The organism is Candidatus Limnocylindrales bacterium, assembly GCA_035571835.1.
Taxonomy (GTDB): Bacteria; Desulfobacterota; Binatia; order UBA1149; family CAITLU01; genus DATNBU01.
The window spans coordinates 56,747-99,358 of the sequence record DATNBU010000042.1 but is presented as its reverse complement, the minus strand read 5'-3'; the positions used below and the strand labels follow the sequence as shown (position 1 = coordinate 99,358).

39 protein-coding genes (1 of these 39 running past the window's edge) are annotated in these 42,612 nt (G+C 65.3%); 26 read left to right on the top strand and 13 right to left on the bottom strand.

Features of this window, described 5'->3' with window-relative positions; genetic code table 11:
• The 7 genes from VN634_20385 to VN634_20355 form a co-directional block, all read left to right on the top strand.
• On the top strand, window positions 1-650 hold a 650-nt coding region (locus VN634_20385; protein HXC53258.1), incomplete at its 5' end, for a cbb3-type cytochrome c oxidase subunit I.
• Window positions 643-1,302, top strand: coding sequence for a cytochrome c oxidase subunit 3 family protein (locus VN634_20380; protein HXC53257.1), 660 nt, complete (start codon window positions 643-645; stop codon window positions 1,300-1,302). The genes VN634_20385 and VN634_20380, both read left to right, overlap by 8 nt.
• A 27-nt stretch (window positions 1,303-1,329) precedes the next feature.
• The gene (locus VN634_20375; protein ID HXC53256.1) at window positions 1,330-1,641 is read left to right on the top strand and encodes a cytochrome C oxidase subunit IV family protein; all 312 of its coding nucleotides are present in this window, start codon (window positions 1,330-1,332) and stop codon (window positions 1,639-1,641) included.
• A 190-nt stretch (window positions 1,642-1,831) separates the two neighbouring features.
• Window positions 1,832-2,662 (top strand): N-formylglutamate amidohydrolase, encoded by an 831-nt coding sequence (locus tag VN634_20370; protein HXC53255.1) that lies wholly within the window; start codon window positions 1,832-1,834, stop codon window positions 2,660-2,662.
• 129 nt (window positions 2,663-2,791) lie between these two features.
• Window positions 2,792-3,547 (top strand): transglutaminase family protein, encoded by a 756-nt coding sequence (locus VN634_20365; protein ID HXC53254.1) that lies wholly within the window; start codon window positions 2,792-2,794, stop codon window positions 3,545-3,547.
• Window positions 3,544-4,272 (top strand): hypothetical protein, encoded by a 729-nt coding sequence (locus tag VN634_20360; protein HXC53253.1) that lies wholly within the window; start codon window positions 3,544-3,546, stop codon window positions 4,270-4,272. The genes VN634_20365 and VN634_20360 overlap by 4 nt, the downstream gene beginning before the upstream one ends.
• A 568-nt stretch (window positions 4,273-4,840) precedes the next feature.
• On the top strand, window positions 4,841-5,206 hold the full coding sequence (locus VN634_20355; GenBank protein ID HXC53252.1) for an RNA-binding protein: 366 nt from the start codon (window positions 4,841-4,843) through the stop codon (window positions 5,204-5,206).
• Window positions 5,207-5,490: 284 nt separating this feature from the next.
• Here the strand turns inward: VN634_20355 and VN634_20350 are convergent, their stop codons facing one another.
• A complete protein-coding gene (locus VN634_20350; GenBank protein ID HXC53251.1) occupies window positions 5,491-6,588 on the bottom strand; it encodes an LLM class flavin-dependent oxidoreductase in 1,098 nt (365 codons plus the stop codon).
• A 673-nt stretch (window positions 6,589-7,261) separates the two neighbouring features.
• Between VN634_20350 and VN634_20345 the strand changes: the two genes are divergently transcribed.
• The 3 genes from VN634_20345 to VN634_20335 all read left to right on the top strand — a co-directional run bounded on the left by VN634_20345 (window position 7,262) and on the right by VN634_20335 (window position 10,363).
• The gene (locus tag VN634_20345; GenBank protein ID HXC53250.1) at window positions 7,262-8,626 is read left to right on the top strand and encodes a trypsin-like peptidase domain-containing protein; all 1,365 of its coding nucleotides are present in this window, start codon (window positions 7,262-7,264) and stop codon (window positions 8,624-8,626) included.
• 88 nt (window positions 8,627-8,714) lie between these two features.
• Window positions 8,715-9,209: a DoxX family protein gene (locus VN634_20340; GenBank protein HXC53249.1), complete on the top strand. Its 495-nt coding sequence runs from the start codon at window positions 8,715-8,717 to the stop codon at window positions 9,207-9,209.
• A gap of 107 nt (window positions 9,210-9,316) precedes the next feature.
• The gene (locus VN634_20335) at window positions 9,317-10,363 is read left to right on the top strand and encodes a TIGR03617 family F420-dependent LLM class oxidoreductase (protein HXC53248.1); all 1,047 of its coding nucleotides are present in this window, start codon (window positions 9,317-9,319) and stop codon (window positions 10,361-10,363) included.
• A gap of 206 nt (window positions 10,364-10,569) precedes the next feature.
• Here VN634_20335 and VN634_20330 read toward each other — a convergent pair whose 3' ends face one another.
• Window positions 10,570-11,253 carry a hypothetical protein gene (locus VN634_20330; GenBank protein HXC53247.1) on the bottom strand — a complete coding sequence of 228 codons (684 nt, stop codon included), beginning with the start codon at window positions 11,251-11,253 and terminating at the stop codon, window positions 10,570-10,572.
• A gap of 291 nt (window positions 11,254-11,544) precedes the next feature.
• Here VN634_20330 and VN634_20325 point away from each other — a divergent pair, with 291 nt between their 5' ends.
• Entirely contained in the window at window positions 11,545-12,147 is a 603-nt protein-coding gene (locus tag VN634_20325) for a peroxiredoxin (GenBank protein ID HXC53246.1), read from the top strand.
• 157 nt (window positions 12,148-12,304) lie between these two features.
• Here the strand turns inward: VN634_20325 and VN634_20320 are convergent, their stop codons facing one another.
• Window positions 12,305-12,712: a hypothetical protein gene (locus VN634_20320; GenBank protein HXC53245.1), complete on the bottom strand. Its 408-nt coding sequence runs from the start codon at window positions 12,710-12,712 to the stop codon at window positions 12,305-12,307.
• Window positions 12,709-13,224, bottom strand: a complete 516-nt coding sequence (locus VN634_20315; GenBank protein HXC53244.1) for a peptidylprolyl isomerase — start codon at window positions 13,222-13,224, stop codon at window positions 12,709-12,711. Before VN634_20315 ends, VN634_20320 begins: the two co-directional genes overlap by 4 nt.
• A gap of 45 nt (window positions 13,225-13,269) precedes the next feature.
• Between VN634_20315 and VN634_20310 the strand changes: the two genes are divergently transcribed.
• Window positions 13,270-14,310, top strand: coding sequence for a magnesium transporter CorA family protein (locus VN634_20310; GenBank protein ID HXC53243.1), 1,041 nt, complete (start codon window positions 13,270-13,272; stop codon window positions 14,308-14,310).
• Window positions 14,311-14,391: 81 nt separating this feature from the next.
• On the opposite strand, the gene VN634_20305 is transcribed toward VN634_20310, so the two are convergent.
• The 5 genes from VN634_20305 to VN634_20285 are packed head-to-tail and all read right to left on the bottom strand — an operon-like array spanning window position 14,392 to window position 23,665.
• Window positions 14,392-15,825 (bottom strand): aldehyde dehydrogenase family protein, encoded by a 1,434-nt coding sequence (locus VN634_20305; protein HXC53242.1) that lies wholly within the window; start codon window positions 15,823-15,825, stop codon window positions 14,392-14,394.
• A 49-nt stretch (window positions 15,826-15,874) separates the two neighbouring features.
• A complete protein-coding gene (glgP, locus tag VN634_20300; GenBank protein HXC53241.1) occupies window positions 15,875-18,004 on the bottom strand; it encodes an alpha-glucan family phosphorylase in 2,130 nt (709 codons plus the stop codon).
• 20 nt (window positions 18,005-18,024) lie between these two features.
• Entirely contained in the window at window positions 18,025-19,536 is a 1,512-nt protein-coding gene (locus VN634_20295; GenBank protein ID HXC53240.1) for a DUF3536 domain-containing protein, read from the bottom strand.
• Window positions 19,533-21,494 (bottom strand): 1,4-alpha-glucan branching protein GlgB, encoded by a 1,962-nt coding sequence (gene glgB, locus VN634_20290; protein HXC53239.1) that lies wholly within the window; start codon window positions 21,492-21,494, stop codon window positions 19,533-19,535. Before glgB ends, VN634_20295 begins: the two co-directional genes overlap by 4 nt.
• A complete protein-coding gene (locus VN634_20285) occupies window positions 21,491-23,665 on the bottom strand; it encodes a 4-alpha-glucanotransferase (GenBank protein ID HXC53238.1) in 2,175 nt (724 codons plus the stop codon). The genes glgB and VN634_20285 overlap by 4 nt, the downstream gene beginning before the upstream one ends.
• A gap of 49 nt (window positions 23,666-23,714) precedes the next feature.
• Between VN634_20285 and VN634_20280 the strand changes: the two genes are divergently transcribed.
• From VN634_20280 to VN634_20255, 6 genes are all read left to right on the top strand, one after another.
• Window positions 23,715-24,410, top strand: coding sequence for a hypothetical protein (locus tag VN634_20280; protein ID HXC53237.1), 696 nt, complete (start codon window positions 23,715-23,717; stop codon window positions 24,408-24,410).
• Between the two features lie 33 nt (window positions 24,411-24,443).
• A complete protein-coding gene (locus VN634_20275) occupies window positions 24,444-25,724 on the top strand; it encodes a class I SAM-dependent methyltransferase (GenBank protein ID HXC53236.1) in 1,281 nt (426 codons plus the stop codon).
• Window positions 25,725-25,854: 130 nt separating this feature from the next.
• The gene (locus tag VN634_20270) at window positions 25,855-26,718 is read left to right on the top strand and encodes a hypothetical protein (protein HXC53235.1); all 864 of its coding nucleotides are present in this window, start codon (window positions 25,855-25,857) and stop codon (window positions 26,716-26,718) included.
• A 111-nt stretch (window positions 26,719-26,829) separates the two neighbouring features.
• Complete coding sequence (locus VN634_20265; GenBank protein HXC53234.1) at window positions 26,830-27,579, top strand: rhomboid family intramembrane serine protease; 750 nt, start codon at window positions 26,830-26,832, stop codon at window positions 27,577-27,579.
• Window positions 27,576-28,751, top strand: a complete 1,176-nt coding sequence (locus VN634_20260; GenBank protein HXC53233.1) for an FAD:protein FMN transferase — start codon at window positions 27,576-27,578, stop codon at window positions 28,749-28,751. Before VN634_20265 ends, VN634_20260 begins: the two co-directional genes overlap by 4 nt.
• Before the next feature lies 1 nt (window position 28,752).
• The gene (locus VN634_20255) at window positions 28,753-29,247 is read left to right on the top strand and encodes a hypothetical protein (GenBank protein ID HXC53232.1); all 495 of its coding nucleotides are present in this window, start codon (window positions 28,753-28,755) and stop codon (window positions 29,245-29,247) included.
• A 165-nt stretch (window positions 29,248-29,412) separates the two neighbouring features.
• Here the strand turns inward: VN634_20255 and VN634_20250 are convergent, their stop codons facing one another.
• Window positions 29,413-29,868, bottom strand: coding sequence for a nitroreductase/quinone reductase family protein (locus tag VN634_20250; protein ID HXC53231.1), 456 nt, complete (start codon window positions 29,866-29,868; stop codon window positions 29,413-29,415).
• Between the two features lie 179 nt (window positions 29,869-30,047).
• On the opposite strand from VN634_20250, the gene VN634_20245 reads away from it, so the two are divergent.
• From VN634_20245 to VN634_20230, 4 genes are all read left to right on the top strand, one after another.
• Window positions 30,048-31,004, top strand: coding sequence for a hypothetical protein (locus VN634_20245; GenBank protein ID HXC53230.1), 957 nt, complete (start codon window positions 30,048-30,050; stop codon window positions 31,002-31,004).
• A complete protein-coding gene (locus VN634_20240; GenBank protein HXC53229.1) occupies window positions 31,001-31,507 on the top strand; it encodes a GNAT family N-acetyltransferase in 507 nt (168 codons plus the stop codon). Before VN634_20245 ends, VN634_20240 begins: the two co-directional genes overlap by 4 nt.
• A gap of 179 nt (window positions 31,508-31,686) precedes the next feature.
• Window positions 31,687-32,640: a hypothetical protein gene (locus tag VN634_20235; GenBank protein ID HXC53228.1), complete on the top strand. Its 954-nt coding sequence runs from the start codon at window positions 31,687-31,689 to the stop codon at window positions 32,638-32,640.
• 276 nt (window positions 32,641-32,916) lie between these two features.
• A complete protein-coding gene (locus tag VN634_20230) occupies window positions 32,917-34,083 on the top strand; it encodes an acyl-CoA dehydrogenase family protein (GenBank protein ID HXC53227.1) in 1,167 nt (388 codons plus the stop codon).
• A 66-nt stretch (window positions 34,084-34,149) separates the two neighbouring features.
• Here VN634_20230 and VN634_20225 read toward each other — a convergent pair whose 3' ends face one another.
• Window positions 34,150-34,884, bottom strand: coding sequence for a DUF1566 domain-containing protein (locus VN634_20225; GenBank protein ID HXC53226.1), 735 nt, complete (start codon window positions 34,882-34,884; stop codon window positions 34,150-34,152).
• A 353-nt stretch (window positions 34,885-35,237) separates the two neighbouring features.
• Here VN634_20225 and VN634_20220 point away from each other — a divergent pair, with 353 nt between their 5' ends.
• Together VN634_20220 and VN634_20215 are read left to right on the top strand one after the other, a co-directional pair.
• Entirely contained in the window at window positions 35,238-37,109 is a 1,872-nt protein-coding gene (locus VN634_20220; GenBank protein HXC53225.1) for an acyl-CoA dehydrogenase, read from the top strand.
• A 17-nt stretch (window positions 37,110-37,126) separates the two neighbouring features.
• Window positions 37,127-37,981, top strand: coding sequence for an acyl-CoA thioesterase II (locus tag VN634_20215; protein ID HXC53224.1), 855 nt, complete (start codon window positions 37,127-37,129; stop codon window positions 37,979-37,981).
• A gap of 154 nt (window positions 37,982-38,135) precedes the next feature.
• Here VN634_20215 and VN634_20210 read toward each other — a convergent pair whose 3' ends face one another.
• Together VN634_20210 and VN634_20205 are read right to left on the bottom strand one after the other, a co-directional pair.
• Window positions 38,136-40,532: a DUF4215 domain-containing protein gene (locus tag VN634_20210; GenBank protein ID HXC53223.1), complete on the bottom strand. Its 2,397-nt coding sequence runs from the start codon at window positions 40,530-40,532 to the stop codon at window positions 38,136-38,138.
• A 160-nt stretch (window positions 40,533-40,692) separates the two neighbouring features.
• A complete protein-coding gene (locus VN634_20205; protein HXC53222.1) occupies window positions 40,693-41,538 on the bottom strand; it encodes a MaoC family dehydratase in 846 nt (281 codons plus the stop codon).
• 197 nt (window positions 41,539-41,735) lie between these two features.
• Here VN634_20205 and VN634_20200 point away from each other — a divergent pair, with 197 nt between their 5' ends.
• Both VN634_20200 and VN634_20195 read left to right on the top strand, forming a co-directional pair.
• Complete coding sequence (locus VN634_20200; protein HXC53221.1) at window positions 41,736-42,578, top strand: LLM class F420-dependent oxidoreductase; 843 nt, start codon at window positions 41,736-41,738, stop codon at window positions 42,576-42,578.
• Window positions 42,578-42,612, top strand: partial view of an acyl-CoA dehydrogenase family protein gene (locus VN634_20195; protein HXC53220.1) — the beginning only. The gene runs 1,135 nt beyond the window's last position; only the first 35 of its 1,170 coding nucleotides appear in the window; it begins with the start codon at window positions 42,578-42,580; its stop codon lies beyond the right edge, outside the window. Before VN634_20200 ends, VN634_20195 begins: the two co-directional genes overlap by 1 nt.

Sequence of the window (42,612 nt, the reverse complement as noted above, 5' to 3'; positions counted from 1 at the left end):
CCGCGACGATGTACAAGGGCTCGGTTTCGTTCGAGTCGCCGATGATTTTCGCGCTCGGCTTCATGGGCCTGTTCCTGGTCGGCGGACTCACCGGCCTCTTCCTCGCAATCCTCGGCCTCGACATGCACGTGCAGGACACCTACTTCGTGGTCGCCCACTTCCACTACATCATGGTCGGCGGCGCGATCATGGGGTACATGGGTGGCCTCCATTACTGGTGGCCGAAGATCAGCGGCCGCATCTATCCGGAGCTCCCGGCCAAGGCGGCCGCACTGCTGATCTTCGTCGGCTTCAACGGAACGTTCTTCCCGCAGTTCATCGCCGGCTACCTCGGCATGCCGCGGCGCTATCACTACTATCCGCCCGAGTACCAGGTGCTCAACGTGCTCTCGACGATGGGCGCCGGCATCCTTGCGGTCGGCTACATGCTGCCGTTCTTCTACTTCATGTGGTCGCTGCGCCACGGCGAAGAGGCCGGCAAGAATCCGTGGGGCGTTCTCGGCCTGGAGTGGACGCTCGACTCGCCGCCGCACCCGCACAACTTCCACGAAACGCCGATCATCACGTCGGAGCCGTACGACTACCCCGAGATGGCCCGCGAGTTCGGCGAGCATGCCGGTCACGGCACCGTAGAGGCAGCCCATGTCTGACGTCGCCATTCCGGCCGTTCCCGAGTCGCGCCTGCAGTCGCACTTCGCGAACGAGCAGCAGCAGTACGAGACCGCCACGTTCGGGATGTGGGTCTTCCTCGTCACCGAAATCATGTTCTTCGGCGGCCTGTTCACGGCGTATCTTTTCTACCGGATCCAGTACGCGGACGCGTTCGTGCACGCGAGCCACCATCTCGACATCGTGCTCGGCACGTTCAACACCGTTGTCCTGATCGGCAGCTCGCTGACGATGGCAATGGCCGTGCACTCGGCACGCATGAGCCGCAGCAAGTCGATCGCGTTCTGGATCGCGGCAACGATGCTGCTCGGCAGCATCTTCCTTGGCGTCAAGGCGTACGAGTACACGCACAAGTGGCACGAGGGGCTGTTCCCGGCCAACTTCTTCTACAGCGCGCCCGACGCGGCACAGCAGCGGATCTATTTCTCGCTGTATTTCGCGATGACCGGCCTGCATGCGACACACATGGTGATCGGCATGGGCATCATGGTGATCATCGCATGGCAGGCGCTGAAGGGTGCGTACACGTCGCGATGGTATACGCCGGTCGAGATCATGGGCCTGTACTGGCACTTCGTCGATCTGGTGTGGATTTTCCTGTTCCCGCTGCTTTATCTAATCGGCCGACATTAGTCGCCGAACTGACCGGAGAACGAGACGATGTCCTCTCATCCGTACGATCCTTCCGCCACGGTCCGCGCTTACCTGATGGTCTTCGGGGCCCTGATGGTGTTCACCGCGCTGACTGTCGCTGCGGCATTCGTGAACATGGGCCCGATGAACAACGTCGTTGCGCTCGGGATCGCGATCGCCAAGGCCGCCATGGTCATGGCGATCTTCATGCACGTGCGCGGCAGCTCGAACCTGATCTACTTCTGCATTTTCGGCGGCCTGTTCTTCCTGTCGCTGATGTTCTACTTCCCGCTGATCGACCTGTTCTCGCGCAACATCCTCGGCGTCGCCGGCAAATAGACGTCGCCGACCGCCAGCTCGCGAACGAACGCCTCGAGCCTCGCGTCGTCGTCGTCCGGCGCGCTCGCACGGGTAACCGCGCAAGCTATCGATTGGTAATACCGTCGTCCCGCTCTCGCTTGAGGGCGTACTTCTACGCGCGCAGTTCCACCATCTATCCCCGCCTCGCGATCCGCTCCAGAATGGGCCGTTGATCGGGACACGCGAGCTCGTGAACGACGAAGGCCTGCTGAGCGGCGACGAAGCCCTGCTGAGCGGCGACGAAGCCCTATTGACCGGCGATGATCCGCCTGTGTTCGAGATCCGGCGCGCCGATGCCCGCTCGGACTTCGTGCTGACCTGCGACCATGCCGGGCTGCGGATTCCGCGCAAACTCGCCACTCTCAACCTCTCCGAACAGGAGCTCGCGACGCACGTAGCCTGCGACCTCGGCGTGGCCGAGCTGGGACAGCGCCTCAGCGCCCGCCTCGACGCATTCCTGATCCTGCACAACTACTCGCGCCTGGTCATCGATCCGAACCGTCCGCCGGGTGCGCACGATTCAATCGTCGTGCTCAGCGAACGCACCCGAGTGGCAGCCAACGAAGCCCTCACGCGCGAGGACGTCCGTCAGCGCGTGGAAGAACTGTTCGAGCCGTACCACCGACGGATCGCCGACGAGCTCGACCGACGAACCACGAGCGGCCGCGGCAGCGTACTGGTCACGTTGCACACCTTCACGCCGGTTTTCCTGGACAAGCCGCGACCCTGGCACGTCGGCGTGCTGTACGGCCGCGACGCACGTCTCGCGCGACGAGTGCTCACCGCGCTGCGCGCCGATCCCGCTCTTGTCGTCGGAGACAACCAGCCCTACGCGGTCAGCGACGCATCCGACTACACGCTCGTCGTCCACGGCGAGCGACGAGGCATCGAGCACGTCGAGATCGAAGTCCGGCAGGACCTTTTGGCCGACGAAGCGGGCGTCGAGGGTTGGGCCGAACGACTCGCCATCGTGCTGGAGGAAGCTGCAATGCCTCCTTGACCCCTCGCGAACCGCGACGGGCCTTCCACCCGGCGGACCCTGGCCGACAGCATCAACCCAGAAGGCGACGAACCAATGCAGATCCGAGTCGGATACGAACTAACCTATCAGTGCCCACAGCCGACACCGATGATCGCCACACTGAACGTCCACTACAGCCGGGCGTCGGACATCATCAAACCCGATCACCTGCTGCTCAATCCCTCCGTTCCGGTCGCGGCCTACCGCGATTCATTCGGGAACTGGTGCAGCCGGCTCGTCGCGCCGGCTGGCACGTTTCGAATCAGCGCCGACGGTATCGTGTCCGACTCCGGCAACGTCGAGGTCGCCTCCCCATGGCTCGAGCAGCGTCCGGTGCAGTCGCTTCCCCAGGAAACGCTGCTCTATCTGCTGGGAAGTCGTTACTGCGAGACCGATCTGCTCGCCGAAACGGCGTGGAGCCTGTTCGGCCAGGGACCGAGCGGATGGAACCGTGTGCAGGCCATTTGCGATTTCGTCCACAACCACATCCAGTTCGGCTACGGTCTTTCGAGTCCGACGAAGACGGCCTTTCAGGCTTTCACGGATCGCCAGGGCGTGTGTCGCGACTTTGCCCACCTGGCCGTCACGCTGTGCCGCTGCGTCAACATTCCGGCGCGATACTGCACCGGATATCTCGGTGACATCGGCATGCCTCCGCCGTACGCGCCGATGGACTTCGCCGCCTGGTTCGAAGCGTACCTGGGCGACGGCTGGTATACGTTCGATCCCCGCAACAACATGCCGCGCATCGGCCGTATCCTCATTGCCAGGGGCAGAGACGCGGCGGACGTTGCGCTCACCACCACCTTCGGACCGACGACCCTCGAGAGCTTCATGGTACGAACAGAAGAGATCGCATCTTGACCTATTGCGTCGGCGTGCTGCTCGAGGATGGACTTGTCCTCGCGTCGGACTCGCGTACCAACGCGGGCGTCGACAACTTTGCAACGTTCTGCAAGATGACCGTGTTCGAGAAGGCCGGCGACCGGGCGATCGTCCTGCTGAGCTCCGGCAGCCTCGCCGGGACGCAGGCGGTCGTCAGCCTGCTGAAGCAGCGCTGCGACGTCGAAGCGGATTCTCCCAACCTGTGGACCGCACGAACCATGTTCGACGTCGTGCTGCGTGTCTCGGACGCGATGCGGGACGTCGAGCGCCGCGACGCACCTCACCTCGGCACCGGACCGATCGCGTTCAACGCGTCGTTCATCGTCGGCGGGCAGCTGCGGGGCGAACCGCCGCGGCTGTTCCGCATCTATGCGGAGGGCAATTTCATCGAGGCCGGCGACGACACGCCGTTCCTGCAGACGGGCGAAGCCAAGTACGGCAAGCCGATCATCGACCGGGTCATCGTGCCCGCCACATCGCTGGCCGACGCGACCAAGTGCGTGCTGGTATCTTTCGATTCGACGATGCGCAGCAATCTTTCGGTGGGCATGCCCATCGATCTGGTGTGCTACGAACGCGACAGCCTCGCCATTCGGCTTCGACACCGCTTCGAGCAGGGCGATCCGTACTACGTCGCGCTGAGCTCCGACTGGCGCGAGGGCGTGCGCAGAGTGTTCCGCGAGTTGCCCGACTTGAAGTGGTGACTCGCCGCGCGTCCGCGTTCAACGTTGCTACGGCCCGACGCGGTGACATCTTGCCTGTCGCCCTGCCATGCCCGCGCTGGAAGTGGTCGCCTCCTGACACCAGGGCATGCCGCAGCAACAAATTTTTTCTGGCCCGCAGGACCTGTTCCGCGACGAACTTGTGATGTCTTATGCCGGGAAGCCGCCCCAGGACGCGTCAGGCCGTGCGTGATGCTGGCCAAATCCCGAAAAACTCCTGTGATTTCACGGGTTACGTGCTCCGCTGGAGCAACCGTCTCGATCCGGGGGCAGACTGGGGCCGGACGATTGGAAATCAGCTGACCCCTCCGTCGCGAGGACAGCGTTTGGGAAAACGTGCCCGGACCCCTGTACCTATCTTTGTAGTTGAGTAGGATAGCGCCCGGTCGGTTAGTCGAACGAGATCAGGTACGCGACCTTTGCAGTCCCGCATCCTTCCCCTCAGTCGTCCACACCTACCTTCACGGGCCGAATCGATCGGCCCGGCAGAACACGCAAGAAAGTAGAATGCGGGTGGATACCCAGTTCTAGTTAAGGAGAGTTCATCACAATGGGTAAGAAGTTGTACGTCGGTAACCTGAGCTTCGGTGTCGATAGTTCGGGCCTCGAGGAATTGTTTGGAGCATACGGCAATGTGCAGAGCGCGCAGGTCATCTCCGATCGCGACACGGGCAGGAGCAAGGGCTTCGGTTTCGTCGAGATGGGAAGTGAGTCGGAAGCGGCTGCGGCCATCGAGGGACTGAACGGTCGCGAGCATGAGGGCCGTGCCCTCACCGTGAACGAAGCCAAGCCTCGCGAGGATCGTCCTCGTGGCGGCGGCGGCGGCGGCGGTGGTGGTGGTTACGGTGGCCGCGGCGGCGGCGGCGGCGGCGGTGGTTACGGCGGCGGCGGTGGCGGCGGAGGCCGTCGCTACTAGTAGTTTCGCGACTGCCGCATCCGGCAGGCGAATCAGAGGCCGCGCTCGAAAGAGCGCGGCCTTTTTTTGTGCGCGTCGCCGGTGGTCGCGGCGCGCGTCGCCGCTGCTCGCGACGGGCCTCGGCGCGTAAGGGCTGTCGACGTGGGCATGCCCGCGCGCTCGCTTTAGTCCTCGCTTCGCTGCGGAACGACTCGCACGCGGGCACGCCCACGCCGCCCGCCCTCGCGATGTTGTCGTTTCACCGCGTGCCCCGCTTCACGCCGCAGATCCGCTGGTGAGAGTTTTTACATTCGGCGGATGACGTGGCGGCTGAACTCTTCGATCAGGTCGCGGGCCATGCCGGGGACGGCTTGCAGCGCGAGGTTGTCGACGCCGGCGCCGGCGAGTGTCCGGCAGCGTTCGAGAACTTCGTCGGGATTTCCGGTCAGTGACAGCACGGGAATCATTTCGGGGATCACGAACGCCTCCTCGCCCGGCTTCAGGTACATCATGTGGCCCTCGTGCACGTCGAGGTAGCGGCGGTCGGGCGGCGAGGCGTGGCCGGCGGCGTATCCTTCGATGTAGTCGTCGAACGCATGGGCGAGATCGTCGTTGACGAGACCGAAGCCGTGACCGCCGCGCGAGCTCTCCCAGATCGCGTGCACCCCGACGACCGTCACCGGGCCGACGCGACGCACGACGCGCTCGCTTGCCGCCGGCTCTCCGGGCGCGAGAATGCAGCCGGTCGTCAGCATCGTCGTGTACGGCTTGCCGCCGGCGCCGCTCGCGAAGGAGCGGCCATGCGCTGCGGCCGAGTCCATGACGGCCTTGCTGCCGCTTTGGAGGCCCGCGAGATCCTGCGCCACGGTGATCCATCCGTCACCCGCTTCGCCGGCGGCCGCGAGCGCCTTCGGCGCGTTGGCCGCGATGTGGATCGGAATCGGATCGTCGAGATTGATGCAGCCGATCCGCCGGTCTTTCGAAAGCAGGCGGATCCATCGTTCGTACTGGCCGTCGCGGATCAGCACGTCCTCGCCGGCGAGCAGCCCGCGAACCTGCCCGACGTACTCGACCATGCGCGCGACGGGCAGGGGAGGAAGCCCCATCGTATTGCGTCCGGTGAAGCCGGTGCCGACGCCGAGGATGACGCGCCCGGGCGCGATCGCGTTGATGGTCGCGATCGCGCTGGCGGTCACCGGCGCGATGCGATTGCTCGGGATCGCGACCAGCGTGCCGAGCTTCATCGTGCGCGTGTGCTCCGCGGCGAGCGCCATCGTCGCATAGACGTCCGAGCACAGGAGCTGCGTGTCGTAGAACCACGCATGGGTGAATCCTTCGGCCTCGGCGACCTCGCAGTCGCGCCAGGCCTCGATCCAGGATGGGAAGGCGATGCCGAAATGCATGGGGTTTCTTCTCCGCTACCGAGTCGGTCGCCGGTCGTATGCCATGGACGTCCGGCGTGCGACATTGCCACCCTGTCATGGCGGCATGTCGCACCTGCACGCCAGCACGGTTAAAGCCTGAGGCGGTGGGCTTTGTGGACGCTTCGGACGGTCTATCGGTGAGGCCTCGGGAATGAAACGACGATGGAGGCGCCAATCCGGCGCGCACGAGCGATCGCGTTTGCGAGGCGCGGTTCTGCTCGTTTGCATCGCGGGAATCGCCTCGGGCGCCCGCGCAATCGAATCTCCACCCGGCAGCTCCGTGCACCAGACGGCGCCGGCGGATCGCGCGTCGACCGCTGAGCGCACCGAACCATCGCCGGCCGAACGCGCGCCTCAGGATCGAACCGATCCAAACGATCAAACCGATCGAAACGAACGGACGGACAGAGCGGATCACATCGATCGAACGGACCACGCCGATCGTGCGCATCACGTCGATCGTGCCGATCCCGCCGAGCGCGTGGAGCGCGCCGATCGACTCGGTCCGCCCGAACGTCCTCTGCCCGGAGACCGCGGCGTCCTTCCGGATCGCCCTTCGACGGATCGCGGCGGCCCAACCGACAAACCGGCGGCTCCTCCTGTCACCGCGCGGCCGACCCCTCCGCGCGCCGAATCGATCGAGTCGAGCGTCGTGCGCGTGCTCGTGTACTCGAATCCGCCGGACTTCTTCTCGCCGTGGCAGAAGACCGGCACCCAGGCGTCGTCGGGCTCCGGCGTGATCATCGACGGTCATCGCGTGCTGACCAATGCGCACGTCGTCTCGGACGCCGTCGGGATCGAGGTCAAAAGGGCAGGCTCAGGCGAACAGTTCGAAGCCGAGGCTTCGTACATCGGTCACGACTGCGATCTCGCGTTGCTCACGGTTGCCGACGAGCACTTCTTCGAAGGCGCCAAGCCGCTCGCGCTCGGCGATCTTCCCGGCGTCAACGAAGACGTTCAGACGTATGGCTTTCCGGTCGGCGGCGAGACGCTGTCGGTGACGTCGGGCGTGATCTCGCGCATCGAAGTCGGAACCTACACGCATTCGAAAGAGCACCTGCTGATCGCGCAGATCGATGCGCCGATCAATCCCGGCAACAGCGGCGGACCGGTCGTGCGCGACGGCGCCGTCGTCGGAATTTCGATGCAGATGCTCGAGGCGGCCGAGAGCGTCGGCTACATGGTCCCTGCGCCGGTCGTGCGGCACTTTCTCGATGACGTGGCCGACGCGAAGTACGACGGCTTCCCTCATCTCGGCGCGCGCCTTCAGCCGGTCGAAAGCCCGGCGCTTCGCGAATCGATCGGGCTCAATCCCAGGCAGTCTGGCGGCCTCGTCACGCGCGTCGACTTCGGCAGTCCGGCATTCGGGCAACTCGCGCGCGGCGACGTCATCGTCTCGATCGGCGGCTATCCGGTCGCCGGCGACCTGACCGTTGCGATGCCGGGAAACGGCCGCGTCTCGCTCGATGCGGTCATCAGCGCACAACAGGTCGGAGCCAAACTCGAGATGTCGGTGCTGCGTGGCGGAAATCTTCGCGATGTCGAGGTCCAGCTGGCCGATACGGCTCCGCTCGTGCCCGGCCGCCGTCTCGGCGAAGAGCCCGAGTATCTCGTCTTCGGCGGCGCGGTGTTCCAGCCGCTGACCGGGGAATACTTCGACCTGTACGACCAGGTTCCACCGAAGCTCGCGGCCTACTCCGAATCGGGCGGCGTCGTTACGGCCGAGCGGCGCCAGGTGGTCATCCTGTCGACGGTACTGCCGAGCCCGGTCGGACGCGGCTATCTCGACTGGGAGAGCGTCGTCGTGCGCAACGTCAACGGCGTGGCGCTGAGGGATCTCGCGCACCTGGCCGACCTCGTCGACAATACGACCGACAAGTACCTCCGGCTCGAGACCGAGGATGGTTTCGTGATGATCCTCAGCGTCGAGGCCGCGCGCCAGGCGGGCCCGCGCATCCTCGAGAAGTACGGGATTGCCTTCGACCGCTCGGAGAATCTGCGCAAACCTCCCCACTGACCTCGCCCCGCGTTGTAACCCGGCCGACGCGCCGGCGTCTGAGCCGCCAAACGGACACGCTTTTCGTGTTCCGATCTGGAGGCCATCAATGGAAATTCTGCGCACCGTATTTTTCGTTCTGCCGTCGCGTGTCGGTTCGTACCTTGCGTGGCTGCCGCCGCTTGCAGCCCGCGTCGCCGTCGGCTGGACATTCATGCTGACCGGCTGGGGAAAGCTCCACGATCTCGACTCGGTGATCGGATTCTTCCGCGAGCTCGGTATTCCTTACCCGGAGCTGCAGGCGCCGTTCGTCGCGTCGGTCGAGCTCGTGTGCGGAACGCTGCTCTTGATCGGGCTCTTCACGCGCATTGCCGCACTTCCGCTGATCGGCACGATGGTAGTCGCGATCGCGACAGCGCAGTGGAAAGACGTCTCGTCGTTCGGCGACCTTTACGGTCTCGTCGAGTTTCTCTACATCATCCTCTTCGCATGGATCGCGACGGCGGGGCCCGGCCCGGTCGCCGTCGATACGCTGGTGGAGCGCGCGCTCGCGGGCGAATCCAGTTCGAGCCCGGCGGTTTCTTCAGCCCGTTCCTTCGCGTAGAGCCTTCCGCCGGCGGCGGCACGGGGCGGAGCTTACGGCCCGCGCGTGCCGTTTGTTCGGAAGGAGGCCACGATGATTTCATCTCCCGACCACCGGAGCGTGCTGCGATGAAGCTCGACGCGTTCGGATTCGGACTCGAGCTTCATGCCGCCGGCGACAGAGCGCGGCAGTGGGCGGACGTCGGATTCGACGGCATTCAGATGGCCGAAGGCGGCCGCACCGCTTATCTCAACTGCGTCGCATCGATCCTTGCAGCTCCGGAGCTCGACATCGGAACTGCGATCGCGACGGCGTTTCCGCGCAGCCCGATGGTAACGGCGCAGATCGCCTGGGAGCTTGCCGAGGCCAGCCGCGGCAAGTTCACGCTCGGGCTCGGCACGCAGGTCAAGGCGCACATCGAGCGGCGCTTCTCGTCGGTTTACGATCATCCGGGCTCGCGGCTTCGCGAGTACGTGCGCGCCGTGCGCGCGATCTTTCGCGCGTTCCAGGGCACCGAACGTCTCGATTTCCGAGGCGAGTTCTACAACATGAACCTGCTCGGCATGTGGAGCCCCGGTGCGATCGAGCATCCCGAAGTTCCGATCTACGTGGCCGCCGTGCGGCCGTGGATGCTGCAAGCCGCGGGCGAAGTCGCCGACGGCATCCATATCCATCCCTTTCATTCGACGAAGTTCCTCGACGAGATCGTGCGCCCGAACGTCGAGAAGGGCGCACGCAAGGCCGGCCGCGATCCGAAGTCGATCAAGCTTGCGTGCCCGGTCTTTACGATCGTCGGCGACAGCGACGAAGAGCGAGAGACCAGTCGCGAGCGCACGCGAATGCAGATCGCGTTCTACGGTTCGACGCCCGCGTACGCCGGCGTGTTCGAGCTGCACGGCTGGCACGGGATCTCCGAGCGTCTTCATCAGCTCCAGCGCGAAGGCGATATGTCCGCGATGGCGGCGACCGTAACCGACCGCATGCTCGAAGAGTACGCGGTGACCTCCACATGGGACGACCTTCCGGCAACGCTGTCGCGAAAATACGCGGGCGTTGCCGAACGGCTGATCTTCTATTTTGCGGACTTCGCGATCGACGGCGACGACCGCGCACGAATGCGCTGGAAACGTGCGCTCGCCGAAACCCGGGAGCGAGCACGAGCGGATCGCGCGTAACGCGTTGCAGGAAGAGTCGCGCGCAATGCGACGTGCAGGGATTCGCGCACGGCGCGACGTGCAGAGATTCGCGCACAGCGCGACGTGCAGAGATTCGCGCGTTGCGCGTCGTGCGAAGCGAAGGAGGATGCGGCGTGGGCACGGCTCCTCGCCGCGCCCACGCCGTCACCGATTTTGCACAGCCCCTCGGAGGAGGGGGCTGTCGGTCAGCGCGCGCGTCCTCGCTGACGGAGGTTTCCGCTGCGCGCGTGCACGCCTACCGCAGTTCGCTTCCCACCCGACCGGCGCTCGCTCGGGCGGCGTCCGTCTGCTTTCGCAGTGACGCTCGGTCCGCGTCCGGCGACGTTGACGCGATAACCGGCATGTCGCACCACCTTTCGGCGCGATCGCGTGCCGATGTTCTCGTCGAGTTGGTTGAGCAGCCGCTTCATGAAGGCGAGAGACGGATCGAGCTTCGATGCAATCATCAGGCGCGCCAGGCGATCCGCGGCGGTCCCGAGATTCGGTGCGTGGCCCTGTTCGATGTGCGAAACATGCTCACGGCTGACACCGACGAGGCCGGCAAACTTCCCACCCGTCAGCCCCAATGTCTTGCGAAGAAAAACGATCTCGCTCGCAGTCAGGGGACCTTGTTTCTTCAGGATCTCCTCGAGTACGGAGGCCCGGAACCGGTCGGGATTGGCGATGGCCGCGTGGACGGTTCCACACCGCGAGCAAGCGGCCGTCGAGAGTCCGGAGACCTGAAGCGGGAACCCATACTCGGGAAACGCATATGGTTTTGCAGAGGTCGACGTCTTCCAGCGCAGAGCGGAATCGCATTCTTCACAGCGGTCCGCACGCCGGGGGACGATGACGGTATTTGGCGCATTGCGCCGCGATTTTTTCTTCATGGTTGCTTTCCTGTCGGCGGGGGCCAGTTTCCCGCCGGTTCGGCACCGTAATGGACTGCCGCAGAGCAGCGATTTGCCGGTGCGATCATTGATCGTTGGCCCCAGGCCTCAGGGTGTCAAGGGACTAGTCGATCGGTATGCCCGCACATTGGATGCTGCGCTCTGCGTCACATTCAGGTTTGACCCCGATTTTCGTCACTCTAGACTCGCGGATCTCGATCGGTGCGCTCGGAGCGTTCGCTGCGTTGCGCACACACCCACCGGTTCAATGCCGCGCAAAAGGATACGAAAATGGCAGTACTCGTCGGAAAAAAAGCCCCGGATTTCACCGCAGCCGCAGTGCTCGGAAGCAACGAGATCGATGAAAATTATCGCCTTTCCGAGGCGATTCGCGGCAAATACGCCGTCATCTTCTTCTATCCGCTCGATTTCACGTTCGTCTGCCCGTCGGAGCTGATCGCGTTCGATCACCGACTTGACGAATTCCACAAGCGGGGTGTCGAAGTGATCGGTGTCTCGATCGACTCCCAGTTCACGCATCTGGCCTGGAAGAGCACGTCCGTCGACAAGGGCGGAATCGGAAAAGTCGGCTATACCCTCGTGGCCGACGTCAAACATGAGATAGCGAAGGCATATGACGTGGAGTCTGAGGGGGGGGTCGCATTTCGTGGAAGTTTTCTCGTCGATCGCGACGGTGTTGTTCGTCACCAGATCGTAAACGATCTGCCCCTCGGTCGTGACATCGATGAAATGTTGCGCGTGGTCGATGCGCTGCAGTTCACCGAGAAGCACGGCGAGGTCTGTCCTGCAGGCTGGAACAAGGGCAAGCCCGGAATGAAGGCGGACACTGCCGGCGTTGCCGAATATCTTTCGCAGCATGCGAAGGAGCTGTGATCCGGCGAGACAGTTGACGCGGGCGCGCGAGACATTCCGCGACAGTTGAACGAGCGCATCTGGCGCGCTGCGGCGCAGCCTCAGTGCTGCGCGCAGCGCGCCCTGCGCCTGCTTGCAAGATGAGGGTGCGCGCGGCGCGCTGGCTTCGCCCGGTGCGTCAGCCGAGCGCGAGGCCGCAATCGGGACATTCGCTGGGGCCGGTCTCGAACGTCGTAAGGCAGGCCGGACACGTCGTCTCGGGAGCCTCGGGATCGATCACGAGCTCGGAGGCTGCCTCGAGAGCCGCGATCTGCTGCGCGGTCAGCCCGCGCTTCCATTCGGAGTCGAAGACCGCAAAAGCCTCCGGCGCATCCTCGCGCGCGACGACCAGGTAGAGCTTCGTCGAGCAGCAGCCGGCGCTGTCCTCGGTGTCGGTGCGCACGATCGTCGATTCGATCCCGTGCTGGCCCAGGCGGTCGCCTGCGCGCTGAAGGTCGGCAAGCGCGCCCCGCATGACGACCGCGACCTCGGGGTCTTCCGCGAGCGCCTCAGGCTGGCAGTCCGTGCTGCAGTCCTTCCCGCTCATCGCGTGACGGTCACCCGGATCATCTTGACCGGTTCGATCGGCCGGTCGTTGCCGTCGGTGCGGGTTTTTTCGATCTTGCGGACGACGTCCATGCCCTCGATCACTTTACCGAAGACCGGGTGTTTCGAGGCACCCGGCGAGAACCAGTCGAGGTACGCGTTGTGGACCGTGTTGACGAAGAACTGGGAGCCGCCGCTGTTCGGCCGGCCCGTGTTGGCCATCGACAGGGTTCCGGGCTCGTTTGAAGCCTTGAAGTCCGGAGGGAATTCGTCGGCGATGGTACCGTGAGGCGGTCCGCCGGTACCTGCTTTCGGGCTTTTCGGATCGCGGCTGTGAGGGCAGCCGAACTGCAGCATGAAATTGTCGATCACCCGGTGGAAGTGCAGCCCGTCGTAGAATCCGGATTCGGCGAGCTTCACGAAGTTGCCCGCCGTGACCGGCATTTTGTCGGTGAAGAGCTCGACGCGGAAGGTGCCAAGGGAGGTTTCGCAGGTCGCCGTGGGGTTCGCCATGGGGGCTAACTACCGCAATCACCGGCCCGCCGCTAGACTGGGCGCATGGCCCTCGCGACCGATCCATCCGCTTTCGATCCCGCTGTTTCCGATTCCTCCCGTCCCGGTGCCCGTGCCTGCGCGCATCGCCTCATCGAGTTCGACTTCGAGCGCAAGATCGAACGCTCCGCAGGCTTCGAGCGCTTCGGGCCAGCGGCCGAAGAGGGCCACTATCTGTGGCTCGACATCGACGTGGCCGGCGATCCCGCAGGCGCGCGTGCGCTTCTTTCCGAGCTCGAGCTCATCGATCCGATGCTCCTCGCCGACGCGCTCGAAAGCGAGCCCGACACGCGCGTTCGCCGGTTCGACGACTATCTGTTCCTCGCGCTGACGGGCTGCCGGATCCGTGACGACAGTCTGGTTACCGAACGCGTCAGCGTCGTCGTGGCCGAGTTTTTCCTGCTGACGATCCATCACGGACAGGTGGCGTTCCTGGACGAAATGCTGCGCGACTACCGCGGCGACTTCCTGCGCTTTGCGAAAGGCCCCGCCTTCCTCGTCTACGAGCTGCTGTCGCAGCTGACGGAAAATTTCCTCGTCGGCCAGAGGCATCTCGCAAGCCACGTGGAGAAACTGCAGCTCGCCCTGATCGGCGAGATCAACGAAGAGGTGTTCGTGCGCGTCGCAACGGTCGGCAACGACCTGCTCGCGTTCCGCAAGATCCTGGTTCCGGCACGTTCGATGCTGACCGAGCTTGCACAGAGAAAGTCGCCGTTCATCAGCGAGGAGACGCGTCCGTTCCTGTCCAACATGGCGACCACGGTCGAATGCATCCTCGCCGATCTGCTCGCCGACCGCGACATCCTCTCGGGATCGCTCGACCTCTACATGTCGATGGTCGGCTACCGGACCAACGAAGTCATGAAGCGCCTGACCGCCGTCAGCGTGATCTTCATGCCGCTCACGTTCCTGTGCGGCATCTACGGGATGAACTTCGAGATCCTGCCCGAGCTCAAATGGGAGTACGGCTACGCGCTGTTCTGGCTCGTCGTGCTGACCATCGCCGGCACACTGGTCTTCCTGCTGCGCCGCGCGAAGCTGCTCTGAGAAAAAGGGGACAGGTACATTTAAAAAAACGTCGTCTTTTCAAGAATGAGCTGCTGTCAGGCGGCTTAAGAGACGACGCGATCAAGATCCGCGCACCACCAGCATGCGGATTTCGGTCATGTCTTCCATCGCGAACCGCACTCCCTCGCGTCCGAGCCCGCTGTCCTTGACGCCGCCGTACGGCATGTGATCGACGCGCCAACTCGGCACGTCGCCGATGATTACGCCGCCGACCTCGAGCACGTTCCACGCCCGCTCCGCCTTGAACAGGTCGCGCGTGAACACGCCGGCCTGAAGCCCGTACGCGCTGTGGTTGACCTCGTCCAGGGCCGCATCGAAGTCGTCGAAACGTTCGAGGATCGCGACCGGACCAAAGGCTTCTTCGCACGACAAGATCGCGCCGCGCGGCACGCCTTCGAGAAGCGCCGGTGACAGCATCGCTCCGCTCCGCTCGCCGCCGCAGAGCAGCGTTGCCCCGCTCGCGACCGCGTCCTGAATCCAGCTCTCGAGCCGCTCGGCGTCGCGTTCGGAGATCAGCGGCCCGATCGAGACCGCTTCGTCTCTCGGATTTCCGCAGACGAGCGCGCGCGTGCCGTCGACGAGACGATCGCGCAGGCGGTCGTAGATCTCCGAATGCGCATAGATCCGCTGCACGCTGATGCAGCTCTGTCCGGACTGGTAGAACGCGCCGAACAGGATGCGCTCGGCCGCGTCGGCAACGTCCCAGTCGCGATCGACGACCACGGCGGCGTTGCCGCCGAGCTCGAGCACGACCTTTTTCTTTCCGGCATTGGCTTTCAGGTGCCATCCGACCGACGGAGAGCCGGTAAAGCTGAGCAGCTTCAAGCGCTCGTCCTTGCAGAACAGGTCCGCGCCGTCGCGCGGGCACGGCAGGATCGAAAACGCGCCGCGCGGCAGCCGCGTCTCGGCCAGGATCTCCCCGATCATCAGTGCGCCGATGGGAGTCAGGCTGGCCGGCTTGAGCACGAACGGGCAGCCGACAGCGAGCGCCGGAGCGATCTTGTGGGCCGCCAGGTTGAGCGGAAAGTTGAACGGCGAGATGAACGAGCACGCTCCGATCGGCACCCGCTTCCACATCCCGCGGTAGCCCTTTGCCCGCGCGCTGATGTCGAGCGTCATGACCTCGCCGGTCATGCGCACCGACTCCTCCGCTGCGATCCGGAACGTGTCGATCAGGCGCGTGACCTCGCCGCGCGCGTCGCGAATCGGCTTGCCGGCCTCGATGCACAGCGCGAGCGCGAGCTCGTCGAAGCGCTCGCGGAACCGCTTGACGCAGTGGTCGAGGACGGCCTGGCGCTCGAACGCGGCCATCTCGCGCATCGGTTCGACCGCCGCGGCAGCTGCCGCAATTGCTTCGCTGATGACGGACGGACCGGCGAGCGCGACGCGCGTCGCGACTTCGCCGGTGAACTTGTCGGTGACGGCAAGATCGGTATTGGCCGCCACGTCGCGGCCGGCCAGCCAGTACGGATACGATGCGCGAAGCCCGGTCATTCTCCTTCGCCTCCTTCCATATGCTGCGGCTCGCGTCCGTCCGTCGTGCTCAGAGACGGATCTCGGACGTGACCGTGCCGGCGGCCGGTGCATAGAGAAGCGTCGCGTAATCGGCCACCATGCGATCGGAGTTGTAGCGGTAACCGAGGCGCGCCAGCGCCATCTTCACGTGGGCGAGCCATGCGCGCGGGATGCCGCGGTCGTCGCGCTGGAAGTAGAGCGGTACGACCTCGTGCTCGAGCACGTCGAGCACCGCGGCGGCGTCGCGCTCGTCCTGGATCGCCGCATCGACGTGCACGGAGCCGTTGCCGATGGCGAAACCGACGCCGGGATCCCACGCTTCGTCCCACCACCCGTCGAGCGTCGAGCAGTTGAGCGTCGCATTGAGCACGGCTTTCATGCCGCTGGTGCCGCACGCTTCGAGAGGACGGCGCGGAATGTTGAGCCACAGGTCGCAGCCCGCCAGCATCATGCGGCTGATGCGCTGGCCGTAGCCTTCCACGAACATGACGCGATGCTCGAGGCCGTGCTCGCGGGCGAGCGCGAGCACTCCCTGGATGACTCTCTTGGCCGGCTCGTCGGCCGGATGGGCCTTGCCGGCAATCAGGAACTGCACGGGACGTCCGTCGGCGAGCATCAGCGCGCGGGCACGCTCGAGATCGCGGAACGGAAGCAGCGCGCGTTTGTACTGTGCGAAGCGTCTTGCGATGCCGATCGTCAGCGCATGGGGATCGAGCTCGACCGCCGCTTCTTCGATTCCGAGCCGCTCGTTGCGGAGGCGCGCATGATTCGCGACGAATGCGAGCATGCGCTGCTTCATCTGCTGCTTGACCGACCACAGCCGCTCCTCGTCGAGCTCGAGCAGCTCGCGGTGTGCGAGCGCCGCCTCGATGGCGTCCGAGCCGTCGCGCAGCAGGCTGCTGCCGTAGACCGCCTCGAGCTCCGGCGCGAGCCACGTGCGGCAGTGCACACCGTTGGTGACGTGGCCGATCGGAACCTCGAGCTCGCGCGCCTCGGGCCACAGCTGTTTCCACATGCGCCTGGAGACGTGGCCGTGAAGGCTACTGACGGCATTGGTGTGACGCGCCAGCTTGATCGCGCAGACCGTCATGCAGAACGTTTCGGAGTCGTCGTCGGGGCGGACGCGTCCGAACGAGAGCAGCTTCTTCTCGTCGATACCGAGCCGCCGGCGAAGCGGCTCGAGCGCCGCCAGCAAGGCGCCGGGATCGAAGCGGTCGTGGCCGGCTTCGACCGGCGTGTGCGTCGTGAACACGACGCCGGATGCCACGTCGACTGCGGCTTCGTCGAACGGCAGCCCCGACTCCTCCATGCGGCTTGCGATGACCTCGAATGCCGCGAATGCCGAGTGCCCTTCGTTCATGTGGATCGCACGCGGCCGGATGCCCATCGCGCGCAGCGCACGATATCCGCCGACGCCGAGCACGACCTCCTGCGCGAGCCGCGTTTCGCGATCACCGCCGTAAAGGCGATGCGCGCCCGGCAGCACCGACTCGGGCCAGTCGCGCGGATCGAGCAGAACGAGCGAGCAACGGCCCACTTCGACCCGCCACACGTCGGCGTGCAGCGTGATCTCTCCGAGCGGCACTTCGACGACCAGCGGGTCGCCGCCGGTCGCGAGCACGCGCGTGATCGGAAGCCGCGACGGATCGAGCTCGTCGTAGGTTTCGGTCTGCCAGCCGTCGGCGAGCACGCGCTGGCCGAAATATCCGTTGCGGTAGAGCAGGCTCACACCGACCGCGCCGACTCCGAGGTCCGAGCAGCTCTTGAGATGATCTCCGGCCAGCACTCCTAGTCCGCCCGAGTAGATCGGCAGCGATTCGTGGATGCAGAACTCCGGGCTGAAGTACGCGATCGCAGCCGACACGACGCTGTGGCAGTGGCGCCCGGCCCACGTGTGCGTATCGGCAAGGTACGCCGACAGCGAATCCTCGGTCGATATCAGGTCCGGAAGCACCGAGGCCGCAGCGCCTTCGAGCTTGTCGTCGGTCACGTCGCGCACGAACGCGGTCGGATTGTGGCGAAGATGCTCCCACAGCTCGGCATCGATGCGCCGCAGGATGTGATCGAGTCGGTGATCCCAGCTCCACCACAGGTTCCTGCCGAGGCGTTCGAGCCGTTCGCGCAGGCGTGCAGCGTCGATTTCGATCGGTGTTTCCACTCGGGGCCGTCTCCTCTTCTTCAGTTGTTCGCGTCGGTTGCCGGGCGGTGGGCGGCAACGACGCGTTCGTAGACGACGTCGCCGGTGGCGCCGTCGTTGCCGACCGCGTGCGACAGGGCGTTGGTGAACAGCCGCTCGAGCCGCGGCACTTCGCGCACGCCGGCCAGCTCGATGGCACGGGCAGCGTGCGCAACCGTCTGCAGCGGCTCGATATCCGAGAGATCGTCGAAGAACCACGCGCAGCTCGCATACATCAGCAGTGCGTGGCGCTGCATGTCGAGAAGCTGGAGCGCGCGCAGCTTGTCGGGCTCGGCGAGGACGCGGCCCGCTTCGCGGTCGAGGAAGATGTTCTCGATCCGCGGCGTGCGCCGCACGAGCACTTCGGCGAAACGATCGCGTGCACCCCACGGATCCTCGAGCAGCTCGCCGCACTCGCGCTCATAGATCGGCGCGAGCAGGTCGCGCAGCAGGTCGAGCGCTTCGCGCAGCGGCGTGCGCCAGCTCTGGTTGCCCTGCCGGCGACCGCCGGAACAGCCGCATGCACTTCGCCAGCGCTCGACGCCGTGCGCGCAGCTCCACGAGCTCTTCTCGAAGATCTCGACTTCGTGTATCGGCGGCTGCTTTTCGAGATGGCGCCCGTAGACGGTCAGGTCGAATGCGCTTTCGCCGCGCTCGACGCTCTCGAGCAGCCACGCAAGGCCCATCTCGCCGAGCCGCTGGTGGTGCCCGTAGGTTTCTCCGTCGGTCGCGAAATGCACGAGGCCGGGCAGATGGCCGTGCTCGCGCTCGAGCGCGGCAAGAAACGCTGCGCCGTCGCACAGCGTGCGCCCGAACGCGACCGAATGTGCGAGCGGGCCGTCGTAGAAGAACACCGCGATCTGGCGGCCGGCGCCGAGGCGGACGAGATACGGCACGCGCGTGTCGATGGTCTTGTCGCCGTCGAGCATGGTCCAGTTCTCGCTTCCGATGCGCCGGATGCGGCGCGCCTGGCGCGGCGACAGGATCGTGAAGCGCACGCCTTCGTCGGCGAGCTCCTCGAGGGTCGGCGTATCGGCGGCGCACTCCGGCAACCACAGGCCTTCGCTGCGCCGCCCGAAGCGAAGCTCGAAATCGCGCAGTCCCCAGACGACCTCGGTGCGGCGGTCGCGGGCGCTCGCGAGCGGCAGGATCGAATGCGAGTAGCTTTGCGCGATCGCCGCGCCGTGACCGGAAAAACGACGAACGGCATCGCGATCGCCGGCCACGAGCGCTTCGTGGACGTCGCGCTGCTCGCGCGCAAGATACGCGAGAAGCGTCGGGCCGAAATCGAAGCTCATGTGCGCGTAGTTCATGAACTCGCGCTCGCCGAGGTTGCGCTCGGCGTGCGGCAGCAGGCGCGCTGCGCTGTTCGGGCGATAGCACTCTTCGGTGATGCGCTCGTTCCAGTCGTGCGCCGGCGCGGCACTGGGCTGCGCTTCGACGCGGCCGGTCCACGGATTTTCGCGCGGCGGCTGGTAGAAGTGGCCGTGGATGCAGAGCGCCGGCTTTCTCACCACGGTTCCTCCCAGCGCAGCCACACGCCGGCAAGAGGAGGCAGCACCAGATCCATCGAGCACGGCTTGCCGTGCATCGGTGCATCCTCGGTCGCGACCGCGCCGAGATTGCCCCAGCCGGTCCCGCCGTAATCGGCGGCATCCGTGTTGAGGATCTCGCGCCAGATTCCGGCCCGCGGCGAGCCGATGCGGTAACACGGATGTGGCACCGGTGTGAAGTTGAATGCGGCCACGATCGGCGCGTGCCGGGACGACGACCAGCGCACGAACGAAATCGTGCTCGCGCGCGCGTCGCTGCCGTCGATCCATTCGAAACCGTACGGCTCGCAGTCGCCTTCATGGAGCGCGGCTTCGCGGCGATAGACGGTGTTCAGGTCGCCGACCAGGCGCGCCACCGCCTGGCGCTCGGGCGCAGCTTCGACGCCGGTCCAATCGAGCGAGCCGTCGTGGTTCCATTCGTACGGCTGCGCGATCTCGCCGCCCATGAACAGGAGCTTCTTGCCGGGCAGCGCCCACATGTATGCGAACAGGAGCCGCAGGTTCGCGAGCCGCTGCCAGGCGTCGCCCGGCATCTTGGACGCGAGCGAGCGCTTGCCGTGCACGACCTCGTCGTGCGACAGCGGCAGCACGAAGTTCTCGCTGTTCGCGTACAGCGAACGGAATCCGAGCTCGCCGTGATGGTAGTGCCGGAAAAACGGATCGCGCGCGATGTAGCGGAGCGTGTCGTTCATCCAGCCCATGTCCCACTTGAAGCCGAATCCGAGCCCGCCGGTGGTCGTCGGACGCGAGACCATCGGCCATGACGTCGACTCCTCGGCGAACGTCTGGACGTCGGGATACTCGGCGTAGACCGCTTCATTGAGCTCGCGAAGGAACAGGACAGCCTCGAAGTTCTCGCGGCCACCCGACGGATTGGGAATCCACTGACCCGGCGCCCTCGAATAGTCGAGATAGAGCATCGAGGCGACCGCATCGACGCGAATGCCGTCGACGTGGTAGCGGTCGAGCCAGAAGAATGCGTTGCTGATGAGGAACGCGCGCACTTCGTGGCGCCCGTAGTTGAAGACCAGGCTCTTCCAGTCGGGATGAAAACCCTGGCGCGGATCGGAATGCTCGAACAGGCACGTGCCGTCGAACGCGGCGAGCCCGTGCGCGTCCTCCGGGAAATGCGACGGAACCCAGTCCAGGATCACGCCGATTCCGGCCTGGTGCAGCCGGTCGACCAGATACATGAGGTCCTGCGGCGTGCCGTAGCGGCTGGTCGCGGCGAAGTATCCGGAGATCTGGTAGCCCCACGATCCGTAGAACGGATGCTCCATGACCGGCATGAACTCGACGTGCGTGAAGCCGCTGGTGCGAAGATGATCGATGAGCGGATCGGCAAGCTCGCGGTAGCCGAGCGACCAGCCGTCCTTGCGCCGGCGCCACGAGCCGAGGTGCATCTCGTAGATCGAGATCGGTGCCGTGCGCGCATTGCGGCCGCCGCGCGTGTTCATCCAGTCCGAATCGTTCCATTCGTAATCGTCGAGGTTCCAGACCACCGAAGCCGTGCGCGGCGGCTGCTCGGCGAAGAATGCAAAAGGATCGGCTTTTTCGCGCGCGCGACCGCCTTCGTTCTCGATGCGCAGCTTGTAGAGCGCGCCCGGGCCCACGCCGGGAATGAATGCCGACCAGATGCCGCTCGGCCGTGACGGGCTCAGCCGGTGCGCGCCCGGATTCCAGCCGTTGAACGAACCGACGACGCTTGCCGACGTTGCGTTCGGCGCCCAGACCGAGAAATGCGTGCCGTCGGTTCCGCCATGCCGGCACGGGTGCGCTCCGAGTTTCTCATAAAGCCGGCGGTGCGAGCCTTCGCCGAAGAAGAACGCGTCCTGTTCGCCGAAGACGCGCGCGCAGGCGGCTGCTTCGGCGGGGACGGCGTCGTCCGCTCGCGAGACGTTTCGGCGTGCGCCGGTCATGCGGCCTGCTCGCGGACGGGATCGGCGGCGCCGCGCGCGACGTCGAGAAGCTCGCGGATGCGCGGGTCGCGCGCGAAGTCGTCGAAGTCGCGGGCGAACTGACGCTGCCAGCTCTGGTCACCCGCCGGCGAACCAGGAAGATTCTGGCGTTCGCGCTCGAGCCAGAGATCCTCGAGATTGACGCACGACACGGTCGCATCGCCGGCGGCCAGCCACGAAAGAAGCCGCGGGAGAACGGCCGCGGCAGTCGCTTCGCAACCGAGGCCGGCGGCAATCTCGTCCCGGCGTGTCGACGGTGCGTCCCACCAGCTCGCGAACGGCTCCATGTCGTGCGTGCCGAGGCACGCGAGGGTGTCGCGAGGTGCAGGGACGATCGGTGCACAGTGATCACCGTGACATTCGAACGGCACGACGTGCATGCGCAGCGCGCCGCGCGTCCTCATCTCGTCGCGGACCTCGTCCGGAACCGTTCCGAGATCCTCGCCGACGACCGCGGCACCGCGTCCGCCGCGCGCCTGCGCCGCGGCGATCGCGAGCAGCGCCCACAGCTCGTCTTTTGGTGATCGGACGTAGACGCCGTCCGCGGCGGAGAAACCGTTCGGAATCCAGAACGACCGGTGCAGACCCATCACGTGATCGACACGCACGAGGGACGCGTGGGCGAAATGGTGGCGCAGCGCCGCGCGCAGCGCTGCATATCCACCGCGGCGCGCGCGTTCGGGATGAAGGGGAGGGAAGCCCCAGTCCTGTCCGCCCGCGAACACTGCGTCGGGCGGTGCGCCGACCGAGACGCCGCACGCAAAATCCTCTTTGTAACGCCACGTATCGTAGCCGCCCGGGTGCGATCCGAGAGGGAGATCGAGGTAGAGCCCGGCCGGGCTCTGCGACGCTGCGCGCTCGAGCTGTTCGCGCGCCAGCCACTGTGCGTACGCGTGATAGCGAAAGACTTCGCCGTCGTAGTCGACGCCTGCGCGCAGCATGCCGGCCTGCGCGCGCGCCGGCCAGCGTTCCCACGTGGTGCCGTATAGCTCGACCGCAGCGCGAAACGATGCGTAGGTGGCAAGCTCGCCGTCTTCTTCGAGCAGCCGTTCGAATGCTTCGCGGCGCACGCCTCCGCGCGAATCGAGCGCGACGAGCAGCGCCTCGAGCTCGTGCCGGCGCTCGCGCATTGCGCGGCGATAATCGGCGCGAAACGGAGCCGCGCATGGTGTGGCCGAAGCCCCGGCGATCGGCGCCGCGGATCGGCCGGCGACCGCTTCCGGCGAAGCCGACGGGTCGACATAGACTTCGCTCCAGAACGAGCGGCTGATCGGCGAGTACGGGCTCGGCTCGAACGGCTCCTCGAAAAAACACGCGAGCAGCGGCAGCGTGCCGACGAGCGTGGTGTCGCGATGGCGGCTGCTCCGCTTCGCGCCGCCTGCGACCCATTCGGAAAGCTTTGCGAGGTCGCCGTACGTCGAGAGCACCTTTCCATCGACGCGCAGCGCATAAAGCGGTGCGAACACGCACCAGCTTCTCGCGATCTCCGGAAGATGCGCCGGAAACACGAGCACGTTCGTGCGCAGCCGATCGGAGCCGTGCTCGACGTCGACGTGATGGAGCCCGACCGGAGTCTCGCGTGGAATCTGCGCCGCGGCGCCGGCGATGCGCAGCGGTTGCGACTCACCGCTTTCGAGCACGAGCGTCGCGTTTGCGCGCGCGCCGCCGGCCGATTCGCGCAAGGCCGGAAACTGCACGACTCCACCGGATCGTTCGGCGATTGCCGCGACCGCGGGCATCGACGGGCGCGCGTGGCGGTCTTCGACCGCCCGCAATGCCTCGCCGGCGTCTTCGATGCGTTCGACCGGCGCACCGAGCGCGCGTACGACCGCGAGCACCGCTTCGTCGCATGCGCGACGAAACTGCCCTGTTCCATCGTGGTAGCTGCGGGTAACGCCGAGTGCCGCGGCGAGCGCATCGAGGTTCTGTGCGTCGCCGCCCGCCATCGCGCGCAGTATGGCGGGCCGTGTTTCGATCGCAAGACCGCGTCGAGCGGACTCCGGCCGTCGCAGCACGCCCTGCATGCGCGGGGCGCAAAGCCCGCGTCCGCAGCCGGTGGACAACGCTCCGGACGTGAGCAATTGTGCGCCCGCGTCGTCATCGTCGCGACTGCTCGCGGTCCGCTCGACCATCCGCCGGCCACTCCGACTTCGACGATGCCGTTTGCAGGGAGGGGCGCCAATGCTTCGGATTCACCGTGCCGGTTCGATTGCGATGTTCGCCACGCTTGCCGTGTGCGCTTTTCCGCTGGCCGCCCCGGCCGCGCTTCACGACCATCTCAAGTGCTACAAGATCAAGGACCCTTCGTCCTTCCATGCGACCGCCGATCTGCGACCGCTCGATGACTCGGTATTCGGGCTCGACGCCGACTGCACGATCAAGGTCAAAAGCCGCCAGCTCTGTTTCGCTGTCGAGAAGGATCTGCTCGCAACCGACGCACCGGCGGCCGAAGTACCCGGCGCCGAGCTCTCCAACGCGTTCCTCTGCTACAGCCTGCGCTGTCCGTCCGAGTCGCTGCCCGAATCGCTCGAGATGAGCGACCAGTTCGGAACCCGGACCGTCACTGCACTGCGCACGTCGACGATCTGCGCGCCTGCGGTGATCGGACCTCCGCCTCCGACCACGACGACCACGACCACTGTTCACGGCCCGCCGCGCGACTGCACGGCGGCGACCGCGCCGAACTGCGACGGCACGTGCGGCAATTCGGACTCGGCCTGCATCGAAGACTCCGGCGCCTGCGTGTGCCAGATCTTCGAACCATTCGCGTCGTGCGGCTTCGTTGCCGGGCCGCCCAACTGTTACGGGCAGTGCGCCGGCAGCCAGAGCTGCATCGAAGTCAGCGGCGCGTGCCAGTGCGGAGACGTGTTCGAGTAGCCTGCGGGCCCTCGTGATCCGAACCTGACTCCTGTGACGGCAGATTCCCATCATCCTGCCGTCCGGCTCGCGCCCGGCAAGGAAAAATCGCTGCTGAGGCGCCATCCATGGGTGTTCTCGGGCGCAATCCTCGAAGAGCCGCAGCGCGCGAGCTCCGGCCAGACCGTGGATGTGTTCTCGACCGGCGGCGAGTTTCTTGCGAGGGCCGCCTGGTCGCCCGAGTCGCAGATTCGCGCCCGCGTATGGACCTTCGACGACGACGAAGCCGTCGACGAGGATTTTTTTCGCCGACGTATCGTACGTGCGATCGAGCTGCGCCGCGCCGTCGCAGGCAATCACGACGCTGCGGCCGGCGCGGCCATGAACGCGGCGGCCGAGGAACGATCCCTTCCGGCCCTTCCGGGATGGAACGGCGAAGACAATGCGATCCGACTGATCCACGGCGAATCCGACGGACTGCCGGGGCTCGTCGTCGACCGTTACGACGATACGCTCGTGTGCCAGTTTCTTTCGGCTGGAACGCATCGCTGGCAGCGCGAGATCGTCCAGGTGCTGGCCGCGATCCGCGGCGTGCGGTCCGTCTACGAGCGTTCGGACGCGGACGTTCGCGACAAGGAAGGATTGGCGCCGAGCTGCGGTCTGCTGGCCGGCATCGAGCCGCCGCCGGCGATCACGATCCTCGAAAACGGCTGCCGGTATCGCGTGGATGTTCGCGAGGGGCACAAGACAGGCTTCTACCTGGACCAGCGCCGCGGGCGCGAAGCGGCCGCGCGCTGGTGCCGTGGACGCGATGTGCTCAACGCCTTCGCATACACCGGCGGTTTTTCGGTGGCGGCGCTGGCCGGCGGCGCCGCTTCGGTGGTCGACGTCGACACGTCGGCTTCCGCGCTCGAGCTTGCGCGCGCCAACGTCGAAGCCAACGCGCTCGATCCGGCCCGTTACGACCAGATTCACGGCGATGTGTTCACGGTTCTCCGCCGCTTTCGCGATTCGCGCCGGACGTTCGACGCGATCGTGCTCGATCCGCCCAAATTCGCCGATGCCAGGGCGCATCTCGACAAGGCCGCGCGCGGCTACAAGGACATCAACCTGCTGGCCCTGAAACTGCTGAGGCCGGGCGGAATCCTGCTGACGTTCTCGTGCTCCGGCCAGATGACGAACGAGCTCTTCCAGAAGATCGTGGCCGATTCGGCGGTGGACGCGCGCAGGAACGTCGTGATCGTCGAGAAGCTCGCGCAGGCGTCCGATCATCCGGTGCTGCTCGCATTTCCCGAAGGCGCATACTTGAAGGGGCTCGTCTGCCGGGCGGAATGACCGACCGGGACCAGCAGTTCGCCGGATTGTGGGTATGCGGAGGCGAACAAGCTGGACAGCATACGCGGCCCGTTACTATGATGGCCGCTCGGAAATCATTTCCCGCAAAGACGGTTACGGAGACATCACGGTGAGCAGACCGGCAAGCACAAATCGTTTCGAGCGCCAGTTCCCGACCAGTCCGGCAGTACCAGTGCCCGCCCGGTCCATGCAGCGGCCGGCCGCTGTGGCACGGCGTGTCACGCTGGCGGCTGCGCTCGTATGCGGCGCCTTCGTCACGCCGGCGTTCGCGCAGGTCTGCGGCGACGTCAATGCGGACGACAAGATCACGACGAGCGATGCGCAGCGGGTCCTGAAAGCTGCGGTCGGACAACCGGTCGAGCTCGTCTGTACCGACCAGTGCGCGCAGCTCGAGACGCGCCTGGCCGCGGTCGAAGCGCTGCTCGCCCATGTGACGATCGTGGGCAACAACCTCATGCTGACAGGCATGAACTTCCAGGTCGTCAGCGGCGAAGGCGCAACCGACGGCGACATCAACGGAACCGGCAATGTGATCATCGGCTACGATGAATCCAACGGTAACGACAAGAAGACGGGCTCGCACAACCTCGTGATCGGAAGAGACCACAGCTATCCGACCTACGGCGGCATCGTCGCCGGCGAAGACAACGAGATCACCGGCAACACGGCATCCGTGCTCGGCGGAACCGGCAACAGCACCGACGGCAACGGCGCGGTCGTCGTCGGCGGGCAGAACAACCAGGCCGACGGAGAAACCTCTGTGGTGCTGGCCGGCGAGAACAACCGCACGCTCGGGCGCAGCTGCAGCATCTCGGCCGGGACCCACAACGTGTGCAACGGCGGCGCATCCGCCGTCAGCGGCGGAAATTTGAATCTCTGCACCGGAACCGCAGCCGCGATCGGCGGCGGTGGTCAGCGCACGCTGGGCAGCCCCGGCGCATGGCTGGCAGGAACACTCGGTCCGGTTTTCTGAGCTGAACGCTGCGCTGTGTGCGCAGCCTTCGAGTCCGTCGGGGGTGTAGGGCCGCGCTCTGTCGCGAGCGTTGGCGCGACGTCGCGGCTAGCATGCGCGCGGCCGAGCCCGATGTTTCCGCTTCGCGACGACAACCCGACGTTCTCTACCCCGGTCATGACCGTGACCCTGGTCGTGGCCAACATCCTCGCGTGGTTCGCGCTTCAGGGTGCCGGCTCCGAGCCGCTGCTGACGCGGTCGGTGTGCAGTCTCGGCCTGATTCCCGGCGAGCTGCTCGGTCTCGCCCCCGATGGCCTGCAGATCCAGGTGAGCGCAGGCTCGGTCTGTGAAGTGAACCATGCGTCGGCCAACTGGCTGTCGCCGATCCTTTCGATGTTCCTTCACGGCGGCTGGTTCCATCTGCTCGGCAACATGTGGTTCCTGTGGATCTTCGGCAACAACGTCGAGGATTCGATGGGTAGCGCGCGCTTCATCGCGTTCTATCTGCTGTGCGGCCTGGCCGCTGCGCTCGCGCAGACCATCTCGAATCCGGCAAGCCCGATTCCGATGGTGGGAGCCTCCGGAGCGATCGGCGGCGTCATGGGCGCCTATGCATCGCTGTATCCGCGTGCGCGCGTGCAGATGCTGATCTTCCTGGGATTCTTCGTGACGCGTGCAGCAGTGCCGGCGCTCGTCGTGCTCGGGTATTGGTTCCTGCTGCAGGTTCTCGGAGGCATTCCGACGCTCCAGGCCGAAGGCGGCGGCGTCGCATTCTGGGCGCATGTCGGCGGATTCGCCGCCGGGTACGTGCTGTCTTTCGTGTTTCGCGATCCGGTACGGGTGGCGGCGCATCGCCGCGCGCTCGGGGTGTACACCAGATGAATCCGCGCGCGATCCCGCGGCGACCGCGCATCATCCCGATCAGTCTCGTGCGGACGACTCTCGCGCGGATGACGCTCGCGTCTGCAGTTGCCGTGAGACTGCTGTGCATCGGCGCACCGGCGCGTGCCGAACAGGTCAAGGAAACCCATCCGTTGCTCGGAGCGTCGCTCGAGATCACGGTCGACAGCCCGGATCTCGAAACCGGGCAGAACCGTATCCGCGATGCGATCTCGGTTGCGACCGTGCTCGAGTCCGAGCTGATGCCGGGCAACGAGGGCAACGACGTCGGGAAGCTCAATGCGAGCGCGGGGCTCGGCGTGCGTACCGTGCCGCTCGATCTCTATCGGCTGCTGGCGCTGTCGCAGGTGATGACCCGTTCGACCGGAGACGCTTTCGACGTGACGATCGGTCCGCTGCTGCGCCGCCGCCAGCCGGCCCGTCCGGAAACGGCGACGCCCGGCGAGCAGCACACTGCCGCAGACGGAAGCTTCGGCCAGCCGCCGGCTGCGAGCGGAAGCTTCAGCCAGCCGCCTGCCGCAGGTGGGAGCTTCAGTATGGACGAGGCGCTGTCGCTCGTCGGCGCCGACAAGATCGTGCTTCATCCTCCGAATCGCGTCGAGCTGCCGAGCGCCGGCATGTCGGTGGATTTTTCCGCGATCGTGCGCGGCTACGTCCTCGAACGAATGGCGGTCGCGCTGAGGGCAGGGGGAACGACGTCGGCTCTGCTGGCATTCGCCGATACGACGATGCTCGTGATCGGACCGCCGGCCGGCGAACCTCCGGTTCGCGTGTGGGTGCCGCGCGGAAGGTCGATGGCCGGGTCGGTCGCGCTGCGCGACATGTCGATGTCGACCGCGCGCGCGCATCGCCGCAGCGACGATCCGCGGCCGCCGATCGTCGATCCGCGCAGCGGCCGCTTCGTCGAAAGCGACCGGCAGGCCACGGTCGTGGCCCGCAACGCTGCGATTGCGGAAGCGTGGAGCACGGCTCTCGTCGTCGATCCGGATGGCGCGCTGGTGCTGCTCGATGAGCCTCGCGACGTCGAGGCCGTGGTGTTCGACGAGCATGGCGAGCATGCGAGCCCGCGATTCGTTACCTACGTCGACTGGAAGCCCGCCCGACAGCCCGGCGACACGCACGCCGAGCCGAAGCTGACCGAGCTCAGGCGCTGAGATGTCACCGGCGGACACTTCTGCACCGGCCGCGCGATCGTTCACGTTTTCGGTCGAGAGCCGGCTGCGCGCCGACGCGAGCGACGTGTGGGCGCACGCGTCCACGTTCGAAGGCGTCAACCGCGAGCTTGCGCCGCTCGCCCGCATGACCGCGCCCGCATCGATCCGCACGCTCGATGCCGAAAGCGTCGTGCTCGGCCGGAAGATCCTGCGAAGCTGGATTTTCGCGTTCGGCGTGATTCCGATCGATTACGACGACCTCGTCCTCGTGGAGCTCGAAAGCGGCCGCCGTTTCCTCGAACGCTCGTCGATGCTCACGCAGCGCGTCTGGGAGCACGAACGCATCGTCGAACCCGCGCCGATCGGCTGCACCCTTCGTGACCGCATCCGCTTCGAGCCGCGCATCCCGATCCTCGGCCACATCGAAAAGCCGATCTACGAGCTGGTCTTCGCCAACCGCCACCGCCAGCTCCGGAAAATCTTCGGCCGCGTCTGACGACCAGGCGACGAGAGCCCGAGCGAAACGAGCCGGGCGTCGAGAAGGGGTCAGATGCAAGGCGGATTTCGCGTAGTGAGCAAAGGCGCTCGCCACTCGATGTCTCGCGGCTCGCTCCCGTACGTTGTAGCGAACGAAGCGAAATCCAACGCGGCAGATGGCCCCTTATCGACGTCCGGCCCCACTCTCGAAGTGATCCGGGACCACTCGGACTTCGCGTGACATCGAAGTGTCAGCGAGTACTGCAATCCATTTGTCTGCCCATCCGTAGCGCTGGGCGAGAAGGCGGCGGATCTCCTCGTGACCTTGCGGATCGGGGACGAGCTCGGCGCGCGCGTGCAGTATCCTGGGCTGCCGATCGAACATACCGGCGTGAAGCTCGACGACAAGATCGGGATTACGCTGGAGATCGAGATAGAACGGACGATCCGGGGTAGCGGACTCGACGAGGAGCGCGCCGTCGTTTTCGACGAACCATACGCGCGTCCGGCGTTCGTCGCCGCTTGCGCTGGTCGTATGCAGCACCGCAACCGCGCGACCTTCGAGGGCGACGAGCGTCACGGCGGCAAATGCGACCGCGGCCACAGCGATGCACGAGGCCGCGACGGCTGCTCGTCTCACGGCCGGTTTCCGCGCGGCCGCGTCTCGAGCGAAGCGCCCGGCGACCGATGGCGAAGATCCTGATCCATCATGAGCGACTCCTACGCGTGCGCAGGCCAGGTTCAAAGCCGCACCGCTGCGCTCGCCGGATTGACGTTCTGCAAGAGCCCGCGATAAATGGCCGAATGAGCCCGAGTCCGTTGCGTGTCGTTGTCGACCTCCTGGCTGGTTGCCTCGCGATGTGCCTGCTCGCGAGCGGATGCTCGGAGATCCAGGACGTGTCGCACAGTCTCAGCGCGACATTCCTGCCGAAGCCGGCGCCCGAGCCGGTTGCCGCGCAGCCGGTCGCGTCGTCGTCCCAGCTCCTGCTCCAGCCGCTCGCACCGGTGCGGCGCGACATCTTCACGCGCAGCTACCGGCTCGGGGAAACCTACTCGATCCACACGGGCGCGCCCGTCGTGAGCATCAAGAACTACTCGATCACCGAAAAAGTGGGCAAGGCCACGGCGCTGCGCGACTTCGCGCAGCTCTGCCGGCGGCGGATGTTCGCGCCGCGAAAGGGCTCGCCGTGCACCGATCCGCCGCTTTCGTCGGTGCACGGATCGATGGGCAGCGTCTTCGAGGTCATCGCCGCCGCGACCTTTCCCGAAGCCAAGTATTTCGCGGTGCGGATGACTCCGGACAATCAGTCGGAGGTCGTGCTGCTCGTGGATACGAGCGGGCGGCTTCGGCCCGGGGAATACGTCGCATGGCGCGACGACCTGTCGGCCGGCGTCGCGCTCGGGCGTGTGCCGCTCGATCTGCTCAGCCCGGAGCTGCAGATGAACGTCAGTACGCCGCTGTTCTCGTTCGAGAGCGTCGAGCGCTTCGTCTACATGGGACCGGGCTATCTCAGCTTCGACCTGATCTTCACCGGCACGCGCGACACTCCGCGCGGCGAGCTCATGACCTTCACGTACCGCGAGTACGGCCGCGACAGCTCGGATCGTGCTGCCTTCGAGCGTACGCTGCAGTTCCCGACATCCGATCCGGTGATCGAAGTGCAGGACCTTCGCATCGAAGTCGAGCCGCTCGGATACAACGACCTCAAGTTTCGGGTGATCGCCGACGGCCAGCCTGCGGCTCGGCGGGTCGAGTCCCGGGGGCCCCGCCAGTGATCGAGATACGAGCGGGTGCGCCGTCGGATGTCGCGTTCGTCATCGCCTGTATCCGCGCGCTCGCCGAATTCGAAAAGCTGCTCGAGCATTTCCATGCCACCGAAGATGCACTCGCGCGCCATCTGTTCGGTGCCGAGCCGAGCTGCGAGCTGCTCGTCGCCGAGCTCGACGGGGAGCGCTCCGGCTATGCGCTGTTCTTCACGACGTACAGTACGTTCCTCACCAGACCGGGCATTTTTCTCGAAGACCTGTTCGTCGTCGCCGACGCGCGGGGAAAGGGTCTTGGAAAGGCGCTGCTCGTCGAGCTTGCCCGGCTCGCGGTCCATCGCGAGTGCGGGCGCGTCGAATGGTCGGTGCTCGACTGGAATCGCCGGGCGATCGAATTCTACGATTCGCTCGGTGCGCGGCCGGTCACGGGCTGGATCCCGTACCGGCTCGAAGGCGATCGGCTTTCGGAGCTTGCCGCAACCGGTTCAATGGGCGTTCGACCGTTTAGATCCTGACCAGTGGCGGCGCGCACTTCGCTGCGCGGGTCGCGGCGCCCCGCTCGGCCGGGTCGGTCATTTTGCGGTATCGCGCCGGCATCGATCTTTCTATACTCCTGCAACTCTGCGGCTCGCGGACTCGCCGGAGCGCAAACGTCCGGGCTCGATCCGGTCACAGACAAGGAAGCGGACCAGTCATGGCCAAGATTCGAACCAGTCCAAACAGCTATTCGGAGCTCGAGCGCATCGTGCGACACGTGGCCGACAGCTACAGCAGCGGTCGCGGCATCGACAGCCTGGAGAGCGCGGCTCTGCCCAACCAGCGCAAGGTCGTCGACGCGGTCGAGCACCTGAAGCACGTCATCTACATGGGTTTTTACGCAACCCGTGACCTCAACGAACGAAATCTCGGCCACCACATCGCGGAGCACATCTACGAGGCGTTCGAAATCCTCGTCGAGCAGATCTCGCGGGCGGTCGTCTACCGCCGCAAGCACGGCGGCTCGCCGGAGGCGCAGGACATCGAGTGGAGCGAGGCGGTGGTTCTCGAGATGTTCGACGAGATCCCGCGGCTGCGTGCGGAGCTGCAGGAAGATCTCCAGGCCGCGTACGACGGCGATCCGGCCGCCGAGAGTCTCGAAGAGATCGTGTTCAGCTATCCGTCGATCGAAGCGATCACGTGCTATCGCCTGGCGCGTGAGCTGTGCGTGCGCGGCGCGCCGCTGATCCCGCGCATCATCTCGGAATACGCGCACACGCAGACCGGCATCGACATCCATCCCGGCGCGAAGATCGGACGGAGTTTCTTCATCGACCACGGCACCGGCGTCGTGATCGGTTCGACGACCATCATCGGCGACTGCGTCAAGATCTACCAGGGAGTCACGCTCGGCGCGCTGTCGATTCCGCGCGATCAGTGCGGCGAGCTGATCCGCAACAGCAAGCGTCATCCGACCATCGAAGACGACGTGACGATTTACGCCGGTGCGACCATTCTCGGCGGCGAAACGGTCGTCGGCCGCGGATCGATCATTGGCGGCAACGTGTGGCTCACCGAGTCGGTGCCGCCGAATTCGCGGGTTACGTATTCGCCGATGCCGGGCTCGGACGAACCCTCGCAGACCGTCCGTCCCCGCGCTGCCCGCCGCTGAGGCTCGGCGCGGCGCTTGTGGCGTTGCGCTGAGGCTTCGATGCGGCGCCGATCCTGGTTTGCGGCGCTGAGGCTTCGGCGCTGGGCCGACTTCGCATAAGGGCCGATCTGCTTCGTTGTCGCCGCGACGCTCGGTCAGCGAACGGGAAGTACGCCTCCCTCGCTTACGCGGGCTCCGCCTCGCATCTCGACCCTTCTGCAAAGTCGGCTGAGGTAGATCGTTCACTTTGGTCGTGGCGCTTGCGCCTTTGAGCAGCGCACGCAAGAAACAGCGACGATGACGACCTATTCGAATTTGGAAAACCTGCTGTTCGCGCCTACTCCCGAGCACGCCATGCTGCGCGAGACGGTGCGGCGGTTTACCGAGAACGAGATCGAGCCGCAGGCGGAGCAGCACGATGCGGACGGCGTGCTCAACGTCGGGCTGATTCGCCGCTGCGGGGATCTCGGGCTGCTCGGGCTTACCATTCCGGAGGAGCACGGCGGAGCGGGGATGGATGCGGTGGCGGCGGTGATCGCGCACCACGAGATGGCCAAAGCGGACCCCGGCTTCACGCTGGCCTACCTCGCGCACTATCTGCTGTTCGTGAACAACTTCTTCCATGCGGCCAGCGATGAGCAGCGCGAACGGCTGCTGCCGGGTGTGCTGTCGGGCGAAGTGATCGGCGCGATGGGCATGACCGAGCCCGCCGCCGGAACCGACGTGCTCGGCATGCAGTCGACGGCCGAGCGGCGCGGCGACGCGTACATTCTCAACGGCCGCAAGATCTTCATCACCAACGGATACGAAGCGGGCTGCCTGCTGGTCTATGCGAAAGTCGGCGGCCGCATCACTGCATTCGTCGTCGAGAAGGGGTTTCCGGGATTCTCGGCCGGCGAGCCGATCAAGAAGATGGGGATGCGCGCGTCGACGATGTGCGAGCTCGTCTTCGACCAGTGCGAAGTGCCCGTGGCCAATCGCCTCGGCGAAGAAGGCGGCGGCGTGACCTGCATGATGCGCAATCTCGAGATCGAGCGCCTCTGCCTGTCGGCGATGAGCCTCGGCATCGCCGACCGCTGCCTGTCGGAGATGATCCGCTACTCAGGCGAGCGCAAGGCGTTTGGTAAACCGATTGCCGAGTTCGGCCAGATCCAGCGCTACATCGCCGAATCGTTCGCGGACCTCGAGGCTGCGCGGTGCCTCGTCTATCGCGAGGCGGCGCGCGTCGGTCCCGGCAGCCGCAACCGGCTCGGCACCGATGCGGCCAAGCTGTTCGCGGCGCCGATGGCCAAGCGCGTGGCGGACGCGGCGATGCAGGTGCTCGGCGGGTACGGCTACACGCGAGAGTACAAGGTCGAGCGCTTCCTTCGCGACGCGAAGCTGAACGAGATCGGCGGCGGCACGCTCGAGAGTCACCAGAAGAACATCACGAGGGACCTGACCGGCGGGGCCGCGACCGGCTGATCCTGGCCGTTCCGGTCAGCACTGCGCCGCTGTGATGCGCTCGGGCTGACCGGCGACCAGCCCGATTTACAGCGGCCCGAGACCTCCGCGCACGGCACGTGCCAGAAAGATTCCCGTTTTGGCCGAATTCGTGAACCCGGATGTGGTGGGGTTCGCAAGGGATGCTGCGACTCCACGGCCGCCGAGCTGGTTGCCTTGGAACAGGATGGTACTCGATGACCAGTAAAGCGATAAATCCAGCGTCGGGTACGGTCCGTAGATGGCATCGATGCAGGGCGGGGTACGGCATTCCCCATCAACGAGCGTAAAGAGCGTGTAGATCTCCGCCAGTGTCGGTAATCGCCATCCGCTGCTGCCGGCGAAACCTGCTCCCTCGTTGAGCGCGGCGAGAAACGACGTGAAAACCGTCCCGTCCTCATTCGTGGGATCCGCGTCCTCTTTGGAATAGGTATAGCTGTTGTCGGCGTCGTGCGGATCGGATTCGTTGACGACAGAGTCAAGGCTGGATTTTTTCTCCCACGTGAGACCCGTCCAGTTGTCGGTTACCGTACCGTCCAGGTTGTCGACGAGTCGGACGTCGTCGCAAGGCGTCCCCGAAAGCGTCTGAAGCATCGACCACGCCTCGTAGTATCTCGCCAGGCACCGCTCTGCTTTCCTCGCATCGCTGATGCGGTAGAAGCACCGTTCGTATTGGGACCTCGCCAGCTTGCGTCCGTGCCAGCACTGGACGTCGACCGTTGTGGCATTCGCCACGGAGGACGCCATCACAATGGACGACATCACAATTGCTGCGGCCAGCACGGCCGTAAGCGAAAGTATGTTTTGGCGCATGGTTGATCCTCTTGGTCTGGTTGTCTGCCGTAAGGTCAGTCGTCTGCCCGAAACGGAGTAAGAAGCGCCGGAGTCTCCCGTGTCAGGCCACCTCACGCAAGGGGGAATCTGCCGAGTGGTCGCTGCTTCGGACGTAGTGCACCGGTCGTGCCGCGGTGCGTAAAGACGTTTGATTGCTCATCCAGCCTGAACCACCATCCCGCGCCCCGCGGGACCGGCGTAACCGGCACCGCGGCCGGACATCGACCCATAACGGGCGAGGCAATCAGAACCCGAAACGGCCGAGGCAGAGCCTGCCGGCCGCGGACAGGAGGACCATCGGCGTGGCCGACGGCGCAACCAACTTTTTCAAGGCCGATCTCCGCTCGATCCAGTTCACGCTGTACGAGCACATCAAGGTCCAGCAGCTTTTCGAGGCGGAACGCTTCCCGAAGGCCAACTTCTTCGGTCACCTGTCGCAGCAGGAGTGCGACCAGGTGATCGACCAGACCTACCGGTTCTGCAACGAGGTCATCGGGCCGCTCAGCCAGACCGGCGACCGCTTCGGCTGCAAACTGGTGGACGGCAAGGTCACGACGCCCGACGGCTACCGCGAGGCCTGGAAGACGCTCTGGGAAATGGGGCTTCCGAACTGGCGGCATACGCTCGAGCACGGCGGCTTCCAGGGACCGTCGTCGATCGAGGTGGTGCTGGCCGAGCTGCAGTCCGGCGCCAACACTGCGTTCACGATGTATCCGGGCCTTACGCACGGCTCGGCCGAGCTGATCGCGAACTTCGCGCTCGACGAGGACCGCGCACGCTTCCTTCCGAGCATGCAGAATGGCCGCTTCTCCGGAACGATGTGCCTTTCGGAGCCGCATGCCGGCTCGGACGTCGGCTCGGCCCGAACCAAGGCCGTTCGCATCGACGGCAACCGCTACCGGATCACCGGCACGAAGTGCTGGATTTCCGGAGGCGACCAGGACCTGTCGGAGAACATCGTCCACATGGTCCTTGCCCGCGTCGAGGGTGCTCCGGAAGGAACCGGCGGCATCTCGCTGTTCATCGTGCCGAAGTTCCGCGTCAACGACGACGGCAGCATCGGCGAGTTCAACAACGTCGTGACGACGTCGATCGAGCACAAGCTCGGGATCAAGTCGTCGACGACGGCCGTGCTGAACTTCGGCGACGGCGGCGAGACCATCGGCTATCTCTGCGGCAGCACCGAGAACACCGGCATGAAGCAGATGTTCCAGATGATGAACGGCGCGCGCATCGCGGTCGGTGTGCAGGGCCTCGCGGTCGCGTCGACGGCCTATCTGAACGCGCTCGCGTATGCGCGCGAGCGCAAGCAGGGCTCGTCCGTCAAACGCTTCAAGGATCCCAATGCGCCGCGGGTTTCGATCATCGAGCATTCGGACGTTCGCCGCATGCTGCTGGAGATGAAGTCGAAGATCGAAGGTATGCGCGCGCTCTGCGTCAAGCTCGCGTTCAACGAAGACCTTGCCCGTGCGCTTGCGGCCGAAGGCAAGCACGACGAAGCGGCGTTCTACCAGGGACGCGTCGACCTGCTGACCCCGATCGTAAAAGCGTACTGCTCGGATCAGAGCTTCCGCATCTGCGAGCTCGCGGTGCAGATCTACGGCGGCGCCGGCTACGTGACCGACAATCCGGTCGAACAGTACCTGCGCGATGCGAAGATCTTTTCGATCTACGAAGGCACCAACCACATCCAGGCGCTCGATCTCGTCGTGCGCAAGCTGCGCGGGCGGCACGGCCAGGACCTTGCGGACTTCGTCGGCGATCTGACGGGATTCGTCGAGCGCTACTCGAACGATCCGGCGGTCGGACACGAAGTACGGCTGCTCGGCGAAGCCGCGCAGGCGCTTCAGGAGGCCGGCGCCGACCTGATGAAGTACATGATGAGCAGCAAGCTCGATCAGCTCACGCTTTGCTGCTCGCCGTTCCTCGAAGCGATGGCCGAAGTGACGGTCGGGCACCTGCTGCTCGAAGCCGCGGTGATTGCCGAGGAGGAGCGCACGCAGGACGAACGCCAGAGCCAGGAAGAGTTCGACTTCTACGCGGGCAAGGTCATGTCGGGAAAATTCTACGCGAACTTCGTGCTTCCGAACGTGCTGGCCAAATGCCGGGCGATCGCGTCGAACGACAGAAGCGCGCTCGACATTCCCGACGCCGGCTTCTCGACGAGCTGGTAGAGGGCAGGGAATCAGTCTTGGCCCATCCCCTGCTCGACGACGTGCTCCGACTCCTCGATGTCGAGGAGCTCGAGGTCAACATTTTTCGCGGCCACAACCCCGACGAACAGCGCCAGCGCGTGTTCGGAGGGCAGGTTGCGGCGCAGGCCCTGATGTCGGCCGCGCGCACGGTACCGGCCGGGCGCACGGTGCATTCGCTGCACTCGTACTTCCTGCGGCCCGGCGACATGAAGGTGCCGATCCTTTACATCGTCGACCGCATTCGCGACGGGCGATCGTTCACCACCCGGCGCGTCGTCGCGATCCAGCACGGCGAGGCGATCTTCAATCTGCAGGCGTCGTTCCAGGTGCCGGAGCCGGGCCTCATGCATGGCCTCGAGATGCCCGATGCGCCGGATCCGGAGACGCTGCCGACCAACGCCGAGCGGCTCGCGAGCTACGGACGGGCGCTGCCGCGGCAGGCGGTCGAGCCGCGGGCCATCGACATCCGCTGGTGTGATCCGCCCGGATGGAAGCCGCACAAGGGCGCCGATTCGCGCTCGATGATCTGGATGCGCGCCGATGGCGTCGTGCCCGAAGATCCGCTGCTGCACACGTGCGTGCTCGTCTACGCGTCCGACTACACGCTGACCGAGACCGTCATGCGTCCGCATGGCGTGCACTGGAGCGATCCCGGCGTGATGTGTGCGAGCCTCGATCACGCGATGTGGTTTCACCGCCCGCTCAAGGTCGACGACTGGTGGCTGTACGTCGAGGATTCGCCGGCGGCCGAGAGCGCGCGCGGGCTTGCGCGCGGCATCATCTTCGACCGCAGCGGCCGGCTGTGCTGCTCGGTCGTGCAGGAGATCCTGCTGCGCGCACCACTCGACTGAACGAGTAAATCGGGGACAGACACCGATTTCTTGAAATCCGGGACAGACACCGATTATCCGAAATCGGTGTCTGTCCCCGATTTCGTATTCGCAAAAGAAAAGGCCGGGCTCCGTGAGGAGCCCGGCCTTTTTTACAAGCCGCCGTTTCGACCGGTCAGGGGATGTAGAACGTCCCCAGCGCGATGAACATTTCGTCTTCGGTCGTCACGCCGCCCTTGAGCGGGCACGCGTCACAGACCGATCCCGGGCATTCCGAATCGTTGCCGTGACAGAGCTGACCTTTGTTCGCGCCGCTCAGGCACGCAACGTCCGCATCGTCGCACGGTCCGCCGATGATCAGGTTTCCGGTGGGTACCGGAGACTGCGAGCGCCTCTTGACCGTTGTCGGATCGTTGAATCCGTTGTCGTACAGCGAACAGAACTTGACCGTGCGCTCGGCCGCAGTGCCCGTAAAGATTCTCGGCGGGTCGAAATGCAGGTTGGTCGCATCGCTGTAGTCGTAGCTCGTGAAGAACGGCGAGCCGGGCCCCGGCGTACACGATGCGTTGGTCGAACCGCCCGGCGCGTAACAGGGGCCGGCAACATTCGGCGGCGACTGCGGCGGATTGTAGTAGCGGAACAGAACGCCGCGCTTGTGGTTATGCGACGACAGCGAGAACAGGTGGGTTCCTTCGGCGAACGTATGGGTCCCGCAATATTCGCGCTGCTGGAACGGCGGCACGTTCTGCGTGAAGATCCAGTTGTTGTCGAACATTCCCTGCGCCGCATACGTCTGGTCGCTCGTATACGTGAAATTGATCCACGAATTCATGATCGTATCTTCGGTGGTCAGGTTGAACGCGTGCGAGTTCCACACGACCAGGCCCTTGAGCGGAAGCATGCTGTAGACACCGGCCGGGAATGCGAACTGGGCCGTCGACTCCTGCGACCCCGAGAACTGCGGCGCAGAGGAAGAGTCGAAATCCACCGGAGCCCAGTTCGGCTCCTGCAGAGTCGGCAGGCATGCGACGCCCTTGTGGAACTTGCTCCCGCATACGCCGTCGGTTCCGCAAGCATCGGCGACCGACGGATCGCAGACCGCGTCCGGCGTCGGTCCGCCGTAACACTTCCATCCGCCCCAGCGCGAATCGGTGTAGGTGTGGGTTCCCGGATAGATGTGAACGATCGAATGGTGGGACTGCGCGTCCTGGTACAGGTCGTTCTCGCTGTACGTGAAACACTTGCCCGCGCGGTAACCCGTTTCATTCGTGCCCGGGAACGCGCCCGGACAGTCTTTGAGATCGGCTTCCGGCACTGACGCCGAGATGTCGTAATACGTCGCTACGCATCCTTCGACTTCGCCCGGAGGAAGAAGATAGCCAGGCATCGCCATCTGCGTTCCGACGGACGGATCGGGAACTTCCGGCTGCGGGATGTTGAGCGGGGTCGGCGGCGGCAGGCAGCTTCCGAGAAGCTCGGCGGTACCCGCAACGACGCCGGTTTCCGACGCTCCGCCGCGAATCCACAGCTTGACCGCCTCGAGCTGGTCCTCGGTGATGGGCGTACCGGTGAACGGCATCGGAGTGCCGCCGGTGTGCGGCTCGTAACCGTCGAGCGTCGCCATGGCGAGCTTCAGGTACAGGATCGACTCGTCCTGGTCGCCGGGGAACACGCGCACCTTTTCCTCATCGATCGACGAGGTGACGCCCACAAGTGACGCGTAAGAATTGCCGGCCCGCAGGTCGAGGCCGCCCTGCTGCGAGGAGCCGTGGCACGCATCGTTCGAGCAGTCGTACGCATCGAAGATGAGCTGCTGGATGCCTTCGAACGTGGTGTCGTAAACGGCATCGGCGGGATTGCATCCGACGCATTCGTTCGTGCAGGTGTCGTTCGTGTCCGCGTTGCCGTCGTCGCACTCTTCGTCGGTGTCCAGCACGCCATTTCCGCAGACCCTCGGACATGTCGACGGGGGATTGGAGTCCCTCGCCTCGACTTCACCTTCGAGATTGGTCTTGAAGTCGGCCTCGAGGGTCGGGGAGAACTCTGCGCAGAACACGTACGTGCCGATCGTCAGCACGATCTCGATCGAATCCTGCTCGCCGACGATGTCGAACGGCCAGTAATAACCCTTCGCCTGGATCTGCAGCGAGCCCGTGGTCTTGCCGGACTTAATCTGGATCTTGGTGATGCCGCCGCTGTGGGTGTCGTAGACGTCGCTCTCGTACTTCCAGCCCTTCGGCTTTTCTTCGGATCCGATCCGCGACCAGTTCCCCGAGTTCAGGTGGATGATCTCGGTCGAGCCGGCGAACGCGCCGGTGCCGCGCACGATCAGCGACGATGCCTCGGCGGTCGGGTCTTCCGAGAGACTGACGGGGTTGATCCCGAGCTGGCCGGTGGTCTTGAACTTGAAATAGTTGTCTTTCGGATCGCTCGACGAGCTCATCTTCAGAGAGCCGCCGGCAATGGGATAGTGCGCGTCGATGTGCGCGAACGCAGGCGCAGCGAGCAGGGTCGTTGCGGCCAGGGACAAAACGGTCAGTCCGAGGCGGTCGAACGGTCGGATGGAAATCATGAGGCCTCCCCTGGCCCGCTAGCAGGGCCCGTGTGGCGGCAAAGTATTCGCCAGAGGTTGCACAGTCAATGCAAAATCTGAGCAGAAACGGGGGTCGCGATGGGCTCCGAAGTGCATCCGGGGCCGTGCGCTTCGCCTTATTGCAGCCGCCCGCGGAGGCTCAGCGCAATGCGCTCGCAGTTCCGACGATCACCCGGGTCCCGTCGGTCTTTTCGACCCATACGTCGAGGTGGACGCGGGTTCGTCCGGCCTCTGGAACTTCGGAGGTTTCCTCGGCCCGGGCCTCGATATGCTCGTCGGCCCACAGGACATTGACGAGGCGGACGTCCATCTTGCCGCCGGCGAGCCAGCCACGACCGTATTCGCGCGTGAGCAGCTCGGAGACGAGGCAGATCGGAAGCATTCCTTGAACGACAATGTCGGGAAATCCGAGCGCGCGGGCCGCGTCGCGATTGGTATGGTAATTCTCGGTCGGCCCTGAAAACGCCATGCAGACGTCCTCGCTCACCGCGAGTCCGAGCGGCGCGAGTGCCCGGCCTTTGCCGCCGATTTCAAACGTGCGATCGCTTCGTTTCTCGCGATCCTTGTCGACTGCGACGGGACGCTCTCCTTCCTGCGGGATGAGGAAGCTCTGGTGCGTCAGCCCGCGGCTGAGAAGGTTTCCGTCCGCGTCCTGCACCCACGTCTCTTTGACCACGTAGTCGCGCCCGCGCTTGCGATAGCGATCGCGGATGAATCCGCGCGTCCGCACGTGCGAGCCGAGCGGAACCTCGCCGAACAGCTCCCACTCCTGGCGGGCGTGCAGGTTTCCCCAGATGTTGGCGAGGTACCACTGGAGATTCTCGTAACATTCCGAATGGAGCGTGAGGGCAGGGGCGAGCTCCGAATAGATCTCGAGCCGGTGGCCGAGCGCGCGGACATAACGCTCGACGAGCGCAGCATCGATTGCGACTTCGCGCCCGCCGAAATCACGGCCGACGTAGACGGGTTCCCCGTTGATGTTCATCGCATGCTCCTTCTTCTGTGCCCCATGCGTTGCGGCTTAACGCGTGAGAGCCGCGCCCGATCCTGCGGCGATTGTCTTGCGGCAAGGGCTCGCTTACGTTCGCCGCTGCCTGTCCGGGGGCCAGGTACTGGATCCTCGCCCGTCGAGCTCATGCAGTTTCGCCCTTTCGGCATCCCTGTACTGGAGAAAAGCCTGCGATGAAATACGGCCTGAACATCTTCGTCACCGAATACGCCATGCCGGCTCCGGAGCTTGCGGTCGAAGCCGAGGCGCGGGGCTTCGAATCGCTGTGGTTTCCCGAGCACACCCACATTCCCGCATCGCGGGCCACGCCGTTTCCCGGCGGCGGCGATCTGCCGCAGCACTACTACGATACGTTCGACCCGTTCGTGACGCTCGGCGCGTGCGCGGCCGTAACGAAGAAGCTGCGACTCGCCACCGGCATCGCGCTCGTCATTCAGCGCGATCCGATCGTGCTGGCGAAGGAAGTGGCCACGCTCGATCGCATTTCGAACGGGCGCGCAATCCTCGGCATCGGCGGCGGCTGGAACGTGGAAGAGATGGCCAACCACGGCACCGATTCGAAGAAGCGATGGAAGGTGCTGCGCGAGCGCATCGAAGCGATGAAAGCGATCTGGACGAACGAGAAGGCCGAGTACCACGGCGAGTTCGTTGATTTCGATCCGATCTTCTCGAACCCGAAACCGGTGCAGAAGCCGCATCCGCCGATCGTTCTCGGTGCGCACGGGGCGAAGGGCATCGAGCGCGTCGTGCGCTACTGCGACGGATGGATTCCGATCGGCGTGTTCACCAACGTCGAGCGCGAGATGGGCACGCTTGCCGAGGCCGCGACGGCTGCCGGCCGCGATCCGAAGTCGATCGAAGTTTCGGTCTTCGGCGTTGCGCCGGACAAGGACCAGCTCGTGAGCTATCGCGACAGCGGCGTCGCGCGCGCGGTGTTCAGCCTGCCGTCGGCGCCGCGCGAGAAGCTGCTGCCGATGCTCGACCGCTACGAAGCCCTGATGAAAGAGGTCGGCTGATGGCCAGGGCTGCCTGGCGCACTGCCGAAGTCGA

Bases quoted from the DNA above. Each gene is read 5' to 3' on its own strand.
- VN634_20320 (HXC53245.1), bottom strand. From the start codon at position 12,712: ATGAGCGGGAAGGACTGCAGCACGGACTGCCAGCCTGAGGCGCTCGCG.
- VN634_20305 (HXC53242.1), bottom strand. From the start codon at position 15,825: ATGACCGGGCTTCGCGCATCGTATCCGTACTGGCTGGCCGGCCGCGAC.
- VN634_20230 (HXC53227.1), top strand. From the start codon at position 32,917: ATGACGACCTATTCGAATTTGGAAAACCTGCTGTTCGCGCCTACTCCC.
- VN634_20380 (HXC53257.1), top strand. From the start codon at position 643: ATGTCTGACGTCGCCATTCCGGCCGTTCCCGAGTCGCGCCTGCAGTCG.
- VN634_20255 (HXC53232.1), top strand. From the start codon at position 28,753: ATGTCACCGGCGGACACTTCTGCACCGGCCGCGCGATCGTTCACGTTT.
- VN634_20355 (HXC53252.1), top strand. From the start codon at position 4,841: ATGGGTAAGAAGTTGTACGTCGGTAACCTGAGCTTCGGTGTCGATAGT.
- VN634_20205 (HXC53222.1), bottom strand. From the start codon at position 41,538: ATGAACATCAACGGGGAACCCGTCTACGTCGGCCGTGATTTCGGCGGG.
- VN634_20350 (HXC53251.1), bottom strand. From the start codon at position 6,588: ATGCATTTCGGCATCGCCTTCCCATCCTGGATCGAGGCCTGGCGCGAC.
- VN634_20210 (HXC53223.1), bottom strand. From the start codon at position 40,532: ATGATTTCCATCCGACCGTTCGACCGCCTCGGACTGACCGTTTTGTCC.
- VN634_20310 (HXC53243.1), top strand. From the start codon at position 13,270: ATGGCCCTCGCGACCGATCCATCCGCTTTCGATCCCGCTGTTTCCGAT.
- VN634_20200 (HXC53221.1), top strand. From the start codon at position 41,736: ATGAAATACGGCCTGAACATCTTCGTCACCGAATACGCCATGCCGGCT.
- VN634_20235 (HXC53228.1), top strand. From the start codon at position 31,687: ATGGCCAAGATTCGAACCAGTCCAAACAGCTATTCGGAGCTCGAGCGC.
- VN634_20375 (HXC53256.1), top strand. From the start codon at position 1,330: ATGTCCTCTCATCCGTACGATCCTTCCGCCACGGTCCGCGCTTACCTG.
- VN634_20325 (HXC53246.1), top strand. From the start codon at position 11,545: ATGGCAGTACTCGTCGGAAAAAAAGCCCCGGATTTCACCGCAGCCGCA.
- VN634_20365 (HXC53254.1), top strand. From the start codon at position 2,792: ATGATCGCCACACTGAACGTCCACTACAGCCGGGCGTCGGACATCATC.
- VN634_20265 (HXC53234.1), top strand. From the start codon at position 26,830: ATGTTTCCGCTTCGCGACGACAACCCGACGTTCTCTACCCCGGTCATG.
- VN634_20260 (HXC53233.1), top strand. From the start codon at position 27,576: ATGAATCCGCGCGCGATCCCGCGGCGACCGCGCATCATCCCGATCAGT.
- VN634_20315 (HXC53244.1), bottom strand. From the start codon at position 13,224: ATGGCGAACCCCACGGCGACCTGCGAAACCTCCCTTGGCACCTTCCGC.
- VN634_20285 (HXC53238.1), bottom strand. From the start codon at position 23,665: ATGGTCGAGCGGACCGCGAGCAGTCGCGACGATGACGACGCGGGCGCA.
- VN634_20330 (HXC53247.1), bottom strand. From the start codon at position 11,253: ATGAAGAAAAAATCGCGGCGCAATGCGCCAAATACCGTCATCGTCCCC.
- VN634_20335 (HXC53248.1), top strand. From the start codon at position 9,317: ATGAAGCTCGACGCGTTCGGATTCGGACTCGAGCTTCATGCCGCCGGC.
- glgB (HXC53239.1), bottom strand. From the start codon at position 21,494: ATGACCGGCGCACGCCGAAACGTCTCGCGAGCGGACGACGCCGTCCCC.
- VN634_20280 (HXC53237.1), top strand. From the start codon at position 23,715: ATGCTTCGGATTCACCGTGCCGGTTCGATTGCGATGTTCGCCACGCTT.
- VN634_20340 (HXC53249.1), top strand. From the start codon at position 8,715: ATGGAAATTCTGCGCACCGTATTTTTCGTTCTGCCGTCGCGTGTCGGT.